The following is a 42,903-nucleotide window of genomic DNA, read 5'->3' on the forward strand; positions in this document are numbered from 1 at the left end:
ATTCGGTCTGATAAATCGACGATATCAATAGCACGCTCTTGCATGTAAGGGTCGTCCATAGCCTGAAAGCGAGCAGCGTAGCTTTCGACCACCATCTTCAAAGACGACGCAGCATCCCAACCTTGGCGAATTTTTTCTTCTACTTCGCGACCTAAACTGTTGGCATCCAACAGGTGATGATATAGCTGAAAAATTGATTTAACGTCATCAGGTATACCGTCATCTAACCGCTCAGACAAGGCGTCAACATGCCCCCTTGTTACCTCAACACCTTTGCGGTAAAGCTGAATTTGATCTTGCGGCGACTGCGTGCGTTTTACCACCCAGTTTTTGAGGTTGATAGACTTATCGGGTGAGACCCCTTTACCAATAGCCAAACCAGGCGAGCCTGCAATACCTCTTACATTTTTCTGCCGTGCCGTATTGTCGTTTGAGTTTGATAAGGTCAATGCGCCACGTATATCGGCATTGGTGATCTCTAGCGCTAGCTGTGCAGCAAGGGTAACTAAAAACGCCTCTTCATCTTCGCTAAAGCGTCGCATTTGGGATTGCTGAAGTGTGATAACGCCTAAGACACGCCGCTGGTTGATAATAGGCGTTCCTAAAAAGGCATTGTACTTTTCTTCTTTTACTTCGGGGTAATGTTTAAATCGTGGGTGGTTGTGCGCGTTTACGATATTTAGCGGTTCTTCACGTTGACCAACTAAACCTATAAGGCCTTCTGAAAAACCAATGCGAACTTGTTCTACCGCATCGGGGTGCAGACCATCCGTCGCTTTTAGGATAAATTCTTGCGTGTCGTAGTCAGCAAGGTAAATTGAGCATGAGTCTACACTAAGGGTGTGCTTTACACGTGACGCGAGCTTAAACAAAGCGGTATCGAGCGCAGGAATTTGATTCATTTCCTGCACGATACGTTTCAATGTGGTTAACATTGCGCCTTGTTGGCTCTGAGGGCTCACCGGTTTATCCTTGTGTAATTGCAGTTTGCTCGTCGCTTACTGTTGCACATCGCTACCTTTGACACCTTCACTACCTTTGCTGCCTTTGCCACTTTCACCGATTTATACCTTTGACCGTTAACCGCGCCTGCGTTTTTTCCCGCGCTTGTGCGGAGCTACGTTTTGGCGCTGCTGAGGTCGATGTTGCGCAGACATAACTACAGGCGAGAACTCTTTCATTACTCGTCTGTAGACGTCTCGTTTGAACGATACAACATTTCTAATGGGATACCAGTAGCTTACCCACCTCCAGTCATCAAATTCAGGATGACCTGTTTTAAGCACATTAACATCGCGGTCGTTGCAATCTAGCTGCAACAAGAACCATTTTTGTTTTTGCCCTATACAAACAGGGTTGCTGCCTTGTCGAATTAATCGCTTTGGTAGCTTATATCTAAGCCAGTTACGGGTAACACTCAAAATGGTGACATCTTTCGGTGTCAATCCTACTTCTTCGTGAAGCTCGCGGTACATAGCTTGTTCAGCAGATTCCCCTTCATCAATTCCGCCTTGAGGGAACTGCCATGAATGTTGACCATAACGTCTTGCCCAAAATATTTGACCCATTTTGTTGCAAATCACTATGCCCACATTCGCACGGAATCCATCGGCATCTATCACATAGACTCCCGGGCACACTATCTTGTATATGTTTTCATTCTTCCACAAACTATGCTCCAATCATAGTCTTAATGTTCGCCTTCGCTTTCAAACAGGAAATTAACCACCTTATGCAACCTCCTTCATCGCCTCCATCTTCGCCAGACGCCCTTTTGGCACGATGTCACGCTATCGCGGGTTTAACCTTAGGAGAACTGGCTGATATGGCCAATGTTGCCATTCCTGTTAATTTACAGCGCCACAAAGGGTGGCCGGGTATGCTTATTGAGAAGTGGTTGGGCGCGAGCGCGGGCTCTAAGCCTCAGCAGGACTTTCCTGAATTAGGCATAGAACTTAAAACCATACCCATTGACGTAAACTTTTCACCTCTAGAAACCACCTATGTTTGTTTTGCGCCCCTCTTAATGGCGCCGGGTATCACGTGGGAAGCTTCGAATGTGCGAAACAAGCTACAGCAGGTGTTGTGGCTACCCATTGAAGGTGATAGAGCCATTCCTTTAGCCCATCGACGAGTAGCAACTGGGTTTTACTGGCGTCCAAACCAGCATGAAGACGCAATGCTCAGACACGACTGGGAAGAGTTAGTAGAACAAATCGCTACGGGGCAAGTAGAGTCTATTACCTCTCGACAAGGCGAAGCACTTCACATTCGCCCCAAAGCGGCTAACGGTAAAGTGCTTACCGATGCATTAGGGCCAGAAGGCCAGCGTATTAAAACTCGCCCTAGAGGGTTTTACTTGCGCAAAACCTTTACCCACCAAATACTGCGCAATGCGTTTGGTATGTAAAGTAAGCGTTGCAAACTGAAAACCTTCTTCACTTTGTAGGCGCATTGTTCAAATGTTTTACAAGGTATTCGCTTAAGAACTTTTCTGAGTTAACGCCAAGACGTTTCGCCACAGCTTCTAATTTGGCATCGCTATGGAGCAGCACTTTTTTCGCATACTCCAGGCGGTAGTGGAATATAAACCGCCTGAAGTTTTTCTTCTCAGTAAGCTGAAGCGCAATAGCGAAAGATGTAGGGTCGATATCCGCCCCTTTGCAAAACTCACTTAGCGTAAGAAAGCGGGTTTTATAGGCCTTTGACTCTATGGTATAGCGCTCCGCTTTAGAAATAATACTGCTTATTTCATAGGGTGTGGCTTTACCTTCATCCAGTCGCTCGTAGTTCAATGGCGACGGCGCCGTTCGACGAATAAAGGTCAATGAAAACAATACCACTAACAGTGCACAACCAATCATTAAGTGATGAAAGCTTTCCCAAAAAGGTACGGGGAAAAAACCAAAGGTTGCGGCAGTAACAAGTAAAATACTCATAAAGGCTACCCCAACCAAACTTCCCATTACACCGGCAAGTTTAGGCATTCTTAAGTTTTTAATGTCCACCGCCTGCTCAGGTAAATGTCTATGATACATTTGAATGTGTTCGGTAATAAGAATGCCAATAAGTAACACACTAAAGCCGGTTAAAAGCGAGGCAAAATAGGCAGGCCATAACAGTAAAGGCTCGCCATTTGGCGACGATGAAAGCCATTGCTGTTTATCATTCACCGATATGAGAAGCACAGTACACTGAAAAAAAGCCGTTACCACAGTAGGCCACCACAGCCGCTTTCTTGCCGTGGGATAAGCTAATAACATGGGCTTTATGGCACGATAACAACAAGTAATTGCGATTACTGCAAATACGTCTGATAAACCATACAAGATAGCTAAAGAGCTCGCGTGTGCTATTCGCAGCCATTCATCTAGCATAAATAGTGGCCAGCAAACAAAGGCACCAACTAGCCAGCGCATGCTGTTTAAATTTACTTTCTGAACGAACAGACGGGCAAAACAAAAAATATAAACGCCTAGTAGCGAATATAGAAAATAATCATAGTAGCTTGAAGTCATCAGCGCCCTCCTTCCCTGAGATAAAATTTGCTAATGCAATACGTGTCCACCGACATGGGTTACCAGTAGATTTCACGTTGCATAGCCACAGTGCGCGTTCGCTCCATAATTCGAATTAACGTACTGAGCTTCTCTGCTGTCCATTTGCGCACCTCATCGTGAGAGTCAACTTCCGCATCGTCTATAGATTGCTTCAGCATGAGCAATGCGTTTAATTCATCAATGCCGGTAAGTAAGTCTAACCAAGGCGCACGAAAGTTACCCCGCTCTTCAACAAACAAGTCACCAAGCAAAAAACCACTCCACAGGGTTTGTCTTAGCATTATTTCCACTGCGCTGTAATTAGCTGGTCCCATGGTTTTACTGAGGGGCATACTCTGCTGCACGGTTTGCCACCCTTGCGATAACCATCCTTTTGCATGGTCAAGTACAGGGTGATCAAATCCCGTTGCTATCTTTTGCCAAGGCTTATTTTGTATAAGGCTTATAGCGTGAATCTTAATATCTGTAGCGTCATTGTCGAAAAATAGCTTTTCAGGTTCATGAGCTTGCATCAAACCTGTTTGACGCCCTTGCAGGTAGCTTACTACCGCTGGGTGTTTGCTCAAGGTTTTATTAAACATGCTCTTTTTAGAGAGCAAATAGCGCAAACTTTGTAAGTCGTCTTGCCAGCCCCACTTTTGCGTATGGGTTACCAGTTTTTTGTGCAAGGCTAATAACTCTGGGCACTGCAATACGGGTAGATAAAGCGACACACTCTGCAGCAGCAACCTAACGCTTTTAGCGACCTCAGCCAGCATTTTTATCGAACCGCTCTCGCAAAATACATGCTCGTGATGCTGCCAATGCGCCAAAGCGGTTTGCACTGCCAGGCCGAATGCCTCTTCTGTGGTGGTGGTCTCTTCAAGGGCTAGAAAGTCTGGTAGGTGGCGAATTTTAGCGTTAAAGCCGTGTAACAACTGATAGCCCTGAGCGGCTTTTGACACATCGCTTAGACGCACCGGCATATTGTCGTTTATTAGCACAGCGAGAGAAAACAGACTGTTGATCTCCCCTGACATCAATTCAAGCTCAATCTCATTGATGGGGGAGCTGGCTTTATCCGTACTAGCTTCACCGCAGTCTAAGACAATTTCAACTAGGCTATCGCCTAAAGCAACCACATAGGCATTGCGCGTAAAGTGTGTACTAAATTGTTTAGAAAGACTCGCATTCTTAGATGCGATATCCCAACCTTCGGGCCATACATTTGACTCGAACAACGTGAGATCCGGTCTTGCGTTACCAAGACTTACGTTATATTCCATGCGCTTGTGCAAGCCACCGCTTACTACACCGTTGGTTTTTAACGTTTGTTCGTACTCGCCATTATTACCGCGAACCCGAAAGCCCATTTTGTTGTTTTGAAAATCGAGTTTATCCGTATCGTAATAGTCATTCTCTAAGCGCATTTCGCGATGAGAATTAACCTGGATATTGTGTTTTTCAAAAAGAGGGAGTACGCGTTGGGTAAACGCCTGGTGAGCATTGTCACCCGTTACAAATTTTAATTCTATTTCTGACATGGTTGCGCTAAGCACAGCTTATGATGCTGACACCTTACCTTTGTCGCTCACTTTTCGCAATGTTGCTGCTGTTAAACAAGTCGCTTAAATTAGACAAAAGTGGAACAAACTTGCCTTTATCGCGGTCAACCAATACCATCTTCACGTTTTAAATTCTAAAATTGGACTTCATATGATTCGAAAGTGGTTAGCAGCAGCCCTTATTGCATGCTCTTTTCAAGCATTTTCGCTACAAGATACCGCTGATTTAGAAGCGTCTTCTTCGCACTATATAAGAGATGACTTGTTTATCTTTATGCATACTGGACCTGGTCGTAACTATCGCATTCTGGGTTCAATTGAAGCCGGTACACCTATTACGGTGCTCTCCCGCGACAACGATGCTGAATTCACGCAAATTACCGACGATGAAGGGCGTAAAGGCTGGGTTGAAAGTAAGTTTGTGTCTAATACTATGTCGCAAGCAGAGCAGTTGCCTATTGTTAGTGAGAAACTTGCTGAGAGCCAAAGTGCCCTGCAAGCTGCACAATCAGAAAATGCCAAGCTTCGTCAGCAGCTTAACGATGCTCGCCAAAACGTGTCTAAACTTACCACCACAAACGACGAGCAAGCGTCTCAAATTATTCGTTTAACAGCAAAGGTTGAAAGCGCGAATAAAGACGAGCTTGTTACTTGGTTTACTCGCGGTGGCATAGTTGCAGGCGTGGGGATATTGCTTGGTGTAATGCTCACTTACCTTCCTAAGCGCAAGCGCAGAAACAGCGAATGGATGTAGTGCTAGCTCACCGAAAAATTGTTATTGTGCGAAATAAAAATGGCCAGCTTTAAGCTGGCCATTTTTAATTTTATAAGCTTACCAAGTTTTTGCCCGAGAGCTTATTCATCATCTTCAACAAGGGTCATTAGTGATGTGTTACCACCTGACGCCGTAGTGTCTATGCTGATGGCTTTCTCGGTCATCAAACGTTGAATAAGATGATCGTTATACTCTGCTGTGATTACCGGCAAGATAGCACCTTCACGTGACGAGAGCATTGCAGTAATACGCGCAGTACGCTCTGTACTAGAGTCGACCACCACGCCAGACAGGTCTTCATCCATCAGCAAAGTATCCAAATGCGCTAGACGCGCTACTTGGAACAAGCCTTTTGGTGCCCCCGTCGATTCAAACTTGTTCTGAATCTCCACTGCTTCTTCGTAGAAAATTTCAGAAACCACTGATACTACCGGATTACCCGTTGATAGCGCCGTCACAATCGACAACAGCCAGTATTCGAAGGTAACCTCTTTATCGGCGAAACATACCAAGATACCGCGAGGCTCTAAGTACAGTTTGTTCGACTCACCTGTAGGCCCTGGCAATACTTGCGGCTTGGCAAGTTTGCGTTCAACGCTGGTCAGCTGTTGACGCGCCGTTGCTAGCGTGCGGTTTAAGTCGTCGGCCAACTCATCAACAATATCTACTTTCGCAATTTTTGCTAGAAGCTGACGTACCATTGAAATGCGGTCATTAAGAGGCGTATGACGCCACTGTGCTTCTACCGCTTTTGCCTTATCCATCATCACATGAGCACGCTCGGCAATTTTCTCATCACCTACCAATGCTGCATCGGTACCATCAACATCATCAATGTGCGAAGGCTTAGGCGTTGCGCGTTCCATCATCAAACGAGGTAGATAGTTTGGACCACCCGCTTTGGGGCCTGTGCCGGAAAGGCCACGGCCACCGAAGGGCTGTACGCCAACAATAGCACCAATCATATTGCGGTTGATGTACAAGTTACCCGCACGGCTTTTCGCAGCAAGCTCGTTAGCACGCTCTTCAATACGCGAGTGAATGCCCATCGTCAGGCCGTAACCTGTACCGTTAATTTGCTCTAGCACACTATCGAGCTCTTTCGACTTAAAGCGCACAATATGCACTACAGGGCCAAACACTTCTTTTTCTAGCACATCAATATTTTTGATTTCGTACAAAGTAGGTGCAAAGAAGGTCCCTTTCTCAAAGCCGGCCGGCATTGCATTACGATAAAGTAGCTTGGCTTTGTCTTTCATATACTCTTGGTGATCAGTAAGGCTCTTAAGCGCCTTTTCGTCGATCACAGGGCCGACATCAGTGGCAAGTTGTGTTGGGTCGCCAACTGTAAGCTCTTTCATGGCACCGATTAACATATCGATAAGGTCATCAGCAATTTCTTCTTGTACAAACAAGACGCGAAGTGCTGAACAGCGTTGACCGGCACTTTGGAAACCCGAATGAATGACATCATCAACCACCTGCTCAGGCAATGCGGTTGAATCAACAATCATACAGTTTTGGCCGCCTGTTTCTGCGATGAGCGGTACCTGTTCACCACCACGCTCTGCAAGCACCTGTGAAATTAAGGTACCTGTTTGTGTTGAGCCTGTGAACATGACAGCCCTAATACGCTCGTCAGGCAGTAGAGTTTCACCCACTTCTTTACCTGGCGATACGATAAGCTTAAGTGCGTCTTCTGGTAAACCTACCGAATGCATAATATCTACTGCACGTATGGCAACCATGCTGGTTTGCTCGGCGGGCTTGGCAATAACTGTGTTACCAGTTACCAATGCAGCCGTAACTTGACCTAGGAAAATGGCCAGTGGGAAATTCCAAGGGCTGATACACAGCACAACGCCACGAGGTTTTAAGCGCTGATCATCAGCAAGCTCTTCGGCGCGGGCAGCATAATAGCGACAAAAATCAACGGCTTCACGCACTTCATCAATGCTGTCTTGAGCCACTTTACCGGCTTCACGCATACAAATAGCGATAAGCTCAGCCATATGGCGCTCTAAAGCATCGGCTGTACGATTAAGAATTTCTGCACGCTCGCTGACATCACGTTTAGACCAAGCTTCGAACCCTGCGTCAGCTTCATCTAGCGCCTTACGCATGTCATCAGGCTTAGCATAGTAATGATAACCCACCACGTCATTGTGGTTTGTTGGGCTAAGTACCGCTGTCGCACCTTCTGGTACTTCACCGGTCACTTTGTAGTAATCCTGCCAGCGTTCAAGTTCATGTTTAAGCGCCGTTACCGCATTGGTGTCGGTTAGGTCTAGACCACGCGAGTTGTCGCGCTCTGGCGCATACAGCCCACGTGGAGTTTTGATTAACTTGTTATAACGTACTTTCAGGCGTTGTGTTTTCTCTACCGGATCTTCAAGCAAAGACTCAACCGGTTTTTCATCGTCAACAATAGCGTTTACAAACGACGAGTTCGCGCCGTTTTCAAGAAGACGACGTACAAGGTAGGCCAATAAGTCTTCGTGTTCACCTACAGGTGCATAAACACGGCACTGAATCTTATCCTGTGTTACCACCTGATCGTAAAGGGTATCGCCCATGCCATGCAGACACTGGAACTCAAAACCTTCTTTGTCGTCACCAGCAAGCTCAACAATAACAGACGCGGTGTAAGCGTTGTGGGTAGCAAACTGGGGATAAATAGTGTCGCGATATTCAAGCAGACGGTTAGCACAAGCGTGGTATGACACGTCGGTTGACGATTTACGGGTAAATACAGGGAACTCTTCAAGGCCCGCTTGCTGAGTAAGCTTAATTTCTGTATCCCAATAAGCGCCTTTAACTAAGCGCACCATCAGCGGACGACCTACCTCAAGGGTAAGCTCGCGCAAGTGCTCAATGACGTGAATTGCACGCTTTTGGTAGGCCTGTACTGCTAAGCCGAAGCCCGTCCAGCCATTTAAGTCTTCGTCGCGGAAGACGGCTTCTATAATATCTAACGAAAGCTCAAGACGGTCAGCTTCTTCAGCATCAACCGTTAAGCCGATATCGTATTCTTTTGCCATCATACATAAGGCTTTCAAGCGCGGCGGAATGTCAACCATGGCGCGTTCGCGGTGAGAAAACTCAAAGCGCGGATGAATAGCCGAAAGTTTTACGGAAATACCTGGCGAGCGTTTTGGTCCTCGACCATTGGCAGCTTTACCGATAACTTTAATAGCCTTTTCATAAGACTCATAGTAGCGATCAGCGTCATCCATAGTTCGCGCTGCTTCACCTAGCATATCGTAGGAGTATACGTAGCCTTTAGTTTCCTTTTCTTTAGCGCGTTCTACCGCATCTTCAATGGTTTCGCCCATAACAAATTGGCGACCCATAACGCGCATAGCAATATTCATTGCGCGGCGGATAACTGGCTCACCAAGGCGACCAAGGGTTTGCTTTAACAAACCAAACTGTTCTTTTTTGCGCTTGTCGGCATAGTTCACCATGTTACCTGTGAACAATAAGCCCCATGCAGACGCATTAACAAATAAAGATTCTGAATTACCTAAGTGTGGCGTCCACTGTCCTTGAGACAGCTTGTCACGAATAAGCTCATCTTGCGTAGCTTTATCAGGCACTCGCAGCAAGGCTTCAGCCAAGCACATCAATACCACACCTTCAGCCGTAGATAGGGAGTATTCATTTAAAAGTGCGTCAACGCCACCGTGTCCCTCTTGTTCCCGGCGAATTTGTAGCACCATCTTACGTGCACGCTCCCATGCACGACTTCGCGCACGCGGATTAACCTCGGCAATGGGAAGAATCTGATCAACAGCCACAGACTCGCTAATGCGATAGTAGTCTCTTATGCGCTGACGTAGGGGTGAAGTTGTATGAAGTGTATCGTTAATGAGCATTGCAACCCTTTCATAGAAATAGCTGTAACAAAAGCGTTCCCGCCGTGTATTGACTGCCCACGGTTACATGGAAGCGGCTAAATAACAAGCAAAGTCGTAACCCTGCGTTGACCTGTCGTTCTTCTTTTAACTATATACTTTTGGATGAAGATCACGACGGAGCCAAATTTGCGCGGATAGTAGCACACAAAAATGCTCAGCCAAGCCCCTACCAGCAAAGTTTTTTTAATTCTCTGTCAAGCTACGTATTCAGTGCGTTGGATAACATTTTTTGACCCTTCGGTATCACATCAATTTTGAATAAAACACCCGTTAACTGCCCACTAGTGAAGTCCATGTTAGACACTTCAGAAAGTGGTTTATTCTTAATTGCAATAAACTGCGATTAATGAAAAACCGTCTACACTATAAAAAAACAAAAATACAAAAAAATAGGTATTTGCCAATGTGGTTACGAAAATTCAGTTTAATTCAACGCCTGGGCATTATTGTTGCTCTTATTACGCTGCTGTTTATATTACTAACCGCCGTTGTATTAAACAGGCACTACGAAGCATTAAAGCAAAAGTCATATGATGAAAATCAGCACCTTGTCGAAGTTGTTCATACTATGCTCAGTAGTTTCGAAGCACGCACTGATGTAGACGAAGCTACTGCTAAACAACAGGCGCTAGCAGCGGTAAAAGCGCTGCGATATGACGGCAGCAATTACTTTTGGATCCAAGACCAAACTCCCTCTATGGTTATGCATCCTATTAAGCCGGCGCTCGATGGCAAAGACTTAAGAACGTTCAAAGATGGAAATGGCAAAGCCTTTTTTATAGAAATGGCACAAAAAGTCAAAACACAAGGTGACGGCTTTGTTGACTATGTCTGGCCCCTTCCCGGCGAAGAGACGCCTACCGATAAAATTTCTTATGTGAAAGAGTTCAAGCCGTGGGGCTGGACAGTGGGTTCGGGCATATACCTTACCAATCTCGAAAAAGAGTTTTCCCACCTTCGCAACCTGATTGTGGTGTTTTGTTTGGTTAGCGTTGTTCTGGTTGTGGTACTGGTATATGTGATTGGCGGTAGCATTGTAAAACCGGTTCAAGAAGTAACTGAACGGATGAAAGATATTTCTCAGGGAGAGGGCGACCTAACCCGGTCGCTTCCCGAAACCGGGCAGGACGAAATTACTCGCCTAGCCCGTTACTTCAATGAATATACTGATAAAATGCGCCAGTCTTTGCTTGGTATTCGCGCAAACATCAGTTCACTTACACAGCAAGCTGAACTCGTTGAGTCATCCAGTCAAAACAGTAACGCACAAGCGCAAACGCAGAACGAAAATATGCTGCAGGTTGCCGCCGCAATGGAAGAAATGACAACGCAGATTAACGATGTCAGCAGTAATGCGGATTCTGCAGAAAAGAGTACAAGCAGTGCACGGGGTAATGTTCAAAACGGTGCAGCAGTGGTAGATAGTACGGTACAAGATATCCGCTCGCTGACTTCTGATATAGAGAGCGTAAGCACCGTGGTGACTGAACTTGCTGCGCAAACTGACAGTATCGGTGCTGTGCTTGACGTAATTCGCGGCATTGCGGAGCAAACAAACTTACTCGCCCTTAATGCAGCCATTGAAGCCGCCCGCGCGGGTGAACAAGGAAGAGGCTTTGCTGTCGTAGCAGATGAAGTTCGCACCTTAGCAAGTCGAACCGGGCAAAGTACCGATGAAATTCAAGCTATGATTGAAAAGCTGCAGAATAACGCGAAAAGTGCAGTAGACGCAGTGAAAATTAGTCAGTCTGCGTCAGCCAAAACTGTAGATAATGCCATACAAGCAAACCAAAACCTTCAGGAAGCTGACCGCCTGATGACGGACATTGCGGATATGAGCAGTGAAATTGCCCGAGCGACTGAACAGCAGGCAGAAGCCGCCACTGAAGCAAATATGCGAATAAATGCGTTGTCGGGTGCTGCTGATAGTAGCTTGAAAACAGCAGATGAACTGGCAGCTGCAAGCCAAGCACTAAAAAGCAGTTGTCTGGCAATTATGGATATAGCAAACCGTTTTAAGCTGTAAACCTCTTTTCGACTGCGGCCTAGAGAGCCCGCGAAGCAATTCGCGCGTGTTCAGGCCGCTCACACCTTTTCTTTATGTCCTTCCTTGCTTTAACTCGAACTTCAAATGCGATTATTTTCGATACTAAGAACGAAACTTTGTAGCATTTAGACGCTCTTAAACCATCAGTGACAAGCTCTGCCTGTGGAACAAAAGGCCTGAGTGCATTACACTCAGAATCACATTAAGTGGCCGAGTGACGATTTCTTCTAGGTAATCGGCTATGCTATCGCAATGTGGCAATGGCTTAAGCGCTTGTAACGTTAGACGCGTATCAAATCAAGGAGTTGAATATGAGTAGTGGTTCTAAGGGGAAGCCTATTTTACTATGGGTTGCCGGTTTTTTCGTGTTGCTATTCTTGGTGTACTTTTTGTTCGCCAACACCATTATAAAATCTATTCTTGAATCAAAATTAGGGGAATCATACGGCGCCGAAGTCAATATTGACGAATTCGACCACTCTCTTTTCCCCACTACTGTTACCCTAAAAGGCATCGCGCTAACCAACCCAACCAAGCCATCTCACAACCAAGTTTTTGTAGGTGAAGCTAATGCGGACGTCGAGTTAAAGCCACTGCTTGATGATCAGGTTATTGTTAATAACCTAAACCTTTTAGAAGTACAGTTTGATACCAAGCGTGAGTCAGAAGGTGAAGTGTATCGCGTTCCAGAGCGCTCACTGTCGTTCGATGAAATCAAAACGAAAGCGAAAGAGGCCGTGCCTACGGTTGATGAACTACTTGCACGCAACCCGCTAAAAACGACCGCAGCCATCGAAAATGCCAAGTCTGCCTACGAAACCTATGGCAAAGGCCTTAAAGATGATTATGAATCTTTGCCTGACAAAGCGCGTATTGACTACTACAAAACACAGGTCGCTCAGCTTAAAGAAACTAACTACAAAGACCCTCAAGCATTAGTCCAAGCCAAGTCAGCATTCGACAAACTCAAAGAAGAAATGCAGGCAGACCGCGCGCTTATTAGCAACTTCACTGAAAAGGCTAGCGATGCAAAACAGGCTTTAAGTGCAAGTGTTGAAGCGCTCAAAAAAGCACCTCAGGAAGACTATGCTTTACTTAAAGGTGTTATTGCTGGCGATCAAGCAGCCCTTTCTCAGGTAACCTATTTTGTATTTGGCGACAAAGCAGCGGAATACACCGAATACCTGATGGCGGCAATGCAAATAGTTATGCCGCTTATTCAGGGTGAAGAAAAAAGCGAAGCGCCTGCAGAAGTGCCTTCAATATTAGTAAAAGAAGCTAACGTCTCTGTGCTATGGCAAAACGAATCTATCACCAGCAAGTGGAACAATATCACGAACGTTCACGAAGTATTTGGTAACCCAACTACCTTTACTATTGAAGCGGCTGGCGATTTATTAAAGTCGTTTACCTCTAGCGGTGAGTTTTGGATTGATGGTGAAGGTGTTGATGCTAGTCAGGTATGGGAGCTAGCCGGTGTGAACATGTCTGACATTTCTTTTAGCGGCAATGAAACACTTAATGCGGTGCTTAAATCAGCGCTAATGAAAACCAACGGATCGATGAAAGTCACGGATAACATGCTGACCGGTACCGGCGAAGTCGACCTACAGCAGCTTGTCATGGAAGCAACGGGTACTAGCGATATTACTAGCGCTATCGCTCAAGCACTGCAGACCTTAAGTAGCCTAAACATGACCATGTTGCTTGACGGTACTCTTTCAGACCCAAGCTTTGACGTTAAATCTGACCTTGACAATAAACTTGCAAAAGCAGCACTTTCACAGCTTACTGCTAGTCAGAAAGATAAACTAGACGAGTTAAATACTAAGCTCAACAGCATGGTAAGTAGTCAGCAGTCAGTATTGTCTGGTGAGCTGGTAGATGTAACAAGTATGCTTAACGCTGCCCAAGGCGACAGTGCAGCCCTTCAGGAACTACTTCAAGCTCAGCTTAACAACGTTGTTGAAGAGCAAAAAAGTAAACTGCTTGATAAATTGAAAGGGAAATTTGGTCAGGGTGAATAATGCACCTTTGACTCGGCGCTGCTTCGCGGCATAATACAACACAGCGGAGGCACAGCGCCTCTGCTTTTTTCCGCTTAACCATATTGTCAGGTGAATCTGTGTTACAAGGTAAATGGCTTCCCATTGTATTAATAGTACTTCTCGGTCTATTACAATACAGACTATGGTTTGGAAAAAATAGCATTCCCGATTACTTCAACCGAAAACAAGAAGTTCATACGCAAGCCCTTCAAAACGCGAATCTTGCTCAACGCAATGCGTTACTTAAAGCTGATATCAGCGATTTAAAAATTGGTTTAGAAGCCATTGAAGAAAGAGCGCGAAATGAACTCGGTTTGATTAAAAAGGGAGAAACCTTTTACCGTATTTTGCCCGCAGATGCTAAGTGAATAAAATGACATCGCCCCGCGTTGTTGCGGTTATCCCCGCAGCCGGAGTCGGCAGCCGAATGAGAGCCGACCGTCCCAAACAGTACCTTGCTTTAAACGGTAAAACCATCCTTGAACACACCATAGACGTGTTGTTAACCCACCCATTAGTTGACGAGGTTGTGGTAGCGATCAGCCCAGGCGACGCTTACTTCGATACCTATGGACTGCGGGAAAAACCGATTCATGTGGTAGACGGTGGCAAAGAACGGGCAGACAGCGTACTCAACGGCATCATGTCTTTGGGCGAGAATGACTGGGCTCTAGTACATGATGCAGCCCGCCCCTGTGTTGAAGAGAGCGATATTTCTGCGCTTATTGCCTTGATAGACAATAGGTCGGTTGCCGGCGGTATTCTGGCAACCCCCGTGAGAGACACTATGAAGCGAGTTGCGCATGATACGAATACCGACAGCAATATCATTTCTCACACCGAGAACAGAGACGGCCTGTGGCACGCGCTAACGCCACAGTTCTTTCCCGCAACACTTTTAAAGCAGGCTCTTCAGGAAGGTTTAGCAAAAGGCGCAGCGATTACTGACGAGGCGTCGGCTATGGAGCTTGCTGGCTACAAAGTAGCTATGGTTAATGGAAGCCCAGCAAATATAAAAATAACCCACCCAGCCGACCTTCCTTTGGCAGAATTCTATCTTAAGCAAAAATTTAGCGCGCAAGGCAACAACCTGCAAAGCCATAGCGCACAAGATCAAAAGGCAAACTTATAATGCGAATAGGACACGGTTTCGATGTACACAAATTTGGCGGCGACGGCCCCATCACCATAGGTGGCGTGCGCATCGACTACGAACAAGGCCTTGTGGCACATTCTGACGGCGACGTATTGCTTCATGCACTTTGCGATGCAATGCTAGGGGCGGCTGCACTTGGTGATATCGGCAAGCATTTCCCTGATACAGACGATGCCTATGCCGGAGCGGACAGTCGCGTATTGTTGCGTCACGTTGTGAATGTAGTTAAAGAAAAAGGCTACAAGCTAAGTAATGCTGATATGACAATAGTAGCGCAGGCGCCAAAAATGGCCCCACATATCGGTGCTATGCGCGAGACCATCGCGCAAGACTGCAACGTTTCGCTTGACGATATTAACGTAAAAGCAACGACGACTGAAAAACTCGGTTACACCGGCCGCAAAGAAGGCATTGCCTCTCACGCTGTCGTGCTATTGGAAAAACTATGAAGCCCTTAAACACTGATCACTGGCAGTACTATTTTGCAAAGCCCGTATCTACTGGCATATTTAAATTCCAAGCCGACGACTTTCAAGTTGTTGAAGATTTGGGCTATATCCCCTGCGGCGAAGGCGAGCACCAGTTTGTGTTTATTGAAAAAACGAACACAAATACCGCATTTGTTGCGGAACAACTGGCGCGCTTCGTTAACTTGCCACTGCGCCAGATCACTTATGCAGGACGTAAAGACAAATACGCAGTAACACAACAGTGGTTCGGCATACACGCACCCGGCAAACCAGATTTTGATTTTAGCAACTTCGAACTAGAAGGCGTTAAAGTACTCAAGCAAATGCGTCACAACAAAAAGCTGCGTACAGGTCAACTTAAAGGCAACCACTTTACTATCACTTTGCGTCAGGTATTACACCCAGAGGCTATTGAAGAGCGCCTTCAAGAAATTCAACAACACGGTGTGCCAAATTATTACGGCGAGCAACGTTTTGGCGTTATGCGCTTAAATGATATGGGTGAAGTGCAGCGTGGCGGGAATCTAGTAATGGCCGAACGCATGGTCAATGGTGAAACCATTAGGCACCGCAACAAGCGCTCCATGGCGCTTTCTGCTCTGCGCAGCTGGCTGTTCAATGAGATGCTTTCAGCACGCCTCGAAAAAGGCACATTTGATAAAGTAAACCAAGGCGATGCACTGGTGCTTTCGGGGTCTAATAGCTTTTTCATTAATGAAGGTGATGAAGGCTCAGAACAGCAACAAGATGCACAGCGTCGCTTCGCTGCAAAAGACGTGTGTCCTTCAGCGCCGCTTTGGGGTAAAGGCTCACTAGTTACACAAGCTGACGCCCTCGCATTAGAGCAGTCGGTTGCAGAGCAAAATAGCGAAATTATCGATTTTTTAAGTCAATGCGGGTTCGAGCAAGAGCGCCGAGCGATAAAAATTTGGCCTTCACAGCTTGAATGGCAGAGTAAGGGTGATACATTTACTATCTCGTTTGCGCTTCCAAGCGGCTGCTTTGCAACCTCGGTCCTTAGAGAATGCGTGGAGACTTTATCCCCCATTAATAGGGTTTAGGAAGTATTGGTAAAAGTGTGGCGCGCAACAGATTTAACCACGCGTAGCTGTGAATAAGAATAAAGGAAAGTACGCAACATCATGAGAGCTTCTAGAAAAGGAGACGCGTTAGCACAACTGCTTTATAACGAGGGAATACGTTCACAAGCAGTATTAAACGCCATTGCTGGTACGCCGCGGGAGAGCTTCTTGCCCGACGCGCTTAAACATAAGGCTTATCAAAATACGGCATTGCCTATAGGCCAGGGCCAGACAATTTCGCAGCCTTATATCGTTGCGAAAATGACCGAGCTATTGCTTGATAGCCCCAACAAACCTGAAAAAGTGCTGGAGATAGGCACAGGTTCAGGTTATCAAACGGCTATTCTTGCACAGCTATTTGCGAAAGTTTTTAGTGTAGAGCGTATTAAATCTTTGCAGTTTCAAGCGAAGCGCCGAATGAATCAACTCGACCTTCACAATATTGCAATGAAACACGGCGATGGTTGGAAAGGCTGGGCATCAAAAGGCCCATATGACGCTATTATTGTTACCGCTGCTGCAGCGAGCCTTCCTCAGGATTTGTGCGAACAGCTAAAAGAAGGTGGGCGACTTATAATTCCCGTGGGTAACGAACAACAATCGTTGCTGTGTATTGATAGGATTGAAGGGGAACTAAAAACGTCGACCATTGAATCGGTACGATTTGTTCCTCTTGTAGCAGGAGAGCTAATGTGAAGCTTTTTGAGCCGTGTTATGACATGGCGTTACGCTGGGCGAGGCATCGCCACGCAACCAAATATTTAGGTGGGTTAAGCTTTTCAGAGTCAGTTTTCTTCCCCATTCCCCCTGACGTGATGCTTGCACCGATGGCCTTGTCACAGCCTGATAAGGCATGGCAATTTGCCTTTATCACTACTATTGCATCTATCTTGGGTGGTATTGCGGGATATTGGCTTGGTTATTTTGCCTTTGATGCATGGTTGGCGCCGGTTATTGAGAGTTGGGGATACACTCACAAAATAGATACGGCAATGCAATGGTTTAAAGACTACGGCATATGGGTGGTCTTCCTCGCTGGCTTTTCTCCCATTCCTTATAAAATATTTACTGTAAGCGCTGGCTTCTTGCAAATGGCTTTCTTGCCCTTTGTGCTTGCATCAGCCATTGGGCGAGGCGCCCGATTCTTTCTAGTTGCAGCACTTATGCGCTGTGGGGGAGCTGCAATGGAACAAAAGTTAAGGCAGTATGTAGAAGTGCTTGGATGGGCCGTCGTCATTCTAGCAGTAATTGCTTATTTACTATTGCGATGACATGCGTAGCCCCCATGTTCATATAGGAATTTTGTTATATGTTTGTGTACTCGTTGGAGGCTGTGCAGGAAGAACTGCACCTGCCCCTGTTGTGCTTTTAAATAGTCAAGTTTCAGATGGAAGCGAAGAGTACACAAAAAAAACCTATAAAGTGCAACCAGGCGACACACTATACGCAGTAGCTTGGTACACCGGAAACGACTATCGCGATATAGCAAAATACAACGATTTATCAGCTCCTTACACCATTTTCCCTGGTCAAAATTTAAAGCTTGCACCACCATCAAATGTAGCTGCCCCCCCCGTAAAGCCGAAGGTTAAGACCACTCGGTCAACAACTCCGACCACCCCTAAGGTAGACAAAAGTTTGGTTGACCGCCCATCATCACAGGCGTATCGTGAAAGTGAAAAAATTGTTAAGCCACAAAATGTTACGACTGTCAAGAAGCCGTCAGAAAGCGTCAAAAAACAAGCGCCAACGAGCTTCCCAAACAAAGTACAGAAGTGGGTCTGGCCTGCAGAAGGTAAGTTAGTTGGTACCTTTAGTAAGTCGGAGTCAGGCAACAAAGGAATCGACATCGCTGGTGCCAAAGGCAGTAAAGTCGTCGCAGCGGCAGATGGAAAAGTTGTTTACTCAGGGAGTGCCTTAAGAGGTTACGGTAAGTTAGTTATTATAAAACACACCGATACTTTCTTAAGTGCTTACGCCTACAACGATACCATTTTAGTTAAAGAGCGAGAATGGGTGTCAGCCGGGCAGCAGATTGCAACCATGGGTGATAGCGGAACAAATTCGGTAAAACTTCACTTTGAAGTTAGGTATAGAGGGAAATCTTTAGACCCTATGAAATACCTGCCAACATTAAAATAATAAAAATAAATAAGAATAATAAAATACAAAGGAGAAACGTCATAAGGTAAACCTTGTAGCAGGAGATTCATGATGGGTAAGTCAAATAAAGCCTTGGAATCAAAACCTCAAGATGACTTAGATGTCATCGATATGCCAGCTGATATGAAAGCTGACGAAACCTTAACCAACGACGCTGACCTAGAAAATGATAACGCCATTTTCAGTCAGGATGACCAGCCTAAAAACCTAGATGCCACACAGCTTTATCTAGGTGAGATTGGTTTTTCACCACTGCTAACCGCAGAAGAAGAAGTTTATTTTGCGCGCCGCTCCCTGAAAGGCTGCGAAGCCTCTCGCAAACGTATGATTGTTAGCAACCTTCGCCTTGTTGTTAAGATTGCTCGCCGTTATAACAACCGTGGATTAGCACTTCTCGATTTAATTGAAGAAGGTAACTTAGGCCTGATCCGTGCCGTAGAAAAGTTTGATCCTGAACGCGGATTTCGCTTTTCAACTTATGCAACCTGGTGGATTCGCCAAACTATCGAACGCGCGATTATGAATCAAACGCGTACTATTCGTTTGCCAATTCACGTAGTCAAAGAACTAAACGTTTATTTACGTGCTTCTCGTGAACTTTCACAAAAGCTTGATCATGAGCCAACTGCTGAAGAAATTGCAGCAGCGCTTGATAAGCCTGTTGAAGACGTCACTAAGATGCTACGCCTAAACGAACGCATTACCTCTGTTGATACACCTATCGGTGGAGAGAATGATAAAGCACTCCTCGACATTATTGCTGATGAGAAAGAGTTTAGCCCTGAAGAGAGCTTACAAGACTCTGACATCAAAAGTAATATTGTTACTTGGCTTGAAGAACTAAACCCTAAGCAGCGCGAAGTACTTGCTCGCCGATTTGGCCTTATGGGATATGAACCTTCAACTCTTGAGGATGTGGGTGCAGAAATTGGCTTAACACGTGAGCGTGTGCGTCAAATTCAAGTGGAAGCACTTCGCCGTCTTCGCGATATGCTGGGTCATCAAGGCCTTTCATTAGAGAACTTGTTCGACCAAATGAAGTAGCTACTACTCACATCGTAGAGTAATACTTGAATGCCAGTGTTGTGGCGCTCTTAAACAAGCGCTTCAACACTGGCATTTTTATATTAAATTCAAAATTACCCAGCAGCCCTTTAATTGTCCTACCTAGTTCAGTTTCTCACAAGCGTGACAAAGGTGTAAGGGTGCGCGTTTTTTTCATCGGCATCATGCGCTTCCCTCGATACTTCGGTCCAGCTTGCCACAGCTTCATAATCTGGGAAGCGGGTATCTCCCTCTACTGAAAGATCAATATGTGTAAGATACAAGGTATCCGCTTTATCTAAAAATGACTGGTAGATAGTACCGCCACCAATAATCATTACCTCGTCACTTTCTCCACTGTCATTACTTAGCGCTTTCGCGACCTCAAATGCCGATTCTGGAGAGTCAACCACGGTAGCGTCAGATAAGCTGTAGTTTTCATTACTCGTGATCACAATATTCGGCCTACCCGGAAGCGCCCTACCAATTGATTCGTAGGTTTTACGCCCCATTATGACAGCCTTGCCCAAAGTGGTAGCTTTAAAATGCTTCAAGTCAGCGGGTAAATGCCAAGGCATATCATTGTCTGCGCCAATAATTCTGTCTTTTGCCATAGCAGCAATCATCGCTATTTTCATTTTTACACCTTCAGGCTAAGTTCCAATTCTTCAAGGCTGAGTATATCAACATCAGATAGGAAATGCTCCATCCCTTAAATATAATAATAACAATTATCATTTGCATGTATCATGAAAGTATTTTAGTTTAGAGTCAGGAGGTGGCTACCATGCTTATAACTTATTTATGCCCTAAACATGCAGACTGGGTTTATAACAATCCAGAGCAAGCGCTACACGTAATGGCACGGGACGAATTGCAGGGCACTATGCTTATGCAAAGTGGCCAGTTAAGTGAAGCGATTCCCTATCTTGGTTGTGCATTTGATATCGCCGTCATACTGCTTGAAGTTGATGGTGGTGAAAACAGCGCTATGACAACTAAAATTATGAGCTTGACCAGTTTACTTGAAGATATTTATTTTCATTTGAGACTTACCCACCACAGAAATGCCATAGTAGACAGAGCCCACACGGTCATAGAAGCGTCTAACAGTATCGCGAACAACGAAATACCGCTGCGCTTTGCGGTGTAGAAATGATGTGCACTATACAAAAAAGCTCGCACTTTGCTTTGGCAAATGTACGAGCTAAATGTTTTGTGAGCTGATAGTTAGTGACTGTTTAAATCACAAACTTACAGAAACTACCTTCGTCCAGTGATTTTCAGCGATTTTTTCTCAACGACTGTTTCTCAGCGATTGTTTCTCAACGACGATACTCAACTTCCACGTCGTAGTCGTCTTCGTCCCAGTCATCATCGTCGAGGTCGTCACCTAAGCCATCGTCGAATTCATCATGGGCTTCAAGTGTATTTTTGTGGTAAGTGTCCCACTTGAATTCCACTTCTTTCTTCTCTTCTTCCTCTTCTATTTCTGCAGGAAGAGTTTCAATGAAGTCCATAACATCGTTACAGAGTGGATCGAGGTTCATCTTTTGGAACGCGGAGATTTGATAAACCGGGCCTTCCCACTCTAGCGCATCAATAACGTGCTGGCAGCGCTCTTCGGCTTCTTCTTCAAGCAACAAATCAACTTTGTTAAATACCAACCAGCGTGGCTTTTCTGCTAACTTAGGGCTGTATTTTTCAAGTTCTTCTATAATTGCTTTAGCATTTTCGGCCGGATCAGTTTCATCTACAGGGAAAATATCTACCACATGAAGCAAGATACGACAGCGTTCTAAGTGTTTTAAGAAGCGAATACCCAGGCCCGCCCCATCGGCAGCACCTTCAATCAAACCAGGAATATCAGCAACAACGAAGCTACGCTGTGAATCTTGGCGAACAACACCTAGGTTAGGTACAAGCGTAGTAAACGGGTAGTCAGCCACTTTAGGCTTAGCCGCCGATACAGAACGAATAAAGGTTGATTTACCCGCGTTAGGCATACCAAGTAGGCCCACATCTGCTAGAAGCATAAGCTCTAGCTTAAGATTACGAATTTCACCTGGCGTACCATTGGTTTTTTGACGTGGTGCGCGGTTAGTACTGCTTTTAAAGCGAGCATTACCTAAACCGTGAAAACCGCCTTGTGCCACTTTAAGCTTTTGACCATGACGAGTTAAGTCACCCAATACTTCACCAGTATCGCTATCAGTGGCACGTGTACCCACGGGCACCATTACGGTGAGGTCTTTGCCTTTCTTACCGATACAGTTGCCGCCTTGCCCATTTTGGCCACGCTCAGCGCGGTGAAAGCGCTCGAAGCGATAATCGATCAATGTATTTAGGTTTTCATCGGCTTGTAAGAATACGCTGCCGCCGTCACCACCGTCGCCACCGTCTGGGCCACCTTTAGGTACGTATTTTTCCCTTCTAAAGCCAATGGTACCGTTGCCGCCGTCACCGGCTTCAACGCGAATTTCAGCTTCATCTACAAATTTCATTTATCACTCCGGGCTGTAATGCCGTGGGTTGTTAACTTTTTAATGCGAATACTAAGTTTACACCAAATTACCCATTGGCGCTTTTGTGTCTGCTCAGCATCCTAAAAAAACGAGAAGTAAAACCTTGCCTAGCGTTAATTCGTTCTAGAATTTACACGCTATAAATAAGAACAGAAAAAGAAAGAAAGGTTTCACAAAACAAAAAACCCCGCTTGCGCGGGGTTTTTCTAAGCCTGTTCGGCGAGAAGCTTTCGCGCTTACTCAGCTACGATGCTTACAAATTTACGGTTCTTCGGTCCTTTAACGTCGAACTGAACTTTACCGTCTTTTAGTGCAAACAACGTGTGGTCTTTACCGATACCCATGTTGTCACCAGCGTGGAAGCGAGTACCACGTTGACGAACAATGATGTTACCAGCAAGAACAGATTCACCACCAAAGCGCTTAACACCTAGGCGTTTACTTTCTGAATCACGACCGTTTTTGGTACTACCACCAGCTTTTTTGTGTGCCATGTGTTCGTGCTCCTATTATGCGTTGATACCAGTGATTTTCACTTCTGTGAACCACTGACGGTGACCCGCTTGCTTACGAGAGTGCTTACGACGACGGAACTTAACGATTTTTACTTTATCGCCACGACCGTGTGTAACAACCTCAGCAGTCACCTTACCACCAGCAACGATTGGTGTGCCGATTTTTACGTCGTCACCGTTGCTTACCATTAAAACTTTGTCAAATTCAACCGTTTCGCCTGGGGCTACTTCGATTTTTTCAAGACGAACGGTTTGGCCTTCGGCCACACGGTGTTGTTTACCGCCACTTTGGAAAACCGCGTACATAGTTAACTCCGCTCTGCGTCCACTGACGCTTCAATTCAAAAAACAGGGCGCGAATTGTACGTGAAACATCCGTAAATCACAAGCCCGATTCGCAGAAAAAATGATTATTTTTCCAACATGGGGCGAATTATGCCTCAATTGCTTATTTGATGCAGCTTCAAATGCTATGAAACTATTAAAATTTCAAAAATAATTTCGAGAAATCAGCAGAAAAGTAGGATCGCTAACTATGAAAACCTGGTCTATTTCTCAAAAATATTGGCGAGAAGTGCGGGCAAAGTTAAGGCGATCTCATAAAGGCCATTTGCGATCGCCCAAATGAGATCCCGAATAGTACGGAACGATCGGTAAAAGGATAAAAGGTCGTTTCTCACTAGATAAATCGTGCCCTTACTTGCTATCTAGCCGTAGTACTACTTTTTGCAGTTTTATTTTCCGATTGTCTATTGGATCGCAAGTTTAGATCGTTTCCTCACCCTCTTGGTTTGATACGGGATCCTTGAATTTACGTAACTGATCATCCGGTTTAATTGCTCGGCTAAATAGCTCGCTTTAGTCGCCAGGGAGCGTATTACTATCCAACATAAAATATCGAAAAATTGCCCTTTGAAAGGAAAAACAATTAAGAGTGCCTATAATTATAAGAAATTGTATACGGAAGTATTAATGGGCAAAGCTCAGTTAAGCGAGTGACGCAAATTAATCACTATTGAGAAAACAATATTTCAAAGAGTTGAGAAACTCTGATGAAAGATGCTTTTCCTCAATTTCTAAAATGAGTTTAAGCGTAATTAAGAAATTACACGTAAATACGTTAAGCCGTCATTTTTTAAGACAATTTGGTGGATAGTACAGATGATTAAGGTACAATCGCCAGCAACCATTGCCCAAGACGTAAGAGTAAGTATTTATTGCCATGCCTATGGATATAGATCAAATCCGCGCCCTGTCTAATGATGATATGCAGGCGGTAAACCAGCTGATTCAACAACAAGTCGATTCTGATGTTGCCCTTATTAATCAGCTTGGCTTTTATATTGTAAACAGTGGCGGCAAACGCTTACGCCCCCTACTTACCGTGTTAAGTGCGCGAGCAATGGGCATAAGTAATAACGACCATCACACCCTGGCAGCCATTGTAGAATTTATTCATACCGCTACCCTGCTACACGACGATGTGGTTGACGAGTCGACCATGCGCAGAGGGCGTGAGACTGCAAATGCTATCTTTGGTAATCAGGCGTCGGTTCTAGTAGGCGACTTTCTTTATACTCGCTCTTTCCAAATGATGGTAAGCCTAAAGCGCATGCGCGTTATGGAAATACTGTCGGAAGCCACAAATCAAATTGCAGAAGGCGAAGTGTTGCAGTTGATGAATTGTAACGATGCCAGCACTACAGAAGACCGCTACTTTGACGTTATCTACGGCAAAACAGCGCGTTTGTTTGAAGCTGCTACACAGTTAGCGGCTGTGCTGACCGACCAAAATGACCACATTGAACACGCCATGCAAGAATACGGCAAGCACTTAGGTACTGCCTTTCAGCTAGCTGATGATATTCTTGACTACATGGCTGACAGCGAAGAAATGGGTAAAAATGCCGGTGACGACTTAGCTGAGGGTAAACCTACCCTGCCATTATTATACGCTATGTGGCACGCTAAGAATGACGACGACAAAGCACTCATTCAAGAAGCCATTGAGCAAAGCAATGGCCTACCACATTTAACCCGTATCCAAGGGATTATGGAAGAAACCGGCGCTTTGGACTACACACGTGAATGTGCACGAAAAGAAGTGCAAATGGCCATTGATAGCCTAAACGCTATAGAAGACTCTGAATACAAAGAAGCGCTTATTGCTTTGGCACATATTTCAATTGAGCGTACGAGCTAATTACCGACTGATGGTATGAAAAGGCGTGTTGTTATCAACACGCCTTTTTTTGTGGGAAAAACTGGATAGCACTTAAAACGTAGGCTTCAAACCTGTCGATACATAAAATGTCTTTGACGCTCCGACAAGCCATTTCAATAAAGAACTTTCTCTGCGCTGATTCATCATGAAAACAAACGTTTAGGCTAAGCGCATTTTTATAAGCTACCCTTCAAGCATAATGCCTATCAGGCCTACTAAGAAACCAAGAATACCACCAAGGGGTGGCAACCAATGGTTTTCCATGCGAATTTGCGGAGCAATATCTTGGAACACTGAATAAAGGATACCACCTGCAGCAAACAGCATGATCCCACTCATAACCACTGGGAATTGGGCTAAATAATAAAAGCCGAGCAAACTGAACAAGGGGCCAAGTAGCGCCATCAAAACAAAGATAACAATGAGTTTATTGCTACGCTGTTTGTTTTTGGGCAACATCTCTCTGTAGGCATTAAACCCTTCAGGTAGATTTTGAACCGCAATCAATAGGCCTAACAACATAGTGCCACCGCCTAGTGCTGCCGTCGTACCAAGGGCGATAGACTCAGGCACAAAATCACTTAGCATTGCGGCTAACTGGCTGCCTGCGGTTTTCTTTTTCGCTAGATAAATATCAAGGGCCATAAACGCTAAGGCACCGCCAACAAAGCACATTATGGCCGCCAATACCGATACGTCTTTTATGCCCTCTGGCACAAGCACAAGACCCACCGCCGAAATAAGCGCCCCAGCTCCTAACGCCAAAATCCCGTGACGTAACTCTTTTTCCAGCCACTTAGGTTGAATACCCTGGTAAGTCGCTAAAATAGCGCCAGCAGGCATCGCTAAGCCTGCCACTGTTGCCATTATCAATAAACCTACTATATCGCCTTGTGCCATAAAGACTCCTTTCTAGCCATTAATTGTGTACGCCTTCTAATTGATTACTGTACTCAGCACTATTGGTTTACCAATAATACCGGCCGCATAGATCATTACCCACTCAGCGAGATTTAAAATGTTCGTAATCGCGCCGTGTTACCGCAGGTATAGTGGTTCTACATCAAGGTGACACAACAAAAAAAACGTACATTTTAAACCCGTGTAACGAAAAAGAGCAGCCAAAGGCTGCTCTTTGCATTCATGACGGTGGGTTGTGTTAGCTATTAGCTATACACAAGAAAGCCGATTAATTTAAGTCCAAACCTCGGGTCATGTTCTCGTTCTTATCGCGATGCACGATAATGTTATCTTCAATACGAATACCGCCAAACGGCTTGTATGCATCAATAGTGTCCCAGTTGATGTATTTAGACGCAGGCGTCGCTTTTAGGTCACGAAGCAAGCTTTCGATGAAGTACAGGCCCGGCTCAATAGTAAACACCTGTCGGGCTTCAACCATACGCGTGCAGCGTAAGAACGGGTGGTCATCAGGAGCAGGTTTAGGCGTGCCTCTGTCATCATTGACTAGACCGCCTACATCGTGCACTTGTAACCCTAAGAAGTGACCAATGCCATGTGGGAAGAACGTGCGTGTAATACCCATTTCCACAATCTCAGGTGGCGTTAAATTCACCATGCCGGTGTCGTGAAGAATTTGCGCAATACCATCGTGGGCTAACAAGTGAATGTCTGTGTAGGCTACACCTGGCTTTAACGAATCAACTAAAGTCAGCGTTACCTTATCTACCGCCTGAATGAGGTCGCGAAACATTGCTGAATTCTGAACACCGTCTTGAGCATAAGTACGCGTAATATCTGCCGCATAGCCATGATAATTCGCACCCGCATCAATCAGAAACGAACGAGATTCTTTTGGCGCTACAGTATCGCACTGCATGTAGTGAAGAATTGAAGCGTGTTCGTTAAGTGCCACAATGCTGGTGTAAGGCACATCATTATCACCTTGCCGACTTGCCGTTGCGTAAGCAAGATTAATATCAAACTCGCTTTTTCCTTCACGGAAGGCTTGCGCAGCCGCTTTGTGCCCCGCTACCGCTAGCTTATTAGCTTCGCGCATGCAGTCTAGCTCGTAATCGGTTTTATAAGCACGTTGATAGTGCAAATAATGCAATACGCGGTCTGGATTCACGTTATCAAAACCCAGCGCCTTTGCCACTTCAATATATTCGCCTACATAGGCTAAACGGCTTTTATCGTAAGGCAGGAATTTCTCTACTGCATCGGCCTGTTGAAGTAGTTTAATGTCGAAGCTGTCAGTCCAGAAATCATTTGGCTCTGGCGGCACTTTATGCCAAAAGTCTTCTGGACGGTAGAAAATAAGCGTAGGCTTGTCTACGCCGTTTACCACCAGCCAACAGTTAGGGTTATCAATAACAGGCACCCATGCTTTGAACTGCGGGTTTACCTTGAATGGGTAATGATTATCGTCTAAGAAAAGGCGCTTGCCCTGCCCCGAATGAATCACTAGCCCGTCTAGCCCTTCTCGTTGTAATGCTTCGCGGGTACGAGCCTGAAGCTCTTCGATATGCTGTAGGTAGGTTGCTTTATGTTGCGACATAGCCCCTCTTATCTTTTTAGTCGTTAGTTAGCCACTAGTGTATCACGAGGCCAGTATGACATGCATACTGGCTCAGACCGCTGTGCTGTTGTATACGTTAAGTTTCCCATACTGGTAAAATAATAACGTAATGATAGGCGTACCCGTATACGCCTAACCTTGGATAGCTATCGCGGTGCTAGTTGCAGTGTACCTGTTACCGGATGAGTACTGACCGCATCCGCCGATGGGATCATATCGCGGGTAAGTTGAGGGAAGATATTCTCGTTTCCACCTAGCTGCTGATCGTAAATATGCTGATACGCCATCACCGCCTTCACGTAAGCACGGGTTTCTTTGTAGGGAATATTCTCAATCCAAATATCCACTGGTAGCGCTTCATTAGCAGGCAGCCATTCCAACACTTTGCGCCAACCAGCGTTATAAGATGCGGACACCAGCACTGGGTTATTGTTTAGCTTATCCATTAGATAACGCAGGTACTGCACCCCATAATCAACATTGTCGTCGACTTTGAACAGCTTGCTTCTACTTACTCTTTCTTTTGCCACGTAGCGTGCTGTTCCAGGCATTAACTGCATTAAACCTGCCGCTCCAACCGGCGAGATAGCATCGCTTCTAAACGAGCTTTCACGACGAGCAATAGCCATAGCCAGTGACTTTGAAATGCTATAGGCCTGTGACTTTTCACTGAATACATCGTTAAAGGCCAATGGGAATCGGCGTTCTACATCGTCCCAATAGCCACTTCGCGCAAAGCTGGTAATTGCCTGGTCGTACAGGCCCCACTCATAAGCAAGTATGCCTGCGTCAGCAACCTTCGACTCAGGCAAGTGGGACAGCAAGTAATACCACTCTCTACGCGCCTCTGTAGCTCTGTCTAACCTAAAAAACTCTACGGCACGCATGGTAGCAGGCGTTTTAGCCACACTCGCAATAGCTGCTGTATCTCTTGGTGCAGGCGTATGCGAAAGCGATGGAATTTCACCTACATGTGCACTTGCCATAAAGCCATAATAATGGCGCTCTTGCGCAAGTTCTTTATACAACACAGTTGCCTGCATGGTTTGACCAAGCGCTTCTAGGGCACGAGCTTTCCAATAGCGATAGTTTTCTTCTTGCTGCAAGTTAACAGGCGCGTTATCAATAACATCAATCACTTCCTGCCACTTTTTCATGCGCAATAAATGGGAAACATGCCATAGCTTTACGTCTTCACTGGCACCCTGAACATCAGCAAGTTCAAGCCAATGATGCGCTTGAGGAAGGCGGTCTAACGTGTAGCTAAGCGCTATCGCTCGACGCATAACGTGTTGCTGGGCTTGTGAGAATACTTGCTTATGCTTGTAGCGATTAAATACTTTGCCCGCTAAATCTGGGTTTCTCCACGCAAGTTTCTCTATTGCCCATACCATTACCTCAGCTTCATGCGATTTATTTTTAAGTGGGAAAAGCGCGGTTTTATTAACACGGCTGGTATCGCGGGTTACCGATAGCCATGCGTCTGCAATGTATTGCTTATCGCTAGGAAGTTGGCGCTTTAAGTAAGAGATAATACTTCGATTGTCTTCTTTTGCCGCAATTTCAATGCGTTTTATCACCATGTCTGGCGTCATCATGCCCGCTTTCTTCCACTTCGCAAAAAGCGGATCGCATTCGTCAGGCTGGGACTGACCATGTAGCCAAAGCGCATCTACTTCACGCAAAATATCCTGTTCGCTTTCACCTTCTTTTAAACGGTAATTCAGCGCAATACAGGTTAGTCGTGCACCCATGCCGGGACGATAATTTTCTAAAAACGTACTGCGATAATTGTTCTTTGCGAGATAGTTCAGCCACTTGTAACGCACGCCATAGCTAACGGGTTGACCGCTAAAGTCTTGTAAAAACTGTTTAACTTCGCGCTTCGTCCTAATTGACATAGTCCGCTCTAGTTTGAGTCTAAGCAGATATGGATAAAGTGGATAGTGTGCTAAATCATAAATGTCGTTATCAAGGCGTTGCAGGCTGCGTTTCGAGTAAGTGAGCAGCTTCTTTTCAACTTCTAAATAGCGGGCACGATCTTTTTCAAAAATATCATTGGGTAGCGTTAACGGCTGGGAAGCCCATGCACTAATAGAGAAAGCTAAAGAAAATGAGCAAGTAAATGCCCCCACAATGGTGGCGAGTACTTTATTGTTTTTTGCCAGCGACTGCTGACCTAACCACGAAGTAAAATAAAAACCAGACACAATAGAACTCCTACCCTGCTCTACACTCGAACGCTTATGAGCGCTGGCGACTTTGCCAAAACGAGCTGATTATAAAATGTTGCTGAAAAAGCAGCATTGCGACTGACCCACTACATTTTTTTACGAACGAGGGAAAATGTCAGTCTGGCTCCTTGCCAAAGAAGATGTTGTGCCAGCTGTCGTTAGCTATGCTTTACACACATAGTTGACGTGATTGTAGATTATTCTTTTGCTGGATTGGCGCTTTGGGCCAATAACGCTCATTATACAACCACCAATATCGAAATGAAGCGTGAATTCGATATTTAGACTTGAATTTAAGTCATCGGACCACTACCTTAGACAAATTGAAACGCTTGTTTGATTTTTTGTTGAAATTTTGTGTGGCTTTGTAAAGAATCTAGCCACCCTAACGCGTTAGTGAATGCATACGACCCTACAAATCAGTTGGATTACTTCACTAACATCCTGGCCAATGCCGAAGGAGATGATAATGATATACACAGGCAAAAGTCTTTCCGTCAGCCTGTTAGATGACGGCTTTGCTGAGCTGGTATTCGACGCCGAAGGTTCAGTAAACAAGTTCGACCGCCAAACAGTGAGCGAACTTGACGAAGCAACCCAAGCCCTACTTGCTAAAGGCGATGTTAAAGGCTTAGTAGTACGCAGTGCAAAACCTGCATTTATCGTAGGTGCAGATATCACCGAGTTCACTGGCCTTTTCGCTATGGACGATGCTGAAGTACTACAGTGGGTTGCTAATACGTCACAAGTATTCGACCGCTTCGAAGACCTACCATTCCCTACCATCGCTGCAGTTAACGGCTTCGCTCTTGGTGGCGGCTGTGAAATGGCATTGGCATGTGACATGCGTATTGCAGACACTACCGCTTCAATTGGTTTACCAGAAGTTAAGCTAGGCCTTATGCCTGGTTTTGGTGGTACGGTTCGTTTACCTCGTCTAATTGGTGCAGATAATGCGCTTGAGTGGATGACCACTGGCCGCGACAGAAAAGGCGCGAAAGCCCTTGCTGAAGGTGCGGTTGACGCAGTTGTTGCTCCAGAAGCACTCGTTGAAGGTGCGCTTTCAATGGTGAAAGACGCAGCTGACGGTAAACTTGACTGGCAAGCACGTCGTGCGGTTAAGAAAGCCCCACTACAGCTAAACAAAAACGAAGCTATGATGAGCTTCTCTACTGCTCAAGCCATGGTATTCGCACAAGCTGGTAAACATTACCCGGCACCGCACAAAATGGTTGAGACTGTTCAAAAAGCAGCAGGCTTAGACCGTGACGGCGCACTTAAGCTTGAAAACGAAGGCTTTGTAGCGCTTGCGAAAACAGACGCTGCGAAAGCACAAATTGGTATTTTCCTTGCCGACCAGCTAGTTAAGAGCAAAGGTAAAAAGCAAGCGAAAGCGGCAACCAAGCAATCTAAGCTTAACGCTGTGCTAGGTGCAGGCATCATGGGTGGCGGTATTGCATACCAAAGCGCTGTGAAAGGCACACCGGTAATCATGAAAGACATTAACCAAGGTGCACTAGACCTTGGCCTTTCAGAAGCGGCAAAAATTCTTGGCAAAGGCATGAAGCGCGGTAAAGTTGATGCGACTAAAATGGCGCAAACACTTAACGCTATCACCCCTACCCTTGAGTACAGCACGCTTAAAGATGCAGACCTTGTTATTGAAGCGGTTGTAGAGAACCCAAAAGTAAAAGGTATTGTGCTTAAAGAAGTAGAAGACAATGTAGCTGACGACGCTATCATCACTTCAAACACTTCTACTATTTCTATCAATCAGCTAGCTGAAAGCCTAGACAAGCCAGAGCGCTTCTGTGGTATGCACTTCTTCAACCCAGTGCACCGCATGCCGCTTGTTGAAATTATTCGTGGCGAAAAAACCTCTGAAGAAACCATCAATGCAGTAGTAGCCGCTACCCTTAAAATGGGCAAAACCCCAATTGTGGTTAACGACTGCCCAGGGTTCTTGGTAAACCGCGTATTGTTCCCATACTTTGCAGGCTTCAGTAAGCTTCTTATCGACGGCGCAGACTTCGTTGCAGTTGATAAAGTAATGGAAAAAATCTTCGGCTGGCCAATGGGCCCGGCTTACCTAATGGACGTTGTAGGTATCGACACGGGCGATCACGCAGCAGACGTGATGGCAGCGGGTATTCCAGAGCGTATGGCTCGCCTAGACAACGACCCTGTAACACTGTTCTACAAAGAAGAGCGTTTAGGTCAGAAGAACGGTAAAGGTTTCTACAACTACGGTGTTGATAAGCGCGGCAAGCCGAAGAAAACACCTGCTGAAGAAGCCTACGCACTAATGGCACCTCACGTAGCTGAAAAGACAGACTTTGAAGCTGACGACATTATTGCACGCCTTATGATCCCTATGGCAAACGAAGCAATTCGCTGCCTAGAAGAAGGCATTGTAGATAGCGCAGCTGAAGCAGATATGGCGCTACTTTACGGCTTAGGTTTCCCTCCATTCCGCGGTGGTATTTTCCGTTGGATTGAAACCATTGGCTTGGCGAACTTTGTTGCTATGGCAGACAAGTACGCTGAACTTGGTCCAATTTATCAGATTTCAGATGGCGTTCGTGAAATGGCCGCTTCTGGTAAATCCTATTTCGCATAAGACCCGGAGGAAAAACTAATGAAAGAAGTGGTCGTAATCGATTGCGTACGTACCCCAATGGGTCGTTCAAAAAACGGTGTTTTCAGAAATGTGCGTGCAGAAGACCTATCTGCAGCGCTAATGACCGCGCTACTAGAGCGTAACCCTGGCGTAAACCCAGCGGAAATTGAAGACATCATTTGGGGCTGTGTTCAGCAAACTAAAGAACAAGGCTTCAATGTTGCACGTAACGCGCAATTACTAACACAAATTCCACGCACGACTGGCGCGGTAACGGTAAACCGTTTATGTGGTTCATCAATGCAAGCCCTTCACGATGCAACAAGCGGCATCATGAGCGGCCGTGGTGACATTTACATGATTGGTGGTGTTGAGCACATGGGTCACGTACCGATGAACTACAACATCGACTTCCACCCAGGTCTTGCTAAGTACACGGCGAAAGCGTCGGGCATGATGGGTATGACTGCCGAGCTACTTGGCCGTCAAAACGGTATTACTCGTGAGCAGCAAGACGCATTTGGCGCACGTTCGCACCAGCTAGCGCACAAAGCACACCTTGAAGGCCGCTGGGCTAACGAGATTGTGCCTGTTGAAGGTCACGATGCAAACGGCGTATTAAAGCTAATTGACTACGATGAAGTAGTACGCCCAGAAAGCACGGCTGAGAGCATGGCGGCACTTCGCCCTGTGTTTGACCCAGTAAACGGTACGGTTACGGCGGGTACGTCTTCTGCGCTGTCTGACGGTGCATCAGGTATGCTGCTTATGTCAGCAGACCGTGCGAAAGAGCTTGGCCTAACGCCACGTGCGAAAATTCGCGCAATGGCTGTGGCTGGTTGTGATGCGGCAATTATGGGTTATGGCCCAGTTCCGGCTACACAAAAAGCCCTTAAGCGCGCTGGCCTTACTATGGACGATATTGAACTTGCTGAGTTTAACGAAGCGTTCGCCGCACAGGCACTATCGTGCATTAAGCAACTAGGTTGGATGGACCACCTAGATACTAAGATTAACCTTAACGGTGGTGCGATTGCACTTGGTCACCCACTAGGTTGTTCTGGCTCACGTATCTCAGGTACGCTTATCAACTTAATGGAATCACAAGACGTAAGCCTAGGCTTAGCGACTATGTGTATTGGTTTAGGTCAAGGTATTGCTACCGTATTTGAGCGTGTATAAGCGTTTAAATAAGCGCTTTTAAAGCTAAATTTTGAAAAGGGCCTTCGGGCCCTTTTTTGTTTCCGTGAACAAGAAAACTAAAATGCTAAATTAGAAAGTGGGCTGACAACACCATTAGCCCCTTGTTGAAGTATATGGGTATAGATTTGAGTAGTTCTAACATCGGCGTGACCTAGCTGGTCTTGCACTGTTCTGATGTCTGCACCTGATTGCAGTAAATGCGTAGCAAATGAGTGACGAAGCGTGTGTGGCGTAACATGCTTAATTATTCCCGCATCACTTGAAGCACGACTTACCGCGCGCTGTATCTGTTTTTCATCAATATGATGACGCCGTAATAGCTTGCTTTCTGGGTCAATACTTAACTTTGATGCAGGGAACAAATACTGCCATTCCAGCGTTTTATTGCGCTGTTGATACTTTTTCCTCAATCCATGTGGAATCCAAGCACCAGCAAAGTCTGGCACCATCAAATCTCGTTGTAAAAGTTTTTCACTTTCACTTATATGATTTTTTAAAAGTGGGATAAGTGATTCTGACAGCGTTACCACTCGATGCTTGCCCCCTTTCCCAAACCAAATTCTCACACACTTGTAGTCGAAGTCTATATCTCCCGTTCTGAGGCGCACGCACTCCATTAATCGAAGGCCACTTCCATAAAGGAGTGCTACCGCTAAGTAATGATGGGTAGGCACCCTACCAAGCAATGCTTTTACTTCTAACTGGGTTAACACAACTGGCAGCTTTCTTTCCCTTCCACTTCCCACAAAATTCATTTCTGAAGGTAGTGGTTGTTCTAAATATTTATTGTAAAGAAACACTAATGCGTTAAGTGCGGTGGCTTGTGTAGACCGCGCATTTTTTCGCTTGGTAGATAGATGCGTAAGGTATGCTTCAACGTGCAACACGTCGAGATCTTTCGGATGCTGAAATTTGTGAAAACGAATGTAGTCTGAAATCCAGTTTATATAGGTTTGTATAGTACGCTTTGCATAGCGCTTCAGCATCATGTGCTCGTACAGGGATTTAATAAACTGAGACTTCATATTCGACTCCAAAATAAAAGAAGTCTATTTAAAAAATCACAATGAAATAACTGACTTTAGTACCTGTTTTGTTGCAAAGGCACTCACAAAATATCCCAAAATCACCTGCAACCCGATTTGGTGTTTTTAGCTTTTGAGTAAAATACACCAAAAACGTATTTTACTAATCCTATCGATAGGTTATGGTTTAAGAATACTTAAAACCAAACGGACAAAAACCCCGTTATGGTTCGTTAAATCGCCCCGTTTAGGGAACGATTAAATTGTTAGGCGTCATTTACTTACCGCATTAAAAAGTTGGTTCAGCTGTGACATTTCAGCATCAAGGCTGTTTCGCTAGGTTGTCTTCACGGTTAGCTTTGTTGGTAGTTTCAACGACTTTAGCAACGCGCTTTTCATCAGCATCGCAATGACAACATTCTGCATCATCAGTCTTCTAAACTCGCTCTTTTATCCAGCAATGTCCTTAACATCTGGCATTTCGCACAGGGTTGTTTTATCTTAAATTCAATTATTTAAACACGCGGTCTATTTGGCTAGTGGTGGCAGCAAAGCTGCGTACGTTCCTTTGTACGCCTAACAAAACGCTGTTGGCACTCCCTTCGGTCGCTGGGACGCTAACACGTGGGCTGACTCACTTCGTTCGGATTTTAGCCCACGTGCTAGCGCCCCAAAGCTTAGCGTTAGGCGTCATTTACTTACAGCATTAAAAAGTGGGTTCAACCGTGACATTCCCGCATCAAGGTTGTTTCGCTAGGTTGTCTTTACGGCTTGCTTTTTCGGTAGTTTCATCGGCTTTAGCAACGCCCTTTTCATCAACATCGCAACGCCAACATTCAACATCACCAGTTTTCTAAACTCGCTCTTTTATCCAGCAATGTCGTTAACATCTGGCTTTTCGCACAGGGTTGTTTTATCTTAAATTCAATAATTTAAACACGCGGCCTAATTGGCTAGTGGTGGCAGCAAAGCTGCGTACGTTCCTTTGTACGCCTAACAAAACGCTGTTGGCACTCCCTTCGGTCGCTGGGACGCTAACACGTGGGCTGACTCACTTCGTTCGGATTTTAGCCCACGCGCTAGCGCCCCAAAGCTTAGCGTTATGTGCTTGGAGTAACATGCAGAAAGAAAACGGTGATACGGAAATTGCTTTTTTGGCAGCGTTGGCATTGTGGCTAGTTACTATTGGTTCGGGCTGGTTATCCAAGGTAGTTTTCGAAATGTGGCAAGATGGAAGCTCCATTGAATTTGTTAGCCGAAAAGCAAGAATCCTTAATCATTTTCCAATATCGTTTATTTTCTTTCTCTCTCTGGTAGTTTTAGCAATAATGTTCTTTTATGCAGCCAAGCAGACGCTTAAGTTTGTTACCTATTTGCGCAATTAATATGCTGTTGTTTTTAAACGCACATAACAAACAAATTATGGCACTCGCTGTCGCTCGCTGGGACGCAAACATGTGCGCGGCTTCGCCATTTTTGCACACATGTCAGCGCCCCATATTTGGAAGTTAGGCGTCATTTACTTACAGCATTAAAATGTGGGTTAAACCGTGACATTCCAGTATCAAGGTTGTTTCACCAGGTTGTCTTTACAGCTTGCTTTTTCGGTAGTTTCAACGGCTTTAGCAACGTACTTTTCATCACACAGCAACGCCGACATTCTGCATCACCAGTCTTCTAAACTCGCTCTTTTATCCAGCAATGTCGTTAACATCTGGCTTTTCGCACAGGGTTGTTTTATCTTAATTTCAACAATTTAAATAAGTGGCCTTATCGGCTCGTGGTGGCAGCAAAGCTGCGTACTTACCTTTGTACGCCTAACAAAACGCTGTTGGCACTCCCTCCGGTCGCTGGGACGCTAACACGTGGGCTGGCTCGCTTCGCTCGGATTTTAGCCCACGTGCTAGCGCCCCAAAGCTTAGCGTTATAAGCAAGGGGTCAGAGTTGCACTTTAAATTTGATGAAAAAGCTTACAAAGCCTATCACAAAATATTATTGCCAAGTCTTTGGCTCTGGGCTCTCATAATTTTTATTATTCATAAAGAATTTGGTCTAAATACAGTTTTTGTTATTATTTTTGCAGTACCTGCTTTTGCATACTCAGCTTCCCACCTTAGATTTTGGAATAGAACATTGAAGGAAAAGAAGCAAGAAAAAATTGTTGTTAGCAAAGGGTGTTTTAAGTTTGAGAACGAAATTACTGGTTATAAAATCGCTAAACCATTGGGTGATATTGTAAGTGTAAAAACTTCCAATTTTCTTTTCATTCCAAGAGTTTCAATTAACTTTAAGAATAATGAAGTTTTAAGTTTAAGTTGGGTCCAAAATCGAGATGGTTTGGTCAACAAGCTTCGGTCGTAAAGCCTTGCTTATAACAACACGCTCAAGCCTCTCCCTTCGGTCGCTGGGACGCCTATACGCGGGGCGGCTTCGCCATTATGCCCCACGCATCTGTGCCCCTTAGCTTAAAGTTAGGCGTCATTTACTTACAGCATAAAAAGGTGGGTTTAACCGTGACATTACAGCATCAAGGTTGTTTCGCTAGGTTGTCTTTACAGCTTGCTTTTTCTGTAGTTTCGACGGCTTTAGCAACGCGCTTTTTATCAAAAAAAGCAACGCCAACATTTAACATCATCCGTCTTCTAAACTCGCTCTTTTATCCAGCATTACCGTTAACATCTGGCTTTTCGCACAGGGTTGTTTTATCTTAATTTCAATAATTTAAATAAGTGGCCGTATCGGCTAGTGGTGGCAGCAAAGCTGCGTACTTCCAGTTGTACGCCTAACAAAACGCTCAAGCCTCTCCCTTCGGTCGCTGGGACGCTAACATGTGGGCTGACTCACTTCGTTCGGATTATAGCCCACATGCTAGCGCCCCTTAGCTTAAAGTTATATTGCAAGGAAGCTCACCATAATATGAATTCAAAACGATTTCCTATGCATAAGCTCTTTTTTGCTTTATTACTATCATCTAAAGCTAGAATTTTGTTTTCATTACTGGGGTTAGTCGTTGGAGCAATGCTAAATTACGATCCAAGCATTGTGAGTATTAGCTATTTAGAACTACTGGCAATTAGCACGCCCTTTACTCTACTAGGTTTATTTATCGGTTTTTTAGTCGACTCATACCTAAATAGTTCAAATAGTAATACTGAAAAACGTGACCACAATTTTCAACCTGAACCTACGGGCGGCAGCGGTCATAGTGACTAAGCAATATAACAAACAAATTATGGCACTCGCTGTCGCTCGCTGGGACGCAAACACGTGCGCGGCTTCGCCATTATTGCACACGTGTTTGCGCCCCATATTTGGAAGTTAGGCGTCATTTACTTACAGCATTAAAAAGTAGGTTCCGCCGTGACATTACAGCATCAAGGCCGTTTCTTTAGGTTGTCTTTGCGGTTTGCTTTTTCGGTAGTTTTAACGGCTTTAACAACGTGCTTTTTTCAACACCGCAACGCCAACATTTGACATCACTAGCTTTTCAAACTCGCTCTTTTGTCCAGCAATGCCGTTAACATCTGGCATTTCGAACAGGGTTGTTTTATCTTAAATTCAATAATTTAAACAAGTGGCCGTATCGGCTAGTGGTGGCAGCAAAGCTGCGTACTTTCAGTTGTACGCCTAACAAAACGCTGTTGGCACTCCCTCCGGTCGCTGGGACGCTAACACGTGGGCTGGCTCGCTTCGCTCGGATTTTAGCCCACGTGCTAGCGCCCCAAAGCTTAGCGTTATGTTCTTTAAATGGATTTAGTAGTTTGAATAAAAGCGGAAAATTTAAACTTTGGTTATTAGCTTTAGTTGTCTGCATTGTTGGCTTTCAGTTTTCTGAGCCTAGCATGACTTTTTATGCTAACCCGTTTTATATCAGCAGCTTCGTTTTCGCTATAGCAATATTAATAAATACCCTGAATTACTTTTGTCCACAGTGTAAAAGAAATCAAGTTGTGGTTTCGTTAAAGCAGTTTAAGCTACCTAATGATACATGCCGCAATTGTGGTTATACGTTCGGCAAAAATGATGTTAAGTAACTTCAGTGGCTTAGAACATAACAAAAAAATTAAGTCACTCACTTCGTTCGCTGGGACGCATACATGCGGGGCGGCTTCGCCATTATGCCCCACATGTCCGCGCCCCTTATTTAAAAGTTAGCTCTATCAAAAGGATCGTCACATGAATAAAGGTTTTATTTTAGCATTATCATTAATTTGTTCGGTTGCAGCAGCGAATGAAAATAAAGTTATAAGCTACTCAAGCGAATCTCAGGAAGGTCAAGAACACTTTTTCCTAATTGGAACGCAAGAAGGGAGCTATACAATTAAATCTTGGCAGTTCGATATGGAAAAGGCTACTTGGGATGGTAAGGGAGAGCCTAAATTAACGATCGGTAAGGCTATTGATAAAGCATATAAGTATTTTAACAAAACAGAGTCTGACCTTGGTGTTAAAGAAGTCCAATTTAAACCTGCTTTTAGCCGAGAGGGAACCGTTATTTGGTACTACCTTGTCACTCTGACAACTCTACCTTACAAGTTTAACTCTGATGAATTTGAAATTGTAGTCTTACTAAGTGGTGAACTTCTTGAGCCTAATGGTAAATAGAGCTAACAAGGCAATCAAACGGACGCGTAACGCTTGGCTCGCGCTCGTTCCTCGCCGATTTTAGCCAAGCATTACTTGCCGCTTATTGTGGCGTTAGGCGTCATTTACTTACAGCATAAAAAAGTGGGTTTAACCATGACATTAAAGCATCAAGGCTGTTTCGCTAGGTTGTCTTTGCGGCTGGCTCTTGTTGCTGTATAAACGACTTTAGCAACGCGCTTTTCACCAGTATCGCAACGCCACCATTCTGCATCTCCAATTGTTTAAACTCGCTCTTTTATCCAGTATTGTCGTTAACATCTGGCATTTCGCACAGGGTTGTTTTATCTTAAATTCAATAATTTAAACACGCGATCTAATTGGCTAGTGGTAGCAGCAAAGCTGCGTACATTTCGGTGTACGCCTAACAAAACGCTGTTGGCACTCCCTTCGGTCGCTGGGACGCTAACACGGGGCCGCTTCGCGATTATAGCCCCATGTTAGCGCCCCAAAGCTTAGTGTTAGGTGCTAATGGATAAACATTACCTTTCGTGGATTATTGGAATTTCTCTCTGCATAATTGCTCCAGCCGTTATGTTCTCTGTATTTGGCCCTAACCCTTTAACTCTATTGTTTGTTTGCACCATCAGTGGAGCAGCAATGATTTACAGCATTAAACTTGAAACAAGTGCGCTAAAAGAAAAAAAGATAGACGTAAGCCAAGGGAGTAAAACAGGAAATGCGTTGGCAAAATGGCTCGGGATTGTAATGTTATTGGTCATTGTTTTGCCCATTTTACTGCGAGTGTTCGAGGTTTTATGAAGCACGCACCTAACAAGCCAATAAACACACTCACTACGTTCGCTGGGACGCATACACGTGGGGCGGCTTCGCCATTATGCCCCACATGCCTGCGCCCGCTATTGGAAAGTTAGGCGTCATTTACTTACAGCATTAAAATGTTGGTTCAGAAGTGACATTCCAGCATCAAGGCTGTTTCATTAGGTTGTGTTTACGGCTTGCTTTTTCGGTAGTTTCAACGGCTTTAGCAACGGGCTTTTCATCAACTCAGCAACGCCAGTATTCTGCATCATCAGCTTTCTAAACTCGCTCTTTTATTCAGCAATGTCGTTAACATCTGGCATTTCACACAGGGTTGTTTTATCTTAAATTCAATAATTTAAACGCGCGGCCTAATTGGCTAGTGGTGGCAGCAAAGCTGCGTACTCTAAGTTGTACGCCTAACAAAACGCTGTTGGCACTCCCTCCGGTCGCTGGGACGCTAACACGGGGCCGCTTCGCGATTATAGCCCCATGTTAGCGCCCCAAAGCTTAGTGTTAACTGCAATCGGAAAGGAGTTCGGATGAACTATCAGGCGGTAAATTTCAAAAACAAGTTGGGTCTTTTCAATGAGCAGTGGTCACCTAAGGTGATTACTGAGATGAATGACTATCAGTTCAAGGTCGTTAAAATTCAGGGCGAGTTCGTGTGGCATGACCACAAAGATACAGATGAAACTTTCATCGTGCTTGAGGGTAGTCTCAGAATCGATTTCAGAGATGGGCATGTGAATCTCTCTGAGGGCGAAATGTACGTTGTCCCTAAGGGAATCGAACACAAGCCTTTTGCGGAAAATGAGGCGAAAGTTTTGCTTATCGAGCCGCGGGGAGTTGTGAATACTGGCGAGGAGACTGGGAGCCAAACAGCTGAAAACGATGTTTGGATCTAAAGCAGTTAACAATCGCAGGCACGGCGACGTCTTTTCCATTGCGGCTTCGCCTCCATTCCAAAGCCGCGCATGCTGCGGGCGTTATGTGACAGGTGGAAAATTAAACTTTTATGGCCTTAAGTGAATTCGAAATAAAGAAGATAGAAAAAGCTGCCAACGCTTTTTTAAATAAGCGTAGGCCACCAGTGCATATTAGAAATGAGTTAGACATTGGTTGGCGGCTGGAGAAGCAATCAGTTTATATATATGAAACGCGTCCTGTTTGGAACAGCCCAAATGAATATCATGACCTGGACATGGCTAAAGCAACTTTTATCCGCGCTCAAGGTAAATGGAAAATTTTCTGGATGCGACAAGATCTAAAATGGCATGGCTATGAGCCAAATATGTATGTAAAAACTATTGAGCAAGTCTTTGCCGTTATAGATCATGATGAATACGCTTGTTTTTTTGGGTAAGTCACATAACAAACAAATTAAGTTCGCCCGCTGTGCGGGCTGGGACGCAAACACGTGGGCGGCTTCGCCATTTTCGCCCACATGTCTGCGCCCCTTATTTGGAAGTTAGGTGCTAATGGTTAAACATTACCTTTCATGGATTATTGGAATTTCTCTCTGCATAATTGCTCCAGCCGTTATGTTCTCTGTATTTGGTCCTAATCCTTTAACTCTATTGTTTGTTTGCACCATCAGTGGTGCAGCAATGATTTACAGCATTAAACTTGAAGCAAGTGCGCTAAAAGAAAAAAAGATAGACGTAAGCCAAGGAAGTAAAACAGGAAATGCGTTGGCAAAATGGCTCGGTATTATAATGTTATTGGTTATTGTTTTGCCCATTTTACTGCGAGTGTTCGGGTTTTTATGAAGCACGCACCTAACAAAAAAATTAAGTCACTCACTTCGTTCGCTGGGACGCATACATGCGGTGCGGCTTCGCCATTATGCCCCACATGCCTGCGCCCCTTATTTGAAAGTTAGCTATTTTGGTGAACATGCTATTTTCATTCGCTATTTTTTTACTCTATTTGTCACCAATTGCCTTTGTATTCCTATACTCTAAATATGAATATCAGCATTCATTAGCGGACAGTTTTAAAAGGTGGAGAAATTCCAAAATAATTGGCATTGTAGTCTTCGCTGTGTTGACTTTTTTCATAGTTACTACTGAAGGTACAAGCTGGAGATTATCAACTTATTGGTATTTGCTATGGGAACCGGGTTTAAGTATAAGCCTCATCGTATTCTCCAAACCTGCCAGTGAGATCATAGAAGGCTTCTCTTCACTAGATTATTTCGGCGAGGATTTTGGACATATTCTAGGGTGGTTCGGTCTGTTATATGTATCATATGTACTTGGGGTTGAAGTTTTAAGGCATAGCTAACAACCCAATCAACACTCTCACTGCGTTCGCTGGGACGCATACACGTGGGGCGGCTTCGCCATTATGCCCCACATGTCTGCGCCCGTTATTGGAAAGTTATGTGCTTGGAGTAACATGCAAAAAGAAAACGGCGATACTGAGATTGCTTTTTTGGCAGCTCTCTTTTACTGGGTAGTAACTATTGCAACTGGCTGGATGTCAAAATCTGTTTTCGAAGCATGGCAAAACGGAACAGCTTTCGAGCTAGTGAGCAGAAAGGCTAGATTTCTAAATTTTTTCCCTACCTGGTTCGTTTTTATAGTTTCTATAGTAGCTGTAGCATTTATGGCTTTTTTTGCGGTCAAGCAAACGCATAAGTTTGTCCGTTATCTGCGTGATTAATATGCTGCTGTTTTTAAACGCACATAACAAACCTCTCAAGGCTCTCGCTTCGCTCGCTGGGACGCTAACACATGGGCTGCGTCACTTCGTTCCTAATTTTAGCCCATGTGTTATCGCCCCTTAGTGGGGT

At 45.0% G+C, this 42,903-nt stretch carries 38 protein-coding genes (1 of these 38 cut by a window edge); 25 read left to right on the top strand and 13 right to left on the bottom strand.

Annotation, left to right across the window (positions count from 1 at the left end; genetic code table 11):
• Positions 1-935: the start of a phosphoenolpyruvate--protein phosphotransferase gene (ptsP, locus tag V7R55_RS08980; RefSeq protein WP_334059197.1), read on the bottom strand. 1,357 nt of this gene lie to the left of the window's left edge; only the first 935 of its 2,292 coding nucleotides appear in the window; its start codon is at positions 933-935; its stop codon lies beyond the left edge, outside the window.
• Positions 936-1,079: 144 nt separating this feature from the next.
• Positions 1,080-1,622, bottom strand: a complete 543-nt coding sequence (gene rppH / locus V7R55_RS08985) for an RNA pyrophosphohydrolase (protein WP_334059166.1) — start codon at positions 1,620-1,622, stop codon at positions 1,080-1,082.
• Between the two features lie 110 nt (positions 1,623-1,732).
• On the opposite strand from rppH, the gene mutH reads away from it, so the two are divergent.
• Positions 1,733-2,410, top strand: a complete 678-nt coding sequence (gene mutH, locus V7R55_RS08990) for a DNA mismatch repair endonuclease MutH (protein WP_334059167.1) — start codon at positions 1,733-1,735, stop codon at positions 2,408-2,410.
• A gap of 28 nt (positions 2,411-2,438) precedes the next feature.
• On the opposite strand, the gene V7R55_RS08995 is transcribed toward mutH, so the two are convergent.
• The gene (locus tag V7R55_RS08995) at positions 2,439-3,518 is read right to left on the bottom strand and encodes a DNA mismatch repair protein (protein WP_334059168.1); all 1,080 of its coding nucleotides are present in this window, start codon (positions 3,516-3,518) and stop codon (positions 2,439-2,441) included.
• Between the two features lie 59 nt (positions 3,519-3,577).
• Positions 3,578-5,083, bottom strand: coding sequence for a CYTH domain-containing protein (locus V7R55_RS09000; RefSeq protein WP_334059169.1), 1,506 nt, complete (start codon positions 5,081-5,083; stop codon positions 3,578-3,580).
• Positions 5,084-5,255: 172 nt separating this feature from the next.
• Between V7R55_RS09000 and V7R55_RS09005 the strand changes: the two genes are divergently transcribed.
• Positions 5,256-5,858, top strand: coding sequence for a TIGR04211 family SH3 domain-containing protein (locus V7R55_RS09005; protein WP_334059170.1), 603 nt, complete (start codon positions 5,256-5,258; stop codon positions 5,856-5,858).
• Positions 5,859-5,959: 101 nt separating this feature from the next.
• Here V7R55_RS09005 and putA read toward each other — a convergent pair whose 3' ends face one another.
• The gene (putA, locus tag V7R55_RS09010) at positions 5,960-9,757 is read right to left on the bottom strand and encodes a bifunctional proline dehydrogenase/L-glutamate gamma-semialdehyde dehydrogenase PutA (protein WP_334059171.1); all 3,798 of its coding nucleotides are present in this window, start codon (positions 9,755-9,757) and stop codon (positions 5,960-5,962) included.
• Between the two features lie 445 nt (positions 9,758-10,202).
• Here putA and V7R55_RS09015 point away from each other — a divergent pair, with 445 nt between their 5' ends.
• The 10 genes from V7R55_RS09015 (at position 10,203) to rpoS (ending at position 19,809) form a co-directional block, all read left to right on the top strand.
• Positions 10,203-11,825 (top strand): methyl-accepting chemotaxis protein, encoded by a 1,623-nt coding sequence (locus V7R55_RS09015; protein WP_334059172.1) that lies wholly within the window; start codon positions 10,203-10,205, stop codon positions 11,823-11,825.
• A 332-nt stretch (positions 11,826-12,157) separates the two neighbouring features.
• Positions 12,158-13,873 (top strand): TIGR03545 family protein, encoded by a 1,716-nt coding sequence (locus tag V7R55_RS09020; protein ID WP_334059173.1) that lies wholly within the window; start codon positions 12,158-12,160, stop codon positions 13,871-13,873.
• Positions 13,874-13,971: 98 nt separating this feature from the next.
• Entirely contained in the window at positions 13,972-14,262 is a 291-nt protein-coding gene (gene ftsB / locus V7R55_RS09025; RefSeq protein WP_179982290.1) for a cell division protein FtsB, read from the top strand.
• A 5-nt stretch (positions 14,263-14,267) separates the two neighbouring features.
• Positions 14,268-15,026: a 2-C-methyl-D-erythritol 4-phosphate cytidylyltransferase gene (gene ispD, locus V7R55_RS09030; protein WP_334059174.1), complete on the top strand. Its 759-nt coding sequence runs from the start codon at positions 14,268-14,270 to the stop codon at positions 15,024-15,026.
• Positions 15,026-15,499, top strand: coding sequence for a 2-C-methyl-D-erythritol 2,4-cyclodiphosphate synthase (ispF, locus tag V7R55_RS09035; RefSeq protein WP_334059175.1), 474 nt, complete (start codon positions 15,026-15,028; stop codon positions 15,497-15,499). Before ispD ends, ispF begins: the two co-directional genes overlap by 1 nt.
• A complete protein-coding gene (gene truD, locus V7R55_RS09040; protein WP_334059176.1) occupies positions 15,496-16,581 on the top strand; it encodes a tRNA pseudouridine(13) synthase TruD in 1,086 nt (361 codons plus the stop codon). Before ispF ends, truD begins: the two co-directional genes overlap by 4 nt.
• An 81-nt stretch (positions 16,582-16,662) precedes the next feature.
• The gene (locus V7R55_RS09045) at positions 16,663-17,298 is read left to right on the top strand and encodes a protein-L-isoaspartate(D-aspartate) O-methyltransferase (RefSeq protein WP_118490353.1); all 636 of its coding nucleotides are present in this window, start codon (positions 16,663-16,665) and stop codon (positions 17,296-17,298) included.
• On the top strand, positions 17,295-17,873 hold the full coding sequence (locus V7R55_RS09050) for a YqaA family protein (protein WP_334059177.1): 579 nt from the start codon (positions 17,295-17,297) through the stop codon (positions 17,871-17,873). Before V7R55_RS09045 ends, V7R55_RS09050 begins: the two co-directional genes overlap by 4 nt.
• A gap of 1 nt (position 17,874) precedes the next feature.
• Positions 17,875-18,744 carry a peptidoglycan DD-metalloendopeptidase family protein gene (locus V7R55_RS09055; protein ID WP_334059178.1) on the top strand — a complete coding sequence of 290 codons (870 nt, stop codon included), beginning with the start codon at positions 17,875-17,877 and terminating at the stop codon, positions 18,742-18,744.
• 72 nt (positions 18,745-18,816) lie between these two features.
• The gene (gene rpoS, locus V7R55_RS09060) at positions 18,817-19,809 is read left to right on the top strand and encodes an RNA polymerase sigma factor RpoS (protein WP_334059198.1); all 993 of its coding nucleotides are present in this window, start codon (positions 18,817-18,819) and stop codon (positions 19,807-19,809) included.
• A gap of 128 nt (positions 19,810-19,937) precedes the next feature.
• Here rpoS and folA read toward each other — a convergent pair whose 3' ends face one another.
• Positions 19,938-20,435, bottom strand: coding sequence for a type 3 dihydrofolate reductase (gene folA / locus V7R55_RS09065; protein WP_334059199.1), 498 nt, complete (start codon positions 20,433-20,435; stop codon positions 19,938-19,940).
• 161 nt (positions 20,436-20,596) lie between these two features.
• On the opposite strand from folA, the gene V7R55_RS09070 reads away from it, so the two are divergent.
• Positions 20,597-20,962 (top strand): hypothetical protein, encoded by a 366-nt coding sequence (locus V7R55_RS09070; protein ID WP_334059179.1) that lies wholly within the window; start codon positions 20,597-20,599, stop codon positions 20,960-20,962.
• 172 nt (positions 20,963-21,134) lie between these two features.
• Here V7R55_RS09070 and cgtA read toward each other — a convergent pair whose 3' ends face one another.
• The 3 genes from cgtA to rplU all read right to left on the bottom strand — a co-directional run bounded on the left by cgtA (position 21,135) and on the right by rplU (position 23,155).
• Positions 21,135-22,313, bottom strand: coding sequence for an Obg family GTPase CgtA (gene cgtA / locus V7R55_RS09075; RefSeq protein ID WP_334059180.1), 1,179 nt, complete (start codon positions 22,311-22,313; stop codon positions 21,135-21,137).
• Positions 22,314-22,570: 257 nt separating this feature from the next.
• A complete protein-coding gene (gene rpmA / locus V7R55_RS09080; protein WP_012517170.1) occupies positions 22,571-22,828 on the bottom strand; it encodes a 50S ribosomal protein L27 in 258 nt (85 codons plus the stop codon).
• 15 nt (positions 22,829-22,843) lie between these two features.
• Positions 22,844-23,155: a 50S ribosomal protein L21 gene (gene rplU, locus V7R55_RS09085; protein ID WP_012517169.1), complete on the bottom strand. Its 312-nt coding sequence runs from the start codon at positions 23,153-23,155 to the stop codon at positions 22,844-22,846.
• Positions 23,156-24,077: 922 nt separating this feature from the next.
• On the opposite strand from rplU, the gene ispB reads away from it, so the two are divergent.
• Positions 24,078-25,052: an octaprenyl diphosphate synthase gene (gene ispB, locus V7R55_RS09090; protein ID WP_334059200.1), complete on the top strand. Its 975-nt coding sequence runs from the start codon at positions 24,078-24,080 to the stop codon at positions 25,050-25,052.
• A gap of 204 nt (positions 25,053-25,256) precedes the next feature.
• Here the strand turns inward: ispB and V7R55_RS09095 are convergent, their stop codons facing one another.
• The 3 genes from V7R55_RS09095 to V7R55_RS09105 all read right to left on the bottom strand — a co-directional run bounded on the left by V7R55_RS09095 (position 25,257) and on the right by V7R55_RS09105 (position 29,825).
• Positions 25,257-25,973 (bottom strand): ZIP family metal transporter, encoded by a 717-nt coding sequence (locus V7R55_RS09095; protein ID WP_334059181.1) that lies wholly within the window; start codon positions 25,971-25,973, stop codon positions 25,257-25,259.
• A gap of 289 nt (positions 25,974-26,262) precedes the next feature.
• Positions 26,263-27,594, bottom strand: a complete 1,332-nt coding sequence (gene pepQ / locus V7R55_RS09100) for a Xaa-Pro dipeptidase (protein WP_334059182.1) — start codon at positions 27,592-27,594, stop codon at positions 26,263-26,265.
• 167 nt (positions 27,595-27,761) lie between these two features.
• Entirely contained in the window at positions 27,762-29,825 is a 2,064-nt protein-coding gene (locus tag V7R55_RS09105) for a transglycosylase SLT domain-containing protein (protein WP_334059183.1), read from the bottom strand.
• A 493-nt stretch (positions 29,826-30,318) separates the two neighbouring features.
• On the opposite strand from V7R55_RS09105, the gene fadB reads away from it, so the two are divergent.
• Both fadB and fadA read left to right on the top strand, forming a co-directional pair.
• Positions 30,319-32,469: a fatty acid oxidation complex subunit alpha FadB gene (fadB, locus tag V7R55_RS09110; protein WP_334059184.1), complete on the top strand. Its 2,151-nt coding sequence runs from the start codon at positions 30,319-30,321 to the stop codon at positions 32,467-32,469.
• A gap of 18 nt (positions 32,470-32,487) precedes the next feature.
• Positions 32,488-33,651, top strand: a complete 1,164-nt coding sequence (fadA, locus tag V7R55_RS09115) for an acetyl-CoA C-acyltransferase FadA (protein WP_024015658.1) — start codon at positions 32,488-32,490, stop codon at positions 33,649-33,651.
• Positions 33,652-33,728: 77 nt separating this feature from the next.
• Here the strand turns inward: fadA and V7R55_RS09120 are convergent, their stop codons facing one another.
• Positions 33,729-34,697, bottom strand: a complete 969-nt coding sequence (locus tag V7R55_RS09120; protein WP_334059185.1) for an integron integrase — start codon at positions 34,695-34,697, stop codon at positions 33,729-33,731.
• A gap of 1,118 nt (positions 34,698-35,815) precedes the next feature.
• On the opposite strand from V7R55_RS09120, the gene V7R55_RS09125 reads away from it, so the two are divergent.
• The 9 genes from V7R55_RS09125 (at position 35,816) to V7R55_RS09165 (ending at position 42,773) form a co-directional block, all read left to right on the top strand.
• On the top strand, positions 35,816-36,082 hold the full coding sequence (locus V7R55_RS09125; RefSeq protein ID WP_333973794.1) for a hypothetical protein: 267 nt from the start codon (positions 35,816-35,818) through the stop codon (positions 36,080-36,082).
• A gap of 559 nt (positions 36,083-36,641) precedes the next feature.
• Positions 36,642-37,058 (top strand): hypothetical protein, encoded by a 417-nt coding sequence (locus V7R55_RS09130; protein WP_334059186.1) that lies wholly within the window; start codon positions 36,642-36,644, stop codon positions 37,056-37,058.
• A 555-nt stretch (positions 37,059-37,613) separates the two neighbouring features.
• A complete protein-coding gene (locus V7R55_RS09135; protein ID WP_334059187.1) occupies positions 37,614-37,910 on the top strand; it encodes a hypothetical protein in 297 nt (98 codons plus the stop codon).
• A 963-nt stretch (positions 37,911-38,873) separates the two neighbouring features.
• Positions 38,874-39,302, top strand: coding sequence for a hypothetical protein (locus V7R55_RS09140; protein ID WP_334059188.1), 429 nt, complete (start codon positions 38,874-38,876; stop codon positions 39,300-39,302).
• A gap of 510 nt (positions 39,303-39,812) precedes the next feature.
• Positions 39,813-40,103: a hypothetical protein gene (locus V7R55_RS09145; protein ID WP_334059189.1), complete on the top strand. Its 291-nt coding sequence runs from the start codon at positions 39,813-39,815 to the stop codon at positions 40,101-40,103.
• A 542-nt stretch (positions 40,104-40,645) separates the two neighbouring features.
• Positions 40,646-41,011 (top strand): cupin domain-containing protein, encoded by a 366-nt coding sequence (locus tag V7R55_RS09150; RefSeq protein WP_334059190.1) that lies wholly within the window; start codon positions 40,646-40,648, stop codon positions 41,009-41,011.
• A gap of 110 nt (positions 41,012-41,121) precedes the next feature.
• Positions 41,122-41,469, top strand: a complete 348-nt coding sequence (locus V7R55_RS09155) for a DUF3024 domain-containing protein (RefSeq protein ID WP_071951667.1) — start codon at positions 41,122-41,124, stop codon at positions 41,467-41,469.
• 115 nt (positions 41,470-41,584) lie between these two features.
• The gene (locus V7R55_RS09160; protein ID WP_334059191.1) at positions 41,585-41,875 is read left to right on the top strand and encodes a hypothetical protein; all 291 of its coding nucleotides are present in this window, start codon (positions 41,585-41,587) and stop codon (positions 41,873-41,875) included.
• A gap of 631 nt (positions 41,876-42,506) precedes the next feature.
• Positions 42,507-42,773, top strand: a complete 267-nt coding sequence (locus tag V7R55_RS09165; protein ID WP_334059192.1) for a hypothetical protein — start codon at positions 42,507-42,509, stop codon at positions 42,771-42,773.
• The last annotated feature ends 130 nt before the right edge of the window (positions 42,774-42,903 follow it).

This window comes from Alteromonas sp. S005 (assembly GCF_036864475.1).
Taxonomy (GTDB): Bacteria; Pseudomonadota; Gammaproteobacteria; order Enterobacterales; family Alteromonadaceae; genus Alteromonas.

Excerpts from the sequence above, each read along its gene's own strand:
- V7R55_RS09155 (WP_071951667.1), top strand. The coding sequence starts at position 41,122 with ATGGCCTTAAGTGAATTCGAAATAAAGAAGATAGAAAAAGCTGCCAAC.
- V7R55_RS08995 (WP_334059168.1), bottom strand. The coding sequence starts at position 3,518 with ATGACTTCAAGCTACTATGATTATTTTCTATATTCGCTACTAGGCGTT.
- folA (WP_334059199.1), bottom strand. The coding sequence starts at position 20,435 with ATGATTGCTGCTATGGCAAAAGACAGAATTATTGGCGCAGACAATGAT.
- V7R55_RS09140 (WP_334059188.1), top strand. The coding sequence starts at position 38,874 with ATGAATAAAGGTTTTATTTTAGCATTATCATTAATTTGTTCGGTTGCA.
- V7R55_RS09135 (WP_334059187.1), top strand. The coding sequence starts at position 37,614 with ATGAATTCAAAACGATTTCCTATGCATAAGCTCTTTTTTGCTTTATTA.
- V7R55_RS09165 (WP_334059192.1), top strand. The coding sequence starts at position 42,507 with ATGCAAAAAGAAAACGGCGATACTGAGATTGCTTTTTTGGCAGCTCTC.
- V7R55_RS09125 (WP_333973794.1), top strand. The coding sequence starts at position 35,816 with ATGCAGAAAGAAAACGGTGATACGGAAATTGCTTTTTTGGCAGCGTTG.
- mutH (WP_334059167.1), top strand. The coding sequence starts at position 1,733 with ATGCAACCTCCTTCATCGCCTCCATCTTCGCCAGACGCCCTTTTGGCA.
- V7R55_RS09005 (WP_334059170.1), top strand. The coding sequence starts at position 5,256 with ATGATTCGAAAGTGGTTAGCAGCAGCCCTTATTGCATGCTCTTTTCAA.
- putA (WP_334059171.1), bottom strand. The coding sequence starts at position 9,757 with ATGCTCATTAACGATACACTTCATACAACTTCACCCCTACGTCAGCGC.
- rpmA (WP_012517170.1), bottom strand. The coding sequence starts at position 22,828 with ATGGCACACAAAAAAGCTGGTGGTAGTACCAAAAACGGTCGTGATTCA.
- V7R55_RS09160 (WP_334059191.1), top strand. The coding sequence starts at position 41,585 with ATGGTTAAACATTACCTTTCATGGATTATTGGAATTTCTCTCTGCATA.
- rpoS (WP_334059198.1), top strand. The coding sequence starts at position 18,817 with ATGGGTAAGTCAAATAAAGCCTTGGAATCAAAACCTCAAGATGACTTA.
- V7R55_RS09055 (WP_334059178.1), top strand. The coding sequence starts at position 17,875 with ATGCGTAGCCCCCATGTTCATATAGGAATTTTGTTATATGTTTGTGTA.
- cgtA (WP_334059180.1), bottom strand. The coding sequence starts at position 22,313 with ATGAAATTTGTAGATGAAGCTGAAATTCGCGTTGAAGCCGGTGACGGC.
- V7R55_RS09120 (WP_334059185.1), bottom strand. The coding sequence starts at position 34,697 with ATGAAGTCTCAGTTTATTAAATCCCTGTACGAGCACATGATGCTGAAG.
- ispB (WP_334059200.1), top strand. The coding sequence starts at position 24,078 with ATGGATATAGATCAAATCCGCGCCCTGTCTAATGATGATATGCAGGCG.
- ispF (WP_334059175.1), top strand. The coding sequence starts at position 15,026 with ATGCGAATAGGACACGGTTTCGATGTACACAAATTTGGCGGCGACGGC.
- V7R55_RS09000 (WP_334059169.1), bottom strand. The coding sequence starts at position 5,083 with ATGTCAGAAATAGAATTAAAATTTGTAACGGGTGACAATGCTCACCAG.
- pepQ (WP_334059182.1), bottom strand. The coding sequence starts at position 27,594 with ATGTCGCAACATAAAGCAACCTACCTACAGCATATCGAAGAGCTTCAG.
- ispD (WP_334059174.1), top strand. The coding sequence starts at position 14,268 with ATGACATCGCCCCGCGTTGTTGCGGTTATCCCCGCAGCCGGAGTCGGC.
- V7R55_RS09020 (WP_334059173.1), top strand. The coding sequence starts at position 12,158 with ATGAGTAGTGGTTCTAAGGGGAAGCCTATTTTACTATGGGTTGCCGGT.
- V7R55_RS09045 (WP_118490353.1), top strand. The coding sequence starts at position 16,663 with ATGAGAGCTTCTAGAAAAGGAGACGCGTTAGCACAACTGCTTTATAAC.
- fadA (WP_024015658.1), top strand. The coding sequence starts at position 32,488 with ATGAAAGAAGTGGTCGTAATCGATTGCGTACGTACCCCAATGGGTCGT.
- fadB (WP_334059184.1), top strand. The coding sequence starts at position 30,319 with ATGATATACACAGGCAAAAGTCTTTCCGTCAGCCTGTTAGATGACGGC.
- rplU (WP_012517169.1), bottom strand. The coding sequence starts at position 23,155 with ATGTACGCGGTTTTCCAAAGTGGCGGTAAACAACACCGTGTGGCCGAA.
- V7R55_RS09095 (WP_334059181.1), bottom strand. The coding sequence starts at position 25,973 with ATGGCACAAGGCGATATAGTAGGTTTATTGATAATGGCAACAGTGGCA.
- V7R55_RS09015 (WP_334059172.1), top strand. The coding sequence starts at position 10,203 with ATGTGGTTACGAAAATTCAGTTTAATTCAACGCCTGGGCATTATTGTT.
- V7R55_RS09145 (WP_334059189.1), top strand. The coding sequence starts at position 39,813 with ATGGATAAACATTACCTTTCGTGGATTATTGGAATTTCTCTCTGCATA.
- V7R55_RS09150 (WP_334059190.1), top strand. The coding sequence starts at position 40,646 with ATGAACTATCAGGCGGTAAATTTCAAAAACAAGTTGGGTCTTTTCAAT.
- V7R55_RS09070 (WP_334059179.1), top strand. The coding sequence starts at position 20,597 with ATGCTTATAACTTATTTATGCCCTAAACATGCAGACTGGGTTTATAAC.
- truD (WP_334059176.1), top strand. The coding sequence starts at position 15,496 with ATGAAGCCCTTAAACACTGATCACTGGCAGTACTATTTTGCAAAGCCC.